Origin of the sequence: Alkalibacterium sp. AK22 (genome assembly GCF_000585255.1) — a bacterium.
In the GTDB taxonomy this organism is placed as follows: domain Bacteria; phylum Bacillota; class Bacilli; order Lactobacillales; family Carnobacteriaceae_A; genus Alkalibacterium.
The window spans coordinates 1-57,671 of sequence record NZ_JANL01000029.1 but is presented as its reverse complement, the minus strand read 5'-3'; the positions used below and the strand labels follow the sequence as shown (position 1 = coordinate 57,671).

Sequence of the window (57,671 nt, the reverse complement as noted above, 5' to 3'; positions counted from 1 at the left end):
CACCATGACTGGAAAGTTAAAGTTCTCAATATCTTGCTTGGCCTGTTCAAAAGATGTATAACTTTGAGCTTTGGGGCAATTAAAATGGTTCTCTTTTAAAAATGTCCTAAACTTATCTTTAAAAGTTAATATTTCAACAGACGAAAAGGGATTAGTTGGCAAGCCTAATTGCTCTGCCACATAAGCAGCTGTTGGTGCAGCCGGGTCAGATGCATAGGCTACGATGCCGTCTACTTTTTCTTTTTTTGCAACCTTTAAGATTGCTTCTTTATCTGTCGTACTCACACAGTAAAATACTTTAGCAACGTGTTGACCTGGATTATCAGGTAAATAATCACATAGCACCGTATAGTATCCTTTTTTATTGGCATATTCAATTGCGGGGATCTGTTGAGTTGAACCGCCTAGTAAAAGTATTTTTTTCACGCTGATGCCCCCTTTCTAGATTTTATTAGCTCTCTCATAGTAGCAACTAAATAAGTTAAACTTTCTACTTTAAATACCTTTGCTAGTAAAACATATATAATTCCGCCAGAAATTATTTGTAAGCCTAGTATTTGCCATGCTAGCATATTTAAATAATTTATTGAATAAACGATAACTCCCATGATGAGTGAAATCAATAATGATGGCATAATATCTAGCCACTGCTCTTTATAGCTATAGTTTAATAACTTTTTATTTGGATAAGCATTTATAAAACTTCCTATCAAACCACTAAAAATGCCACCCAGGGCTATAGCATAAACACCAAAAGGCAAACTCACTCCTAAAACAATCAATCCCATTATTTTTTTGATTATCTCAAGCTTTAGGAAAATATCACTTCTACCCATTGCGTTAATTGCCTGTAAATTCGCTGTATGGATCGGCCATAATGCAAAAGTAACACATGCTATCTGTAAAAAAGGAACGGCTGGTAGCCATTTTTCAGTCAATATAATTAGAACTAGCGGCTCAGCTATAACAGCCATACCTGCCATCATAGGAAAAACCAAAAACGAGCTTGATACAATTGCACGTCTCACCATTTCCTTTACTCTTATTCTATTATCTTGATGGGCAGATAAAGATGGCAACATTACTGACTGTATAGAACCATTTATATTAGATACAATAAGTTGCGGAAATTGTCTTCCCCTATTAAAAAAACCCAACATCGCAGGTGTATACATCATACCTATCACAAGCGTCCGTAAATCTTGATATAGCGTGTCAATCAATGCTGACGCGAGCAACTTAGAACCATATGAAAAAAGAACTTTTACTCTATTGAATGAAAAAAGTAAATGTGGTCTCCATTTTACGGTAAACCAGAGAACGATAGCTATCATGAGTTGGTTACACAGTTGTTGTATTACAAGTGCCCATACTCCCAAGCCACTGTATGCCGCAGTTATACCAATAATTCCAGATACTATAGCCGCTATCAAACTACTCAAAAATAACTTTTTGAACATCATATTCTTTGCAACAAAAGCATTTTGAATAGAATTAAACGCTCCTATAAACAACGTAATTGACAACACTCTTAAAACTGGAATTAGTAAAGGTTGTGTGTAAAAACTTGCTATAAAAGGAGCTGTAACAAAAATGATTCCATAAAGAACTACTGCAATGACTAAACTTAAATACATAACAGATGAAAAATCAACTTCATCAGCATCTTTCTTTTGAATTAATGCCGTACTAAAACCACTTTGGACAAATACATTGGCTAAAAGTATAAAGACCATTACGATTGCTATGATTCCGTATTCTTCTGGGGATAGTAGTCTTGCTAAAATTATTTGCACAATAAATTGTATACCTTGAGTTCCACTACGCTCTAAGAGTTTCCACAATAAAGAAGTTAAAACTCTAGACTTATTTACTTCAGTGCCCATGATTTATACTTCCCTCTTATTGATTTTAAGAAGTTGTTTGCACTTGGCAAATATTGTTTGATAAATATTTTTGCTTTACCTTTAAAATTCAGAGAATTATAAATAATGCTACATTCTCCTTCTTTAATTTCTCTATAATTGCCTTTTAGCTGAAGTATTAGGTATCTGTTATAAAGTTTAGTATTTTCAATAACTGCCAAATATTCACCTTCAGTATAAATATTTATCTCATCAAGCATTCCAATCCTCTTATAAATATAACTAATTGTTTTATTTATGTCTGACAAAGTTCTATTTGTCCAAGACCCTTCCACATTGGTCCGATACGCAGACATAAACTCATCCATATAGTGCACTTTGCCTATAAGTGATAAAAAAATGGTAAGTGGATAATCACCTACAGGTGCATTATTATAAAAATCTGGTGTAACAAGACTTTCTTTTCTCCTATAAACCATGGAATTTGTAGGAAATAGTCCCCCTCCACGACTAATTACCTCCTCCGTAGAAAATTCTTTATTTCTAATGACTGGTCTAATTTCAGAAAATTCTTTTTTTGTTTTCGCATCAACTCTTTTTGCAGCGTGTACACATAAACTATATTCTGGATTTTCTTCCAAAAAGTCTACCTGCTTTTGAAGCTTATATGGATCCGTCCAATAGTCATCTCCTTCACAAATGGCCATATATTTTCCATTAGCTCTACTATTATTAATAGTACCAACTTTGACACCTTTTGAATATTGATTCTCGTTCTGAAATATAGTATTAATGATACCAGGATATTTATTTTCATATTTCTTAATTATTTCTGCTGTTTTATCTGTAGAAGCATCGTCATGTATCAAAATCTCAAATTTAAAGTTTGTTTTTTGCATTAAGAAACTATCTATCGCATCAGCTATATACGGTTCATGATTATATGCAATACATGAAATGCTTACTAGTATTTCATTTTTCATTATTTCACCTCGATATTTAAACTGTTATCATGTCTTTCGTTTATAATATAGTATATTTATTGTATCTAGAAGGAAATTATTTGACTACTTTAAAAGCAAACAATTTATTATATAAAATACTTAAGAGCACATCTAAGAATTTTTAACTCTACAACTTTCTACCTGAGCAATTTATACTCTTGATTAAAACCGTCTGAAACTGTCTAAGGGCAGTCTAACAATCTAATCTTAGCGCATTGACGTAGCTTTCATATGGTATTTTGTAATCCAATATTTATCTAGGATAATCATTCCATTGTTGTATACGCAAGAATTGTACTTCTAAGACTCGACCAATCGGTTTCCCGTTGCAAATGAAACGACGAATGAATTTATACTCGTGCTCACTTTCTAACCGTTTAAACTAATAGGGGTGACTAAAATAGATATTTGAAGTATCCTTTAAGGCCTCAAAAAATCCTACAAAATCAGAACCATTATCACAAGTTATCGTTTTGAATAGTTCAGGTAATGTATGACCTGATTGTTTTTGAAGGTCACGGATCGCCTGATTAACCGATTCCTAATCTTTCCCATTCACTTTCAAGATGATTCAAATCGGGGCTTTCATTCAGCCAAAGTGAGTATTACAGTAACGGTCTTTTCTTTATTACCGACTACTGTATTAATATACCAGTGACCAAATGATTCAAAGTTATCAATTTCTTTTCATCGACTATCAATCAATGGGCCGATGACACGTTTATATTGTCTTTGGTTCAAAGAAGAAACCCTTGATTTCCGAGATAACTTTCCAGAGAATCAATGTTTTGCGTTCTCATAATCCCTCAATCTATCCAACCATAAAGCGTGATTGTAGAAGGGATCATTGAAGAATCGAACAACCCAAGTCTTTTAAAAAAATCGGCCACTATATCAGGGGAACATTTATCATCCAGCATTTTCTCATCTGCCCATTCGATGAAAGTATCTGTATAGGCCAATTTTAACCCCCCGGCCACATTTCGATCGCTGTTTATCATAGTCAGCTTGGTCAGTGTTGACATCACAGATTTCGTTGTAGTAATCATAAATCTTACTATTTTGTTTTTAATGTTTGAGCTGGTTGATTCCCCCACGATGGATCTCATTATTAAAAGTCTGAGGAACTCGCCCGATGACGTCAGCAATGCGCCTGTTGGAATAGTCTTCCTTTTCAAAACAGCAATTTGAACCCTCACTGCACGTAATAATTATTTTCTATTACGTGCTAATTTGGTATCGTTAGAGTGCGTCATGTGAATTTACACTGCTCATTGAAAGTTAGTGCTAACTTCATCAAAAAAACCAGCTAAACAAAATACTTTAAAAAACATTAGGAGGTAAAACATCAGTTAAATATTTTGAAACATATATCAAATTTTGAATTGTAAGCTTAATTTGTCAAACTAAAAATCAAAAAAGTCGCTTGTTAGTGCAATAAATTATTTTTCTGTAGCTGAATTTTTTTATGAGTTTTGTAAAACATGCCACATACTACTCCATAAAATAACCAAGAAATGTCATCTCGTAAATAGGTACTGCTAAACATTAGTAGCGTAAAATGAGTAATTGTGATATACAAGATAAGCAAATAATTTTTATTCAGCTTAATTAATTTTAAAAAATAAATTATCATAAAAGCAAATAATAATAACAAAACAATTAAGAGAATAATTCCGCCTTCAAATAATACTTGCAAAAATAAATTGTGGGGAAAGGTACCCATAATATTGTAATAAGTTCCTAAACCGTTACCAAAAATTGGAGATTCGAATATATAACTAATTGACCTTGAAAAAATAGTCCTATTAGCAGCCTCTATATCAATAAAACTATCTTGGCCTATAAAAGAAAATGCTCTATTAAATCTATCATAAAATTGTGGGTCATATAATAATGATACAGTAATCGTATAAAGTAAGCCTATTATGAAGACTATAAATAGTTTATTGAATAAATTTTTATTTCTTAATATATATATTAATATAATGAGTGTATAGATTATACTTGCCACCACTCCACCTCTGCCACCGGTAAGAAAAATGTTTAATAAGACTAAAATAGAAAGAACAATATGAACCCCTTGCATTAAGTTGGTTCTTAAGTATCGATATAATTGTTGTTTATCAATCACAAATGCATAGTAATAATTTAAACCTATCATCATTGCTGAAACATAAGAATTCAATTGATAATTCGCTCCAGCAAACGCTGTAGTATTCCCTGTAATGAAAAATTCATCTGCAAAAAAACTTAGTACTAATGCGAAAGATACGTATAAAGTTATAACTTGTGTATGTTTATTTATAATGTCAATTTTATCTTTTTTTACTACCAATAAACCTACAATAAACACAGGAATTGATCTAGACCCAAAAATTAAAATATCTTGTATCAACAGAGGATGAATACTACTGTAAATAAGCACAACATTCGCAACAATTAATATAATTAATAATAGCATTGAATATAGGACTATTATTATTTTTTTGGGTATTGTTTTTGTATTTAATATTTCTTTTATGAATAATACTATTACTGCCAAAAACAAAATGAACTTAATAATTGTCCAGTGGTTACTTTGTGTAAACACATTATAATTTCCACCTGTAAAGGTAAGAGTAGATAGTAACAACGAATTAGCAAATATTGTCATCACCAATATTATATTTTCTGCTTTTTTCACTTTTTTATACCTCATCCTCTATTTAACTGAAGATTTTAAAAATTCATACCATGTATTATTAATTTTTTCCTCATTTAGGGTATCCAATATCTTCCTTGCATTATTTCCTATATGTTGAGCAAAATCAGGATTATCTGCAATTTTCAACATAGCATTACATACCTCAATATGATTACCTCTGTCCACAAGCAAACCATTTAAATTATTATTTATAAGATATCTGGATCCCCCAGGGCTGCAGTCAGTAGAAACAACCGGCAACCCAACTGCCATCGCTTCAATTAATGCATTTGGCATACCTTCGAAATCAGAAGTTAATACAAATATTTCAGCAATTTTTATTTCTTCGATTAAATTATCAGAAACACCAGCTAATATAACATGATTCTCAAGACCGAGCTCAATAATTATTTTTTTTATTTTATTTTCATCGGGACCGTCGCCAAATAAAACTAATTTATAGCTGGGATACTTTTTATTGAACTCCTTAAATGCTTTTAATAGAATATCTTGCCTTTTCTGGTATAACCAAAATCTCGCAACGTTTACTATAATTTTCTTTGTTTGAACGTCATATCTATTAAATTGGTTTTTACTAGAAATTGGATTAGGAATTATTGTACTATTTTTCTTAACTTTACTATCAAAAAAGTCTCTTGCACCTTCAGTCTGAAAAACTACACCGTTGGCTTTTTTAAATAGAATCTTTTTTAAAAATTTAAGGTACCAGTTATTGTAGTATGGATCGCTTCTTTCAGATATAATTATATTAAATTTTTTAACATACTTGAGTAATAGAACATCGATGTTGGTCATATCATTAAAAGAAATTACAATATCATAATCACTTATATTTAATTCATTTCGAATTATTTTTATTTTTTTTAATCTTTGGAATACATTTCTTTTAAACCAGTTTGAAGTAGTTATGCTACTTGATTTTTCAATAATTTCAATGTCCTTGTCTATAACATTTTTCAATCTGTTATATCCGCTTAATAATAATATTGAAACCTGAGCGCCTCTATTTGACATTTCATTAGCTAGTTCAACAAAACGTCTAGGTGCACCGCCGTAAGTAAGATTTTCTGCGACAAACAAAATTTTCAAATCTCCGTCCTCCTTGAATCAAATGTGATATTTAATCAAATAATAACAAGTATGCTTTTTTTATTTCTTCTTGATTAGCACTTTTCTTAGCATAATTAAATGCATTTTCAGAAAATTTTGCATACTCATCAGAATTCATGTCGAGAATATATTGCAATTTTTGAATAAACTTTTTATTATTCTCTAAATTAATATCCCATCCAACTTTCATTTTTTCCAATTTTATCCAAGGTGTACGATCACTAATTATTACAGGACACCCTGCAATTAAAGATTCCGAGATTACATGTCCAAAATTTTCTCCAAGAGTTGGAAATAGAAAAGTGTGATGACTTTTAAATATATTTATAATTTCTTTATGTTCAACATATCCTTGGTAACTAACTTTAACATTATTTGGCAACGAGTAAATTTTATTGTTACATTTTTGCCAATAGTCATTATTTTCAATAGGACCGTATATATTAAAGGTTACATCACCCTTTAAATATTGCAAAAATTCTATTGCTTGTTCTAAATTCTTCTTTGGATGAATCCGTGATATAAAAACTACATCCATTTTCCCTTTTTCTTTTTTTACTTTTTTTTCATATATTAAATTCGAGTAGTTTGCTGTTAAATTTCTTGCAATACTTATATTACAGTCTTCACCAAATATTTGCTGGATATCATTTTTCTCTGAAACAGCAGTAGCATGCCATTGAACTTTAGAATACAAACTCAATATTCTTGAGATATGAATGTGCACTTTCTTTTTAAGGGGCTTTAATTGTAGTGCACCTTTTGAAAAATTACCTCTAGGAGCTATAATTATTTTTTCAAAACTAAATAATCTGATTTTCGCCAAAACAATAGGTAATATACTTAAATTAAAAGAAAAGAAACTATTAAGATATAAAATATCAAAATCCATAGACTTTATAACTTTAAGTAATTTAATTGGTGTCATTTTTCTTGAGTCAATATAATATACCTTTCCGGCTTCTGTAGAAGTCCATTTCCCATATTTAATATCGTCAAATGGTTTTAAATCTCCAAGATCTCTGTCATTAGCAACAATATAAAAATCGTATCTGTCTTTAAGGCTCTCTACCATATTCTTAATAGATTGTACAGGTCCGCCAGCTTTAACGCTAGGGGTGTAATATCCAGCTAAAATTAATATTTTTTTTTTCAACTTTCCACCAACTTCTTTTGAACTTCATAAATTTTGGCATCAACCAAAAATCTATACCAAAAGGCTTGTAAAAATGCAAAAATTAACCCTTCTTTACCATCCAAAAAACCTAACTCAAATACATATCTATACATAAAATATAAAAACGATCTTATAATCATTGGCAATTTGTAATATATATTATATTTTACAAATCTTTTAAACTTAGCACTTTTATTTAATTTTTTGGCATTATTCTCATCTTTAGATTTACTTAGAAAGTCAGCTACTTCCTTTGAAGAATATTTATTATGCTTATCTATCCATACACTTAAATTCTTATAATCATGGTGTATAGAATCGTTTATTAATTCCACTGACTTTCCATCGGTTAAGTAGATGTGCTCATCCATATTTCTATCTTCAATATCTGCATATCCATTTTTAAAAATTAGTAACTTTTTAAACGGGTATATGCCACCATATTTAAGCTGCCTTCCTAGAAAATTAACTTCAAACCTCACTACTATGCCATTTACATTTGTCTCTTCATTTTCATTACATATACTTTCTATTTCATTTGCTGATTTAAAAGTTAATCTCTCATCAGCATCTATTCTAAATACCCAACGCGTATTTATATTTGAAATACTCAAAGCGTATTTGAATTGCTTAGCATGATTTATAAATTTATGTTGATAAACTTCAGCTCCCATACTTTTAGCTATTTCAATAGTTTTATCTGAACTAAAACTATCAATAATAATAATTCTTTTGGATATCTTTTCAACTGATTTAATACAGTCTTTAATATTTAATTCTTCGTTATATGTCAAAATTATTGTGGTTAAATCAGCCAATTTAAACCTCCATATTTTAAAATTTAATAAGCTTTAATTTTAAGTTAATTATTCCAAACGACTCTATTCACATAGTCTGTATACGATAAAATAATTCTTAAAACCTTATCCGACACATTAGGCATACTGTAGTCAGCTACTATTCTTAGTGTATCTTGTTCTTGAGTTTCCAAGACATTAAGTCCCTGAAGAATTCTTTCCTTCTTTAGCCCAACCATCATAACAGAAGCTTCTTCCATCGCTTCTGGTCTTTCATGGGCTTGTCTAATATTTACAGCTTTGAAGCCTAAAATGGATGATTCCTCGCTGATTGTTCCGCTATCACTTAGTACCGCTTTGGCATATTTTTGAAGTTTAACGTAGTCATTGAATCCAAGTGGCTTCATGGTCTTTACTAGCGGATTAAACTCTATCCCTTTGGCTTCAATCATCTTTCTTGTTCTTGGATGCGTACTTATAATGATTGGCATACGATATTTTTCAGCCATTGTATTTAAGGTGTCGACTAAATCCATAAAGTTTTTTTCTGAATTAATGTTTTCTTCTCTGTGAGCTGACACGACAAAGTACTGTTCTTCTTCTAGGTTTAATCGTTTAAGCACATCTGACTTTTCAATGTCATCTTTTCTTGAATGGAGCACTTCATACATAGGGCTTCCTGTTTTTATCACTCTATCTGCTGGCAAGCCTTCTCGGAGTAAATATTCTCTAGCAATATCACTATACGTTAAGTTAATGTCTGCTGTGTGATCAACAATTTTTCTATTTGTTTCTTCTGGTACTCTTTGATCAAAGCATCGGTTTCCTGCTTCCATATGGAAGATGGGGATGTGCTTTCTTTTGGCCGCTATCGCACACAAGCAGCTATTGGTATCACCTAAAACTAAAAAGGCATCAGGTTTGACTTCGTCAAGAACTGGATCTATTTTCACTAAAATATTGCCAATGGTTTCAACTGCTGTCCCATTAGCCGCATTTAAAAAATAGTCTGGTTTTTTTAAATTAAAGTCATTGAAAAACACTTCATTTAGCTCATAATCATAGTTTTGACCGGTATGCACCAGAATATGATCAACGGCTGTTGACTCTTCCAGTTTATTAATAACAGCTGACAGTCTAATAATTTCCGGCCTGGTTCCCACAACTGTCATGACTTTTAATTTTTTCATTTTACACCTCCACAAAGTACGTATCTGGCTTTTCAGGATCAAAGGCTTCATTGGCCCACATAACGGTAACCATGTCTGAATCCCCTAGGTTTTCAATGTTATGTGTATACCCTGTCGGTATATCAACCACTTCTAGCTTATCTCCACTAACAAAATACTCTAAAACGTCTGTTTCATCTACTTTTCTAAAGCGAATGACGCCTTGTCCACTAACTACTAAGAATTTTTCATTTTTCGTGTGGTGCCAATGATTGCCTTTTGTAATACCCGGCTTGGATATATTCACAGACACTTGTCCTCGATCAGGTGTTTTTAAAAATTCTGTAAACGAACCTCTTTCATCAATGTTCATTTTCAAGTCATAGCTAAACTGGTCTTCAGGTAAATAGCTAAGGTACGTGCTATACAGATTTTTAGAAAAAACATTAGCCATGTCAGGAACAGTTCTATCTTCTCTGCTTTTTTTAAAAGAATAAATCAAGTCTACTATTTCACCTAAAGTAATGGTGTGCACCATAGGTACTTCACAAAAATGGTCTGTCATATTTTCTTTACCTTCTAAAGCATTAATTAGCTCTTCCAATACATCATCAATATACACAAGATTCATTAAAACGCTTGAGTCATTGACTTGAATGGGTAACTCATGGGCTACATTGTGACAAAAGGTCGCAACAGCACTGTTGTAGTTAGGTTTACACCACTTACCAAATACATTAGGAAAGCGATAAACTAATACTTCAGCACCTGTTTCTTTGCCGTAATGAAAAAGCAGGTCTTCTCCCGCTTTTTTGCTTTCACCATACGGATTAGATTGCTCAGCTTGAATAGATGAAGACAGCATAATCGGACAGATATTGTTATGCTTTTTTAGGCTCTTTAATAAATCTGACGTAAAGCCAAAATTGCCTTTCATAAACTCGTCTTGTTCTTTTGGACGATTAACTCCTGCAAGGTGAAAAACAAAATCAGCTTTTTGACAATAGTCATCTAGTAATTCAAGATCTGATTCACGGTCAAATTCAAGAATATTGGTGTACTGTCTATTTTTGAGTTCCGCAATCAAGTTTTTACCGATAAAGCCATTTGAACCGGTGACTAAGATATTCATTGCGCTTTCCAACTCTCTAGTTGCGCTTTAACGTAGTCTAGTTCCAAGAGTCGTTTTTTAATTTGCTCAATATTAAGTCGTTCTGTGTTATGAGAGTTGTACTCTTCTTCAGTTGAAAGCTGTTCGTCTCCTTCATTGAAGTACTTTTCATAGTTCAAATCTCTTGTATCTGCAGGGACTTGATAAAAGCCGCCCATATCTCTTGCAACGACATGTTCTTCTCGAGTAAGTAATGTCTCATACAACTTTTCTCCGTGGCGGGTGCCAATCACTTTAATTTCATTGTCTACATTAAATAACTCTTTTATAGCCTGAGCTAAGTCCCCAATAGTTGAAGCAGGTGACTTTTGAACCATAATATCGCCTGCTTGAGCATTTTGAAAGGCGAATACAACGAGCTCTACTGCCTCTTCTAAACTCATTAAAAAGCGAGTCATCGTTGGATCAGTAACGGTCAAAGGCTGACCATTTTTAATTTGGTCAATAAACAAAGGAATAACAGACCCTCTGGATGCCATAACGTTCCCATAGCGTGTGCCACAAATGAGAGTACTATCAGGATTTACTGTTTTTGCTTTTGCCACAAAAACCTTTTCCATCATCGCTTTAGAAATCCCCATCGCATTAATCGGATAAGCTGCTTTATCAGTCGACAAGCAAATCACTTTTTTTACGCCCATCTCAACCGCACCCGTTACGACATTATCTGTGCCTAGTACATTGGTTTTTACTGCTTCAAGTGGAAAAAACTCGCACGAAGGAACTTGTTTTAAAGCTGCGGCATGAAAGATATAATCGACACCAAACATAGCATTTTTCACACTTGCCAAGTCTCTTACATCACCTATGTAAAATTTTAATTTATCACTTTTATATAACTTTCTCATATCGTCTTGTTTTTTCTCATCACGAGAAAAAATGCGTATTTCTTTTATATCTGTATCTAAAAACCTTTTCATTACAGCATTTCCAAAAGATCCTGTTCCACCTGTGATTAAGAGTGTTTTGCCTTTGAACATTTAAGTTCCTCCTATATTTAGCTGATATTAAAATTCAGTTCCATCTGATTTAATAATTTTTTCTTATCAAAATTTTCATTATAGTAATTACGAGCATTCACTCTCATTGATTCTAATTCTAGTTCATCACTATTGATTAGTTTTGAGATATTAGAAGCTAAGATATTGGCATCTCCGGGTGCACCACATAACCCACTTTTTGATTCTTCTATTATCTTTGCTGTCTCTCCCGCAGCAGAAGCTACCGTTGGTATACCACAAGCCATATATGATTGGAGTTTGGCAGGAATCGTCATTTTAAATAGTGGGCTATCTGATAGACCTAGGAAAGCTGCATCACTAGCTGCTAGAAAATGTGGAATTTTTGATGCCGGCTGTCTAGGTATAAAATTGAAATAATTACTAACGCCTGAAGCCGCTACAAGTCTGATTAGTTCTTCTTTATATCTTCCATCACCAATAATATTAAATCTTACCTTACAAGATTGATCTTTTAATAATTCCGCTGTTTTAGGTAAAATATTTAAACCTTGGGCTTCTCCTATATTGCCAGCAAAAACGATATTAAAGTATTCGTCACTCGGAATTTCAGGTGTGTTGATTGTGTCCAACGGTTGATAAAAATCCTCTGCATATTGTGGCCAGTATTCTACTTTATCATCTGCGACACCTCTACTGCGAATAGCATTCACAAAACTTTCAGACGTGGCAAAAATTTTACTGCAATTCTTGTAAATGTAGTCTACCATTTTGCCAATCGTATTAATAATATGTTTATTTTTTACTCCTGTAATTATCTCTACATTTTCCGGCCAAAGATCTTGGACATATAAGTAACATGGTAATTTTCTTCTTTTTGCATACCATACTCCAGGTAAAGCCTGAGTCATAGGCGAAACTTCAAAAATAAACACATAATCCGCTTTAATCTTAGTAAAAAGTTCCCAGAAAAATCCTGAAATTACAAAAGATAAATAATTTAGTGCTAGCATCAGTTTAGAATTTCCTCTAGGGACTAATGGTATTCTGACAATATTTACACCGTTATACGTTTCTTTTCTTTTTTTAAATAAACTATAGCCAGGATAGTATTTTCCCTGAGGGTAATTAGGTATACCAGTAATTACTGTTACCTCGTATCCTTTTTTAACCCATTCTACACAGATATCATTAATTCGAAACTGCTCCGGATAAAAATACTGCGCAATGACTAAGATATGTTTACTCATAAAACCAGCAGCCCTTCTAGTATCAACGTTCAGTTAATTTAATTGTTTCTTCGAAGTCTCTTATCTGATAGTCAGCTTTGTCGTATTTACTTAAAGACTTTTCATACACCAGATTTCCGAAAACTTTATTCATGAGTTTTATTTTTAGTAGTGGACGTATTAGTACATTTATGCTTCCAGTAATCCAAATGTGCTTACCATGAACTTTGCTAATTGTTTTAACTAACTGACTCGTGCTAACAAAATGTTCGTTCTGAGGAAAAAATATTCCAGAGTCCTCATGTTCAATGACTATTTTAATAAATTCTGATAAATTATCGATATGCAGCATGCTTCTCGCGTTATCAATATCTGGAAAAATAGGCGTTATTTGAGCTAGCTTGGATAATTTAGGGTAATTTCCTTTAGATTGCTTGCCGTAAATCATAGGTGGTCTAACAATAGCCACTCTAAATTCTTTGGAATCTAAACATTTTATTCCCTCTTCTGCCTGTAGTTTACTATCCCCATAAAAATTACTAGGATCGGGAACGGTATGCTCGTCAATCACTCTTTTATTGCTGCTGCTATCGCCATAGACAATAATACTACTCATAAAGATAAACTGCTTAACGCCTTCAGCTTTAGCTTTTTGTGCTGTTTCGATAGTCAAGTCTCTATTTACTTTATAGTATAAATCTTCCATTTTCGGATCAGATGACACGTGTGCGATTCCTGCAACATGAAACACGACATCATATATTGAAAAGTCTTTTTTTCTCCAAGCTTCATCCTTCATATCAATTTTGTCAATGTCGTAGTTCTCGGGCTCCTTCATCAACCAGTTCTCAACTGAAGTCCCTATATAACTATTCATCCCAGTAATCAGTATCTTCTTCATAATTTGAGCTCCTTGCATAGTGAGGTATTTTTAAGAATTTATAGAGTCTACGTTACTGTTTTGTCGTTTGCCCTCGACTACTCCTTCACTTCTAAGTACGCTAAAGATTGTCGCGAGGAAACATTTTATGTCCATAAGGAGCCCGATTTTTTTTGCATACTCACCGTCCAACTTAGCCTTGAAATCTATCTCAAGTTCATCTCTACCGCTGATTTGTGCTAATCCAGTCAAGCCAACGGGCACATCATTAGCACCGTATTTATCTCGTTCTTCTATTAGGTCATACTGATTCCAAAGGGCAGGTCTTGGACCAACTATGCTCATGTCCCCTTTAAAAATGTTTATGATTTGAGGTAGCTCATCCAGGCTTGTTTTTCTTAAAAACTTACCTGTGCGGGTTATCCACTGTTCGGGATTTTCAAGTAAGTGAGTCGGCGTATCATTGGGTGTATCGATCCGCATCGTACGGAACTTGAGTATGTAAAAATGTTTCTTATTTTTCCCTACTCTTTTTTGCTTAAAGAGTACCGGACCTTTTGAGTCCAGTTTAATTGCAATAATTAAAATTAGAAAAACAGGTGATAAGACTATCAGGCCGCTTAATGAAAGGACGATACCTAAGAATCTTTTTAGATGCAGATACTTCATAATTTCCCCTCCTCTTGTAAATACTCTAGCCCTATTGCCAGGGCTAGAGTATTGTTTTCATGCATAAGCTAGCTTACTTTTTTCTTCTTTTATACCTGTCTCGATTTTCACTTCTTTTGACTTTATTGACGGATTAGCAAAATCAATGATACGTTCTTTCATTTGTGAATCACCTAATTTTTCAACCGATTGAACGAATTTTAGTACATCCTCTATGGATTCATTAGTCACTTTGCCAACAAATATCTTCTCGTATACTTTTTCCTGAGCAGACTCTTCATCTGTCAACAATTCTTCGTACAGTTTTTCACCGGGTCTAATCCCCGCTTCTATAATCTTGACTTCTTCTTTGTTGGCCCCACTCAGCTTAATCATTTTCTTGGCTAAGTCAACAATTTTAACAGGTTCACCCATATCTAAAACAAAAATTTCTCCACCCTTAGCAAGTGATCCTGCCTGCAGAACCAATCGGCTGGCTTCAGGAATCGTCATAAAGTAGCGGGTCATTCTAAAATCGGTAACCGTAATGGGTCCACCTTTTTTGATTTGTTCTTTAAAAACAGGAATGACACTGCCTCGGCTGCCCAGTACATTACCAAACCGTACTGCTACAAAGTTCGTCTTCCCTTTTTCATTAAGACCTGTCACGATCATTTCAGCAATACGTTTGGTCGCCCCCATGACATTGGGCGGATTCACAGCTTTATCGGTAGAAATCATGACAAAGCTATTAACACCCGCAGCCTTGGCTCCCTCAGCCATATTCTTAGTCCCATATATATTGTTCTTGACTGCTTCAGTCGGGTTATATTCCATAAGAGGTACATGTTTATGGGCAGCCGCATGATACACGCGGTCTGGCCTGTACTGCTTCATGACACTAAAGATACGGTCACGGTCTTGAATATCCGCAATAACTGGGGTAAGCTCAATGCCACTCTTGTCTGCAATAGGTTTAAGCTCTTTATGTACCAGGTAAATCGAATTCTCTCCATGACCTAAAAGCAGGATACACTTCGGAGAAAAACGCATGACCTGACGGCAGATTTCTGATCCAATTGAACCCCCTGCTCCAGATACCAATACCGTCTGGCCGGACACTTGCTTGGCAATCTTGTCCATATCCAGTTTGACTTCTTCACGGCCTAATAGATCGGTCACATCAATTTCTTTAAACTCATTTATCTTGTATGTCCCTTTAACAATATCTTCCACAGAAGGCATCTGGTTCACTTTGACGCTACATTCTGAACACGATTCTACGATACGGTTCAGGTCTTTCGCCGAAAGTGAAGGAATCGCGATAGTGATTTGATCAATTTCATACTGACGGACCAGCTTTTTAATGTTTTTAGTTGTCCCAATAACCGGTACACCAAATATCGTTGTTTTTTGCTTATTTAAGTCGTCGTCCGCTATACCGATGAAGTTAATCTCGGGATTGTTCTTAAGGTTTTTAATAAACAGACTCCCGCCATGTCCTGCGCCAACAATCAATGTTTTAAGCGTCGGGTGGTCCTTTGCTTCATTCATTTTATCTTTCCGCTGCATATGCTCGGTATAGATACGCCAGGCAATCCGGCTGCCAGGGATGATCACCACAGTAAACAAAAACCACAGGAACAGGAACCGATGACTTAGAGGTGTGAACATCAGATTAAAGAAATCTGTAACTAAGAACGCAAAGGATATACTTAAGCTATGAATCATAGATTCTTTAATACTCGTAAACCGGTTGATTTTGTCAAATAGTCTGAAGTAAACCGCACACGCTCCATATATCAATATAATTAACACAAAAGACAGACGAATAGACAGTGCCGGTAATTCCACGTATGGATTTAAGAATATGTAACTGAATAGTCCTGCTAAATAGATGACACCTAAGTCAAAGGATGCCAGTATGACTCGCTTGGCTTTGCGGTTCATCTTATTCACTCCTCTTATTTATTTTTTAGAACCATTTTGAGTAAAATGGCTGTTTTATGCGGTGTGTTTCCGGGGCTACTACAACTTCTCCATTAAGCAGATCTCTCGTGGTCTGATGAAATTCACTGCGCTTACTTCGGCCGAACTCTTTCGCTAGCTTGTCATAGGCGTCACGCATATGAAAAGCCCGGTTAGTCGTGTTATGTGCATCTGAGGCAATAATATGTACCAGGTTAGCCTCGATCAGCTGGCGGCTTACTTTTTCAATCTTTTTACCGAAGCCACCTGTATAGCTAGCGGCAGTTAATTGGGCAAGGGCCCCTTTATCGATAAAGGATTTTAATTTGTTCGGGTCTTCCAGTATCTGGTGGTTTCTTTCCGGATGAACGATGACAGGTATTTTTCCGTGGGACTGCAAATCATAAAAAAGACGGGAAGCATAGGTTGGAATCGTACTCGTCGGGAACTCTATTAGAAGATAATTGTGACTTTCATCCGTGAAGAGAATGTCACCTTTTTCAATATCTTGAAGCAGCTCCCCGTATAGTCTGATTTCCTGACCAGGAAAAATGGTCAAATCAATGCCTAAGCCGTCTAATTCTTCCTGCAGACTTCTTACTGACTGGATAACTTTTTTCTTATCGTTCATCCAGTCTCTATTTTTGTGATGAGGAGTAGCCAGGATGTGAGTAATTCCTTCTGATACGGCCAGCTGGGCCATCTCAATTGAATCATCCAGTGTGGTAGCGCCGTCGTCTAATCCTGGTAAAATATGACAATGTAAATCCAGCATTTTGTTTACTCCTCACTTTTATTTATTCTCCATAATAGTAATAGTAACTGTCGTCTGACTTGTCGACTCTGTTTAGAACTGCACCTAAAACGTTAGCCTGTACTTTTTCCAAAAGATCCTTGGCTTTCATCACTTCATCTTTATTGGCCGATCCCTGTGGGATAACAAAAAGGACACCGTCCGCTTTTGTGGCCATCACCTGGGCATCGGTAACCGCTAAAACCGGGGGCATATCAAAAATAATCAAGTCAAATAAAGCCAGCATTTCCTGTTTGATTTCTTCCATACGCTTGGACGCTAGCAGTTCAGCTGGGTTGGGTGGAATGGCCCCACTTGTTAAGGTGTAAAGCCCTTCTGTATGCGTGCGGTAAATCATTTCATCTAAGTGTGCGTTGCGGTCGGTCAATAGTGTTGTGAGACCATCTGTGTTTCTTACCTTAAATGTTTTGTGTACAGTAGGCTTTCTTAAGTCTGCATCGACAAGCAAGACTTTCTTTTCTTTTGAGGCAAAAGTGGCAGCCAAGTTTGCAGCAATCGTGGATTTGCCTGACGCTGGGCCCGCTGATGTGACAACGACAGTCTTTAAATCTTCATCAACCATCGAGAACTGGATATTAGTACGAATGGTTCTGAACTGTTCCGATACTACGGAAGACGGCTTATTTACAACTACTAGACCTGGGCGTTCGCCCGTATCTGCTTTTTTCTTTTTGCTAAAAATCATGTCTCTTCCTCCTAGACTCTCGATCTGACATGGCTTGGGCTTTGAGCACGCTGAGGCAGTGCCTGGCGTCCGTCAGCTTTTAGTTCTTCAGCTGACATCTCAGCAATACGTCCCAGACTTGTCCAGCCCATCTCTTCCACAATAAATTTTTCGTCTTTAACTGTATTGTCCAAAAATTCTAGCAAGAAGGCCATACCGACTCCAATCATTGCTCCAAGTACAATGCCGATAGCCAAGTTCAATGAATGATTCGGTGAAATCGGATTGATATTAGGTTCTGCCTGAGAAATAACGGTGACGTTGTCCACGTTCATGATGTCATCCAGATTTTCTCTGAACACCGAAGCCGTCGTATTGGCAATCAAAGCTGCGTTATACGGGTTAATATCTGTAACACGAATCGAGAAGACTTGAGAGTTGGCTTCATTTGAAATACTAATCTGATTAGATAAGCCTGAATGAGAACTGTCCAGATTCAGATCCTCTCTTACTTCATCCAAAATGACGGGACCTTTGATAATATCTTTATATGTATTGATCAGTTGAACATTTGTATCAATATCTGAACGCTGAATGGCATCGGTCTGCTGCGTCCGGTTAACTAATAGTTGAGTGGTGGAGCTGTATTCTGGTGTAGCGACGAAAAAGGTATAGAATGCGACGACCAGTAAGCCAATCAGTGTTAGGTTAATGATCATTCCTACCCGTTTTTTAATGATGTCGAAAAGTTCGACTAAGCTGATTTCTTCTTCCATCTTATCCTCCTGAATTATGAGCGATTATAATATAACACGCTAAATTAAATTATTAACAGTCTTCAGACTATCACAATTAGAAATCTCTTTGAACATTTTTCACACCTTGTCCATAAATAACTGCTGTTTCTTATTCACATTTTAGACACTTTTCAATCGTAACCGCTTTCTTCTATTGTATAGGATTAACCCTATAAAAATAGATGCGCTAGCAGTTCCTGCAGCCCATCTATTTTTACTCGGAATGATTATCGTTTACTTGTAATACTCTTTGTACCAGCTGGCAAACTTAGCTAGTCCATCTTCAATACTTGTGGACGGCTTGAAGGAAATATCCTTTTCCAAATCAGACACGTCGGCATAGGTGCGGACTACATCTCCTGGCTGCATCGGATGATACTCTTTATTGGCTTCTTTCCCCACAGCTTTTTCCAGTGCCTCAATAAAGTGCATCAAGGTAACCGGAGCATTGTTCCCGATATTATAGACTTTGTAAGGAGCAAAGCTTTCACTGTTGTCGTCTTTGCTCTCGTCCCAATCAGGATTAGCCTGCGGGGCTTTTTTGACCAGTCTTTCAATTCCTTCAACAATGTCATCGATATAGGTAAAGTCTCTTTCCATCTTACCGTGATTAAAGACTTTAATCGTCTCATCCGCCAGAATCGCTTTTGTAAAGGAGAAATACGCCATATCCGGCCGACCGTAAGGTCCATATACAGTGAAGAATCTCAGCCCCGTTGTCGGTATGCCATAAAGATGACTGTACGTGTGGGCCATCAGCTCATTGGATTTCTTTGTTGCTGCATACAGAGAAACTGGATGGTCAACATTGTGGTCTGTTGAGAAAGGCGCGACCTTATTCCCGCCATAGACTGAACTGGATGAGGCGTACATCAAGTGCTCAACAGGGTAGTGTCGGCACGCTTCCAGTATATTCATAAAGCCAATCAAATTACTGTCAACATAGGCATACGGGTTCTCAATGGAATAGCGTACTCCGGCCTGAGCAGCCAGATGGATGACATGTGACGGGCGTTCGTACTCAAACAGCTGGTCTACTGCTGACTTGTCTTTCAAGTCGATTTTATAGAAACTGAATCCTTTTCTTTCCTTCAGGATATCCAGACGGTCTGTTTTAAGTTTCGGGTCATAGTAATCATTCAGATTGTCCAGACCGACGACATCCAGCCCTTTATCCAACAACTGATTACTTAGGTGAAAGCCGACAAAGCCGGCAGCGCCTGTGATTAGTACCTTCATCTACTCACTCTTTCGTTTATTATTTTTTGATGTCTCATCATATAAACAAGGTCTTCAAGTCATTAACTTGAAGACCCTCTTGTGTTAGTTTAGTTATCGTTATACAAATCTCTTGTATAGACTTTATGCTTCACATCTTCGATGTCTTCAGTTATTCGGTTAGCTACAATGACGTCGACTTCTGATTTAAACGATTCCAGATCATTGTTCACTTTGGATCTGAAAAACGTTTCTTCTTCCAGAACGGGCTCATATACCACGACTTCAATCCCTTTAGCCTTGATGCGCTTCATGATTCCTTGAATCGCACTTTGTCTGAAGTTATCTGATCCAGACTTCATCACTAAGCGGTAAATCCCCACTTTCTTCGGATTCTTAGCAATCACTTGATCGGAAACAAAGTCTTTACGCGTGCGGTTAGCTTCTACAATTGCCGCAATCAAGTTGTTTGGTACTTGATCATAGTTTGCCAGCAGCTGTTTGGTATCTTTTGGCAGGCAGTAGCCCCCGTAACCAAACGACGGGTTGTTATAGTGGTCGCCGATACGCGGATCGAGTGAAACGCCGTCAATAATAGACTTCGAATCCAAATTATGCACTTCAGCATAGGTATCCAGTTCATTAAAGTAAGCGACACGTAAAGCCAGATACGTATTGGCAAAGAGTTTAACTGCTTCTGCTTCAGTAGACTTCATCAACAGGACATCCACGTCTTCTTTGATGGCTCCTTCTACTAAAAGGTCCGCAAATGTCTGCGCACGCTCAGATACTTCACCTAAGATAATTCGGCTTGGATAAAGGTTATCATAGAGCGCATTGCCTTCTCTCAAAAATTCTGGTGAGAAGATAATGTTGTCTGTTTTGTATTTATTTCTTAATTCCAGTGTATAGCCAACAGGAATCGTTGATTTGATAATCATGGTTGCATTAGGTGCGTATTTCAGTACGTCTTCGATGACTGCTTCAACCAGTGAGGTATCAAAATAGTTGGTTTTGTCATCATAATTGGTTGGGGCAGCAATCACAACATATTCTGGGTGATGGCTGTAGGCTTCTTCAGGTGATGAGGTAGCCTCCAAATTTAGCTCTTTAGTCGCTAAGTACTCGGAAATTTCCTTGTCCACGATCGGCGACTGCTTGTCGTTAATCATGTCTACTTTTTCCTGAATCACTTCCAGTGCTTTAACCGTATGGTTCTGTGCTAAAAGGATGGCGTTGGATAAGCCCACATAGCCCATTCCTACAACAGTAATATTCATTTACATCGTCCTTTCGATTTATGTACCTGCGTTCTATAACATAATAACCTGTTGTGCCGAATATCACAACAGGTTATGGTTATTGTCACACTACTTTAATTGAGTTCCAGTTGGGTTTTCAATTCTGTCGTGACCCGGTTCAGTTCTTCTTGTGGAATTTGCTCGTAGTAAATATTATTTATAAACATGCTTGAACCTCTCAGCTGCATCTGTTCCACATTATTAGCCGAACTTCTGTAGTTATTCAGCATATCGACCATATCATCAAAGCTCATATTGGTCCGCATGCTTTCACTCATCGAAGCCAGAATTGAACGGTAGTTGCTGACAGAGTTTAAAGAAGCAATGCTTTGCATGGTCCCTTCAATAACCTGTCGTTGTCTGTGCTGGCGCCCATAGTCCCCTTCAGGGTCGTTTTTACGCATTCTTGAGTAACTTAAAGCTTTGGTTCCGTCCATTTGCGTAGGTTGGCCTTCTACAAAACTATAATTCCCTTGAGTAAAGGTCAAAGGAGGGGTAATGGTAATGCCGCCTACGGCATCAATAATCTGAACCATACTGGCCATGTTGACAGATACATAGTAGTCAACCGGAACATCCAACAGATTCTGGACACTGTTGACTGTCATGCTCGTTCCCCCAAAAGCATAGGCATGGTTGATTTTATCATTCGTCCCACGTCCTACAATCTCTGTATAGGTATCTCTGGGGATACTTAAAATGGTTGACGTCTCGGTGTTTGGATTGACCGTCATCAGCATCAGCGTATCGCTGCGGCCGACCATACTGTCATCACTATCCGTATCTACACCCATGATGAGAACCGAAAAGGGTGTTTCTCCCGCATCGACATCAACTGGATTTTCTGTCCGACTCGTGTGTGCTTCTTGCTCAACAGGTTCGTACATATCATCTGTTGTTGCACGCAAATCTCTGTATGCTTGCCAGACGAATACGCCCACAACCAGCATCATTACGTTCAACAGAAGAAAGGCAATACCGAACACAATCCGTCCTGTAGATTTTTTCTTTTTGGGGCGGCGTTTAGTCATTCGTGTTTCCTTGCTCATTGGTGACCACTCTTTCATTCATATTTGTTTGTCCGACATAGTATACCAGTAAAATAAGTAGATAATAGACTATGCTTTTGACTATTTAGTGTTATTTTTGTATAAAGAATTATTTAATCCATAAACTAATCAGATGACAACTTCCTCGCGTATATCATACTAGCTGTTATTCGGTGGAAATACTTTCCGATATACTTATAGTCTCTAAAAAACAGACTCTGTTCCCTCAATCTCTAATACTCAGTCAAACACTAAATTGGCAAGTCTATAAGCGAACCCAAGTAAATATCTTCTTCGATACTGTTAAACGGGGCAAAGCCGGATGCTGAATAAAAAGTTTTCTCTCCAAAATAGACTTTATTATTGACTTCATAAAGATCGATTCGGACATGGTAGTTGTCTGCAGATAATTGTTCTGCGATACTTTTCATCTCATCAAAGAATTGCGGTTTGGGTATCGTCGGTCCATGATTTTCGTGTGGTCGACCAATAGTGGTTTTTTTCCAGTCCATATCATAAAAATCAATGGATTTTTCGTCCCCATGTCTACCCATATGCACTTGAACCAGTTTGGGCTCACCATTAAAACACATAAATTTGTAGTCTGTAATATCGTCTTCAAGATACTCTTCGACAATGATTCGAGGCTTGATGTGCTTGTATGGGTAAGCTCTGCCAAACCAGTACCAGTTTCTTTTCATCCACCACTTAAGCTGTCTTTCAGCGTCCTCTATATTTAAATCCGCCTTGTTGCTGCATATGATATTGCTCCCAGAACCATGTGTCGCTTTCATAACAAACTTATCCGGCAACTCAGACCAGTTGATTTCTTCTATGGTGTCATATAAGGCAATCATTGGAACAAGGTAGTCCTCAGATAGTTCATCTGCAATCAGTTTTCTGACTTCATACTTGTCTACTTGGTGGATATACGCTTCTTTTCTGTCATGTATTTTTAGCCATTGCAATTTCTCATTATAAGTGACTGGCTGCTTTAAATTCAGCTTGTAGCCAAGTTTTGCCCAAAAATAAGCTTTTAAATAGGCTTTGTCTGACAATGTGTTCAATAATCCTGTTTTTGATAATACAATCACCAGTTTCCTGAATGATTTCTTGATTACTGACTGATTACTGACCATTCTATCTTCTCCTCATGTACCTCTAGTTGCATAAATACTGTTGCAGTGAGCGCTTATAGTTTATTCGCGTCACGGTTTAATATCTTTTCCAGAATCATTTTATTATTTAATGCTTTGGCTTTCATTTCTTCTCGTTTGATCTGGTATTTACCCTTATTGCCGTTCAAAACATCTGTACTGATCTGGTTTAGAAGGCTTAATGTCAATCCTTTATTTACTTCACTTATCGGTGTGCACAGCTCTTCTAATCCAATCTGTTTGTAAAAGCGTTTTGTTTTTGAATGATAAGGAATACTGATGGGCACATTCCCCATGGCATAATTGACAATCCCAATGTGCAGCTTATTGGTGATAACCGTGTCTAGCTCAGCAAGTAGAGCTGTCGTTTCCCAGATAGTCTGGTGTTTAAAGAGCACATGATTTTGCTTTAGTCTGCCTGCAATAAAGTCAACTGCTTCTCTTTGAACCTGATTGTCGTTGTCTATAATCAACACCGGCGTTAAGTGCTCATTTTGGTTGAAAAACTGAATGGTTTCATCAATAACCATTTGAACATTAGCCCCGTGCTCAGACGAATGACGGTCAGCACCAATATGTATGCCGATTTTCAGGCCATCAAAATTTAGATATTCATTCTGCACCTGATCTTTAACCTGTTTGGGGATACTTTCTTTCGTCAAACTCAGCGCTACGTCTGCTGTTTCGTAAATTGGTTTATTTTTATCCACTAGCTGTGCGATGTAGTCTTTGGATTCCTGGTCCCTGACAGCTATAATTTCTGCATTTTTTGCAATATACTTGAGTGCTGCTTTGCCATAAAATGCAGACACGGGCCCTACGCCTGTTCCAATGATAGAATAGGGAACCTTGTGTTTTTTGGCAAGCATAGCTGGTTTAAGGTGATTTTTTAAAAAGTTAAGTGACCATTTGTATATATCTGCTGGTGGCTCACCTAAGAAGCCCCCGGCACCATATATCAAATAATCAGATTGAATAATACTGTCTTTACCTGTCACTTGATTTGATTGCAACGTGCTACGGTAGATATCTGTTGCGAAAGGTAGAGACACGTCTTTTCCGGTTAGTTCCTTGATCCATTCGGCTTCAATATTTAATATCAATACATCTCCGTAGTTGTTAGGGTAATATGCCCCGTGTAAGCTGACAAAATGCATCCTATTCCTCCGTGTTCTCATATTCATGTATACTCTGATACAACGTGTAGTACGCCTTGCTGACTTTATCTAAAGAAAACAGCTGCACTGTTCGCTCTCTAGCATGCGTGCCCATCGTTTTTCTGAGTTCTTCATTTCCGGCTAATTTTTCAATAACTCGGGTGATAGCTGACGGTGAACTGGTTGGAACGATATACCCATTCTGCTCTGGAGCAACAATATCTCTAGAGCCGCCGATGTCTGTAGCAATAAGAGGCAGCCCTGCTGCTCCTGCTTCGAGCAACACATTGGGCAGGCCCTCAGAGTAGGACGGCAGGATAAATAAGTCTGCCGCACGCATGTAATCCTCTACATTGGACACCTTTCCTCTATAGTCAATAACACACTGACTCTTGCTTTCATTGAGGGTTTCAGTACGTTTTTCGAAGTCAATGTCCTGTAAAACGGGGCCACACATAATTACTCTCAGTTTTTCTTTTGCCTCATAGTGGTCCAGTGCATCCAGTAAATCATGGATCCCTTTTCTTTTATTTATCGCTCCTGTATAAAGCAAAACAATATCATCCGAAGAAATGTTCAATGCCGCTCTTGCATGAGCCTTTGTTTCAGCTGAAGCAGGTACAAATTTTGAGGTTGTATCTACTCCATTAGGAATTCTGATAATTTTGGTGTGCGTTCCCACTCTTTTTTTGAGATTAGCTTCGATCTCATCACTGATAGCTATATAGTAATTTATATTTTTGAGCAATCGCTGCCTGACCTTACGTGTTTGCCTGTTAAAGCCCCGCACTGTACTGATTTCCTGATCACTCATCTCATCTTGAGCAACTTTTGCTATGACCGGCTTGTTTAACAGTTTTCCTGCCAAATGACAGACTATCGCCTCAGGTCCAGCTTTTACACAGTGTATAAGGTCGTAGCTGTTTTTATTTTTGACTAACCATCTAAGTACACTCAAACTGAATTTAAATACACTTTTACTGTTATTATCATAGTCTTTACCAAGTAATGAATGAACAGTCATCCTGTCCTGGCTAGACAGTTTTGATTCGTTATAAGCAGTCAATACATCAAATTGAATATCGTCATAATGTGTTAAGATATTTTCTGATACTGACTTCAACTGCTGGCCATACCCAGAATAAACTGGTGGGTATTTAAAACTTACAAGAACAATATTTTTCATGCTTTTTAGTCACTCTCTCACTGTTTAGTCTCTTGGAGGCTCACTCTTATTCAGTTATGTGTTTATTGATAAAACCAAATCCGACCTCAGAAAAAAAGCGGCTGTTCTGCTCGCTGATTTCAGCATATTGATGTATTTCCTGGCATTTAATCAGCATAACCATACTGATAAACACCATGTATGAACTGGACAAATCAAACGAAATATTCCAGGTCAGGAAAAAATACATCGACAAATTCAGCCAGACCATATTAATATTTTTAGACTTGACTACATCCACTGCTGACGCATAGACGCTCGTTAATATGCCCATAAAAGGGACTAGTGCAACAATGCCGCCGGACATGGCAATCTCCAAAAATATATTGTGCGGATAGCCCGTGTTGAAGGCTCGGTATCCTCTTAGACCAATCCCAAACGGGTTCTCTCTTACAACAATAAAGGCCTGCTCATACACTTGATACCTTGGTTCAGATTGAATATCAACAAATACTCTCATCATTCGGTTAATTGTATTGGCAGGAAGAATCTGATATAAACTCACTCCAATAGCAATGATCCCAATAGTAAGCACAATAAAGGCACTCACTTTTTTGCCGACACTCTTTTCGAAAAAGATACTGAACAGATAGACAGTCACTGGCACTATCAAAGACAGCAGGATAGGGGCTCTACCGCTTAAACTCGTTATTCCAAGCAGTAAAATAACCATCACGGGGATTAGCAGCACTTTCATGTACACTTTGACCGCTTTAGATAAAATCAGTCCCATGACAACCACTATAGTAGCCGCAATCACGACTCCAGCAGTTAAATACGTTTGTCCTAGTTCTCGACTTCTAGGTACACCCATTGTCCATTCCAAAAAGGCAAAACCAGTCCCCCAGGTTACTTGAAAAAAAACAATGTAGGGCACATCTTTTAGTTTAAGGAAGAGCAGTACGCTTATTGAGAATAGTATGACCGAAATGTACTGAAGCGCATGGGTAAAAGTGAAATAAGTCGGGTTTTGGATCCAAGTTATAGTGAAAATGAGATGCCACAAAATCATAAAATACAAAAGAAAACGAAATTGACGCCTGGTTAAATTAATAAGCGATTCACTGTTATACATCCATCTGAACATGCCTACTCCGATAATTCCAGCTAAAGCTAGAATGTTCATGAGCTCAGACGAATAAATAAACTTTATTGTCGGAAGGTTGAGTGACATAAAGACAAAAAATGAAAAGAGTATACTTAACCCTGTTTTTTTCTCTATTTTCAAACCCTGGTCTCCCTTCCTTTGATTTTTGTTTCATTATATATATGTCTGTCAGCTATCTTTATATTTTTATTACTTTAATTTCACTCTTGAACAATTTGCTGTTCGTTTTCTGTTTTCTGTACCATTTCTTGTCTGTTTCATTATCTTCAATGATAATAATGACCTCATCAATGTCACTCGCTGGTTTCGCTGCATAGACATTTTCTTGAATTTCAATACTTGCAGGCTGGGTCTTTGAAAACACGTCCTTCAGTGACTGGATGACCTCTTGATTTTGTGCTACGACAAGTTTTTCTTTGCCTTCAGGATACGCAATGACTTGTTTGAGTTCTGAATAATCAACTTCTTCACTGACTCTACCGTCTGTCAAGTTGATGTACATATCCTTACTTAGAAGGTTTAAATTAAACAGTGGATGGACTTTAGACTGATAGACACCTTGCAGGTAAGCAACTATCATGCCGAAACCGAAGCCAATGAATAGGCCTGCTATTCCATTGATCAGGACATCTACCCATGCTATATCATTTGTTTCTTCAGGATCTGACAGTTCCTCCATAGCCTCTTCTGACTGCACAGATAATGGCTGGTTCTCAAATAAAAAGACCAACTTATCGTCTAAGACGGGAAGCGTGCCGTCACTTAGGGCATCAAAGTAAATTTGGCTGATGGCTGCACTCAATTCAGCATCTCCCGTTCCTATAGTTAAGGTAAACACTACATTTGTGGAATTATAATCCAAATCCAAGAAATAATCTTCAATTATTGTTAAATCTGTTTGCGTTTCTTCTTCAATCATGGACAGTACATCTTCAGATAAAAAGACTTGTTCCAGCAAATTGGTTCTTGCGAAGACACTTCCGTCTACATTTTCGACGTAAAAACGAAAAGCATAAGCTTCTTCAAATAAGTAGTCATCAATCACTGCTAACTCACTTGCAGATAACTCTTCAGGGTCTCTTTCCAATAAGTCTCTAACAGATTGATCTCCCCTGTCTGACTCTTCTTCAGATACTTCAGTATCGTCTCCTGAAGTATTGACCTCTCTAAAACTTTGATAGAGTGTCACGCCAGCAAAGACAATAGACACAATAAGCATTATAGTTACAACCGTACCTTTTTTCTGCTTAAAAAACTGCTTAAAATCAATCACCGATAATCCGTTTTCCATTTTTATTTACTCCGTCCCTAAACATAGTAGCACCCTATCCAATAGATAAGATTTATTTTCACAAACTAGAACCATCATACCATAGAAATATGTCCATAAGAATATGAATATTCGACAAAATGATTAAATTTAAAAAGAGGAAGACGTATGCACACGCCTTCCTCTTTTTGAGCTTACTGGTATTTCGGTATGTCAAAATTCAAAATAAGGTTATCCATCAATGAATAGCCGATGATACTTCTCAGCATGCTTGTTTGCTTAGATGCCCAGCCAACATCTGTCGCATATTGATGAACCCCCGGCATAGCAGGATTCCATCGCATTTTGTACAATGTGTTCTGTCTATAGGTTGAGTGGTTTACGTATGATCTGGAAATCCACTTAGCGCCTTCAATAATTGAAATTTCCGGTGTGAACCAGCCTTCTATATATGCGCGCTCAGCACCCAGCCTTACAGGGGCATGGTCCACTGCTCCAATACCAAACATATTGTAGACGACTCTTGGTGTCACAGGCTGGCCATTGACTTCATCGACCAATACACCTGTTGCCAGTCTAGACGATCCCCGTCCTGTTTCCAGGATAGCATGAGAAATCAGGTAAATCTCATTGACGTCTGCCTCTATACTGGCTTGTCTAAAAGCAGCGCCCTGGCCTTCGAGTATTCCCGCGTTGCGAAGCTCTCTGTTCAGATTCTCAACGGAAACCCCCACCGATCCTTGCAAGTTCAAAAACTGTAGCATCTCCCTGTTAGCAGATACATGATTGGCACTGCCAGATATCCAGGCTTCAGAGCCATTAAAGCCTATCTTGTACCAGCCGCTTTGCTCATCTATGATGGTGAATTCCTGTCCTCTGGAAACGGACCCCACAACCGAATGGCTTGTCCCTGGTCCACTACGGACATTTAAAACGTCTACGATGATTCGAGCAGTAGTAAACATGTTAGTTAAATCACTCATATCACTAGGCAAGATGTTATTGGGATCCATGTAGCGTATAACTTCTTCCCTGGAAGCATTTCGCCATCCTCCGTTATGAGAGGCCTGAGGTTTTGCTCTAAGGGCCATTTGTCTATCCACTGCTGCTTCAAAAGAAGTGGAGTACGGAGACTCTCTGATTATCATATTCGTCAAGTACAAATGGTTTGTTGCCAGGTATCTGTATGATTCCACTCTAGTTCGCATCGCATGAGTGATATTGTCGTTATTCAAAAGTCTGTTGTAATAAATGAGAGCAGTTGAGAAGTTTCCCTGCTTGTGACTATTTTCGCCTAGAGATAGTACTCTATCCGCTGCAGAACGAAGGGCTTCAACTAATGACGACTGACCTGGATAGTACGTGAGTCCTTCGTTTGCTATATCCCATGCTTGAGAAGCACTTCCTGCATTCATAGACTGAGTATAAAACTGACTAGCTGTCGTCAGCTCTCTTCTATTTTCAGCTTGCTTTATCAATACTTGTGCTTCTGTTTTAATATTTGGAAGCACATGATTGTGAGAAACCAATTGGTTGTAATACATCAATGCAGCATTAAAATTCCCTCTTCGGTGATTACTCTGCCCTAGTGCGTATATTCGGTCTGCTGCAGCGTTTAAACTTGCTTGAACATCTGAATGAGCAGGAAATACTCTCATTCCTTCAGTTGCGACTGCCCAGGCCTCAGATGCTATGGGAGCAGAGATTGTATCTCTCAAGTAGTCTTCTGGCGTTCTAAACTCCCACCCATTATTCACTTGCTCAAGATGAGCAGCCGTTAGCGTGCGCATTTCCTCATTGACTCTGCTTTCCGCTAAAAGCCAGGAATAATACAACTGTGCAGTTGCTTGTCTTCCCGAGCGGTGATTGCTTCTTCCCATTGCGTAAATTCTAGCCGAAGCATGATCTACTGCTTCTGTCATGCGACTATGATTGGGGAAGCGCGCAATAAGTCTTCCTAAGTTATTCCACGCCTCAGTGGCTGAAGAAGCGTTGATCGTGTCGTAAAATAGATCTGTTTCAGAAGTGTTTATTTCCTTGCTTACTTCCGCATATCTGACTAATGCTTCATCAAGCAGATTCTGATCAAGAAGTTCTTCCTCTAAAAGCAGAGCGTAATATTGCAAGGCCAGTTCGAATCTATTAGAACGCTGACTACTTCGTCCCATGGCAAAAATACGTTGTCCAGCAGCATTTACTGCTTCACTTAAACGACCATCTGTTGGGTACAGATTCTTATATTCCATTGCGGCATTCCAGGCACTTGTTGCGGTATTTGCATCTATAGTGTTGGTATAGTATGTACTTGCAAATCCTAACCGTACTTCACTGTTTGCCATAGTGATCAAGGTATTTAGGGACGCTTTTATATTACTTGGAACATGCGGCTGATTCAGCAGCTGATTGTAGTACATCGTAGCTGTTCGGTAATTTCTATTTCGGTGATTACTTTGTGCAAGTGAAAAGATTCTATGGCTCGCTGCCTCAAATGCTTCTGTGATTCGATAATCATTTGGGTAATGCTTATTGAGTTCATTTGCATAGTGCCAGGCTCCACTTGCAGTATCAGCGTTTATAGAGTTAGTATACAGTGTATGCGCTGTTGGTCTGGAGCTGCTGCTTTGAACAGAAAACCTTGCAAAAAGCTGTTCTTTCTCTTCTTTTAACTCTTTATCTCTGTCGTCATCTTTTTCCTGCTCTTCTGTAGCGTCACTTTCTTCTAGCTCCAGCTCTTTGTCTGTTGACTCTTTTTCAGACTCTACTATTGATTCAGAAGGTTCGTCATCATTCAGCTGGTCTTCTGTTTCCGCCATGCCCTTTTCCTCTTCTGCGAGTTCGTCATCACTCTCAAGGCTTGTTTCCTCTGTGTCTTCTGTGTCTTCTTTGCCTTCAATCGTTTCAATCAACACTTCGGATTCATCTTCTCCTGACTCATCCACAGTCGCTTTTAATAGCTGCAGCAGATTTTCAGCAAACGCTGTATCCACGTGTTCATATTCATTTATCGACTCTTCGTCTAAATCCACTTGTTCAATCGACAAACTTTGCAATGTTTCTATCAATCCACGCAGCTGATCATTCAACGAATGGTTGTCCAGAAGATCCGAATACGTTGTTTCTGCATCCTCATACTGCTGCTTTAAATGATAACTGATTCCTTTATGTAACTGACTTAATCCTGTCTCTGAAAGCTCGCTGTCCATAGATGTTACGATTAGCTCGTTGAAGTTCTCCAGGCTGCTGTCTGGTCCTTCGCTTTGAACAGCCGGTTCACTCTCTTGTGCTAAAGCTTGCTCTGCACCCAGAATGGTTGAGGCGAACATAGAAGCGACTATTATTTTCTTTATGTTTGCTTTTCGTTGGGACGAATAGTACATGTTGACACTCCTTTATAATTATACACATTTATTTTTATTACCATTATCATCTTAGATGAACACATATAAATATGCAACATAATAAATAGTACAAAAAGGTGAACAATTTGGCTATACAATTAATTATTGTATACATATTTTGGATAGGTTAAGACTATTTAGAATAAATAAAAAGTGGCCCATCGAGAGCTGTTCTCTCAATGAACCACTTTGTTTAGCATTCAGCTTTGAAACAAAGGACTCTTTCTCTTGTCCTTGCATGTGAAGCCGGCAGCTGAGATCATGTCTGACCTTGTGCTGACTTTACATACCCGTGCATGCACGCGAGAATCCCTCTTTTAGTTGATTTCTTTTCATCCTCAATTAACGTCTATTCTTTAATTTTAGTAAAAATTTAAACGGAATGGGTACCGATAAAATATAGATCACGTTTTTTATGCTTTTCTTCTGACTGAACGCTTTAAAGGCGTATGTCCACGCTAATCGTTTATTATTGTTTCTTAACGCTATATTCGCTATGCTGATGAAATAATTTGACCGTTGCCGCCTGCTTTCTTCTTGAGTGAGTGACTGAAACAGCGATGTATACTTACTGTCTATGATCTGGATAGCTCTTTCATGCTTTTTTGTACTTAAAGAAATTTGCTGCTCTCCCGAGTAATTATAGTAGTTGACCATAGGCTGATCTACGAACCCTACTTTAGTTACTTGACACACTCTTATCCACAAATCGTAATCTTGTTTAGCTGGCATAGCGCTGTCAAAGTAGCCCGACTGGTCAAGAACGTCTTTTTTTATCATTACACTAGGTGTAGCCCCGATAACATTTTTCATCAAAATGTCTTTTGACAGGTCCCCTTTTTTACCCGACAAAGAATAATAGGTCACATTCTCCTTCACATATATAACGTTAATTCCTGTATATACCATACCTATAGAGCTATCGGAGTTGAAAACGTCCATCTGAGCTTCCAGTTTAGACGGCAGCCATTCATCATCGTCGTCTAAAAAGGCAATATACTTTCCATTAGAAGCCTTTATCCCTTCGTTCCGCGCATTATTGGCCCCTTTGCCAGGAAAGATTGAAAGAAATTGAATATTTGAATATTTTTCCTGATAGGACTGAACGACTTCTTCGGTATTATCCGTCGATCCGTCAGATACGACGACTATTTCAACATCTTTATACGTCTGGTTTAAGACACTTTCAATTGCTCTTTGTATCAAATCGCTTCTATTGTGCGTAGGTATGACTACACTGATCATTTATTTCTCTCCTTTTAGAGTATAGCGGTGATAATTACTTTGTTCGATTGAAAAGATTAAAAGAATTAAAACTAGAATAGAAAATATAGGAGACAAATATCCTCCCTTTTGGAAATTAAGTAAAACAAAAGTCAGACCCAATCCCCTATTGAGCTTGAACAGGTAAGCAGTGAAGATTAGAATAACACCAAATGGAATAATACCCATATCAGACAAGAAATAGGCATAGACATTTTGCAGAGGTGGCGTGTGTCCAAGCCCTCTTCCCATGAGTAGCGTATCTCTTGAGACATAGAGCCAGCTGTTGATCAACCGGACAAATGCAGAGTTATCTCCACCACTTATAATATCGCTTGTTCTCACAATCACTGTCTGATATAAGTTATCTCTAAACATATATATGACTGCCGCTAAAATAATTAACGAGAGAAGAAAGAAGACTTTCGATTCTTTTATTCGCTGATATTTGTTATCGAGTGTGATCAACTTGAAAAGAAGGATAATGCTCAGCACAAAGATAGAAGCATAGGACAAGGTCAAAATTGTTCCAATGATTAACACAATGTTTACCCACACAGGAACTTTTTCTCTTAAGTTACTAAATACATTCACTCCGATAACCATGTTTAAAAAATAACCCATATGTGCCGGCTCTGAAAAAATACTGCGTGTGCGAACAATAAAACCTGGCCCTCTGAAGCGGTAACTATGCAAATCACTACGCGTAAATGACCACAAGAATTCGTACGGAAGATGATCGAAGTACAGTATCGCTAATGTGATATAAATCCCAATAAGTATAGTTATGAGAGCCGCTATATTTAGCATAACTAAAAACTGCTTTTCTAGTTTATTTACTCGTATATAGTTATATGTGATATTGATGAAAAAGAGATAAGCAAACACTTTAACCACATTAAACAACGCCCGGTTAAAAATAAAGGTCATGTCTACTGACAAATTATAACTAAACTGGAGAACGAAAAACAGAAGGGTGCCTATAAAGAATCTATAATTTATTGACTTGACACAGCTCAGGTCAGTTAAACCTATAAGTAGGACCAGTAGGCCAATCAGTATTTCACTGACTGCAACCAATCCAAACATCCAGTCTGACATCAGAATGGATAAGGCTATCAGGGACAGTATCGAATATTGAATGCCTTTTTCTCTAGTGGCATGACTTTCACCTAATGTCTTCAACGCATAGCCTCCTCCTTTCAATCGCAAAGACTACAGTCTTCTTTTCAGTGCATTCAAAGTATAGCTCGTAAAATAGTACAGTGCTTTGTGCAGTGGAAGCTTTTCTAAATGACGATACGTGTTCCAGGTTCTTTTTAGAGCTTCCACTTTATTGCTCGATATGGACCCTTTGACAATTCTGTAAGATCCGAGCACGTCATCCACTAAGTGAGCGGTTGCCCCTTCTCTTAACAGCATAAGCCAAGTAGCCGTATCCTGTCCTTTTCTCACTTCAGGCATCCTGAAGTCCCCGTGTACAAACCGGTCAATTACGACTGTTGAACAAGCAATGGCTGTGTTCTTAAGCAAAGCATGATAGCTTAATTTCTGAGGTAAGGGCACGCTATCTTTCATTACTTCATTCGCTTCTGATATCATTTCAAAGTTTGTATACGTGAAACTGTAGCGATTGTTTTTCATACTGGTAATCTGTTTTTCCAGTTTAATGTCTTTCCATTTATCATCACTGTCAAGAAAGGCGACATACTGCCCTTTTGCATGTTCAAGACCCATGTTTCTGGCGACAGCTGCACCACTATTTTTGGGAGTCTGGAGAACTTTTATGCGTTCGTCTCTCTTCGCGTATTCACTGATCATAGTCAGACTATTGTCCGTTGAATGGTCATCAACCAGCAGCAACTCGAATAAAGTGTACTTTTGTCCTAAAACTGAATCGATGGTTTCTTTTAAAAAGCGTTCTGCATTATAGACGGGGGTAATGATTGATACTACATTTTTTTCCATTGTTTTCTCCTAGCACACATCATCTGATTTGGGTTAGCGGGCTACTTCAACACCACTATTTCTTCTGGCAATTTCATTTCTGTCACATTTTCTTCGTCTGTCAAGCCCTCTGATGACACTTTGTCAAACAGTATTTTGATGGTTTGAAGCATGATTTTGACATCAAGTACAAACGAATACTTTTTGATGTAAACCAGATCAAAGTTCAGTTTACTGTTAAAGTCTGTGGCATACTTTCCATACACCTGAGCATAGCCGGTAATCCCTGCTCGTACATTGTGCCTCAAATAATAGTAATTATTCTGCTCTTTAAATTGTTCTACAAAGAAAGGACGTTCCGGTCTAGGACCGACTAAGGACATCTCTCCTTTAAGCACATTGAACAGCTGAGGTAATTCATCGATCCGAAGTGAGCGAAGGTACTTCCCTACTTTAGTGACTCGCGAATCATTGGCGGAAGCTAAAACAGGTCCTGAACGTGCTTCTGCTGTTGCACTCATTGTACGAAATTTCAAAATACCAAACTCTTTTTGGTCTTTTGTGATGCGGATTTGCTTGTAAAAAACAGGCCCTTTGGACGTCGCTTTGACCAACACTGCCGTAATAACTATTATGGGTGATGTGACGATTAGCATGGCCAAAGAAGCTGCGATATCCACTAGACGTTTAATCATGTCGTCTTCAGGAGAAATACTGAAACTTGACGCTTCAATGATACTTTCATCTTCAATACTCATAATATTTGGGTTTACGAGGACTAAGTTTTCAAAACTCGTATTTAAGAACAATTTTTTATTCTGTCCGATAAGCAAATCATAAATGGCAATTTTTTCAGACTCAACCAGCTTGTCTGCCAAGTATACGATATCCACAGAGTTCATATGCTTCTTGATATTCTCATAAAAATTATCAATGACAATGGCTTTGACCGCATGCCGGTTGTTTTTTGAGCTGTCAAAGTTTCTGACCGCAGCCATGCATGCTTCTTCAGATCCAACAACCATGACCTTTTTAGTGCCGTCTATTTTGACATAAAGTTTAAACACAATTGATCGCCATATGATAAGAATAAAGCTACTTACGAAAAAGCTTATGAATATGACCGAACGCGGAAAGGCAAACCATCGTCCGTAAAAAGTCATAACCATAATGACTAGTCCCATTGAAAGCTGGGTTATTATTGTTAAAAAGATAAAATCCATTATTCTCTTGTTATAGAGTATATATATCCCGAAAAGTATATTTAAGATAATAAATCCTATTAATATATATATTCTTGCTCTTTCATAGGCCAAGAAATTTCTTCTCGGTATGTCCATGTTATACCGTATCATAAATGATAAGACAATGGAGAAGTGATACAGCAGGACATCAATAAGTCCTATCGTTAATTTTTTTGTCTGCGACATTATTTATTTCCTCCGCTATTAATTAAAGTATTGCTTGATTTGGTTGATTATCCTTTTACTTGCTTGCCCATCACCATATGGATTAATGGCTGTGGCCATATTAAAGTATGCTTCTTCGTTTTCCAGTAATTCTTTTAAACTAGTTACTACATCATGTTTATCTGTTCCTACGACTTTTAAGGTCCCGGCTTTTACTCCTTCAGGACGCTCCGTTTTTTCTCTCAAAACTAGTACGGGTACGTCAAGTGCCGGCGCTTCTTCCTGTAACCCACCTGAATCGGTTAATACTATGAAGGACTGTGCCATGACTCTGTGGAAAATATCGACTTCTAGCGGTTCAACCAAGTGCACTCGTTCATGATGACCTAAAATATCATTGGCCAGTGACTGCACAGTCGGACTCAAATGTACAGGCATAATCACCTCAACATCACTGTACCCATCCATCAGTTCAATAACGGCCTCGAAAACATTTTTCATTGGAAGACCGTAGCTTTCCCTTCGATGCATAGTAAGCAACAGCCATCTCTGATCCGGGCCTGACTCCATCAAACTTAGCACTTCATGTCTACGCTGCGTGTTCTTCGTATAGTGAACAGCATCAATCACGGTGTTCCCCGTCACACTGATATGTGCTTCTGTTTTATGCTCGGACAATAGATTCTGTTTTGTTTCGTCAGTTGGCACAAAAAATAAATCAGTTACATTATCAATGAGCTGACGGTTAACTTCTTCAGGAAAGGGAGAATACTTATCATACGTTCTCAGTCCCGCTTCCACATGTCCAATCGGTATCTGCTGATAAAAAGCGGCTAAAGCAGCCGCAAAACTGGTCGTGGTATCTCCATGAACGAGAACCATATTCGGTTTTTCCCTTTCAAATATTGCTTCAATGCCCTTTAGTACCTCAGCAGTAACGTCAGATAAGGACTGATTTCTTTTCATTATATTCATATCATAATCTGGTACAAGATCGAATACATCAAGTACTTGATCAAGCATTTCTCTATGCTGGGCAGTCACTACAACGAGCGGCTCGAAAAAGTGGCTGTGTTTTTTTAGTTCATGAATAACAGGGGCCATTTTAATTGCTTCCGGTCGCGTACCGAAGACAACAGCTATTTTTTTCTTTTCCATTACTATGTCGACTCCATCCTGACCAGTATTTTTCAGACAATCAGGCATCATTTTACCATAAAACCTTAGTCTACAATATGCCGAAATTCCATTTGTCACAAACTGGTAAAAGTGTCTGATTTATTTATTAGTTCATCTGTCCTTTGTTGAGCTTCTGCTTCAGTCGGGCAAGAGTCAGATACAGCTTGTCTTTTGAGCTGACACTTTTCAAATCCCTCAACTGCTTTTTTAAAATCGGCTCAACCGGGCTGGTCTGCAGGCCGTTATAAATGGACAGCAGCTGCCGTTTGATAAAGGCCTTCTGCTCTGCTGTATAGGTCTCTTTCTCGTATTGGTCTTCCAGAGCTTGAAATACTTTGATGTAGGATTCAAAAGAGCGCAGCTTGTGCATCTTGGACTGTTCGGTCATCGTCGAAGCCAGCCGGTAACGTCTGTGGTAAAAGTGTTCGTTTAAATAAGTGAAACGGCTGACTGAGGCAAAGAGTCGGGTGGTGTAGTACTCGTCTTCGTGGAGCACCCCTTCAATGAACTTTAGCTCTAATTTATCGATACATTCCTTCGTTGCTATATACAAGCAGGGTGACGCACTGTAACTTTTTCTGTTTTTGTCCAGGGCTTCAGGCCCTTCATAGACCGCTTTGTCTTTTAGGACAGCTGAAAAGTCATAGGGGTTCTGTTCCTGCTGGCTTGCTTCATGGCCGTCATGGAAAGCTCTGGCATTGAAGCGGACCAGGTCCGCTCCTGTTTTTTCCAGCTGGCTGACGGCTGCTTCAACTGTTTGTTTCTCGATCCAGTCGTCGGAGTCCACAAAGTAGACGTACTTGCCTGAAGCCTTTTTAAGGCCTTCATTGCGGCGGGCCCCTTGGCCTTTATTAACCGTATGGCTGATCAGCTGGATCTGGTCCTGATACTGCTTAAGCAAATAAAGCGTCGCATCTTTTGACCCGTCATCAATCACAATAATCTCAATCGGCTGATAGGTCTGATTCAAAAGCGAATCGATGCATTCTTCAATGTAGCGTTCAACGTTATAAGTCGGGACAATAATGGAAACAAGCGGTTTGGACATAAGACAAACTCCTTTCATGAATCATCTGTTAGTGTATGTTCAGTAGGTTGCATTTAGGCCTTGAGGTGCTCCCTGGATGCTGGTTGGTTGAGTCCGTGCGTTTATGTCAGCTGCGTGAACGGCTGACTTCTCTCAGCAGACGCTTGAATTCCCCAGTCAAGAATAAGCCGGCAAGCCAAGTCACCGCAAACAGGGCACTATTTGCGACTAGGCGGGCAAACAGATTTAGTGGCAGGTCCGGCAGAAGCAGGAAAACCACCAGCTGCATCCCGGCCATAATCAATGGCTTGACCAGGACTTTGAAGAAGGTAATGATGTTGTCGTTAAACATGCGGTGCATCAAGAGATAGTTGGCCTGAACCAGGTTCAGCGTGAAGCTGATCACTAAAAACAGGGCCACATATTCGATTTCACCAAGCAAAACACCGATAATGATCCCGGTGACATTGAAAACTGTGGACAACACACCGGACAAAAGCAGCAAGTCCGTGCGGTTGCCCGACTGGAAGATCCCGCCGGTACTGGACAAAATCATCTGGACCCAGATGGACAATGCCAGTAGCTGAAAGGCCCGGATACTGCCGTCCCACTGGAGGCCCCATAGATTTAAAATAATTTCTTCGGCCGAAAAATACAGAAAGACCGACAGCGGCAGACCCAGCGTGGCCAGGAGGTTTGAGATCCGCAGGTAGACTTGCTTGATCCGCTCTTTTTCATCCGCATAGTCAGACAAAATCGGATGAATCACAGAGGTGACTACACTGGTCAGAATCTGGTTCGGATACAAGGAAACGGTATAGGCCCGATCATAATAGGCCAAAGCGGTGGACGAGAAATACCGGCCAATCAGCAAGTTGTCCAAATTTCTAGAAAAGTAGTTGATAAAGTTAAAGAGAAACTGGTTTCTGGAAAAAAGGTAGATCTTCTTGAGCGGCGCCCATTTGAAGCGCATGCTGATTTTCGTGTCGGTTTTCAAGTAAAAGACTAGAAACAGGGTCATCGCCTTGGTTGTGTTCCCGATAATCATCGAGTAGTAGCTGAAACCAAGAAAAGCCAGCGTGATCGAAACCACACCGGACACTAACGCCCCGCTGACGGTTGCCACATTCACCAGCTTAAAGTTCTGCTCTTTTAAAAGCAGCGACTGTGGGACCACGAGGATACCGTAAAAGAACACGGCAACAGCCAGGATCCGGCTGATCTGAATAAAGACCTCATTGCCGTAAAACACACTCATCGGATAGCCCAAGAAAACGAATAGAATGCCCAGGGCAATCGCTATGTAAATGCTAAAGTTGAAGATCGCATCCACTTCTTTTGGGTTCAGGTCTTTGTTTTGGATAATGGCCGGGCCCAGTCCAAAGTCTGCCAGCAGCTGAAAGAACACTAAAAAGATATTGACCGCTGATACAATGCCGAACTCGGCTGGGGTCAATATCCTGGACAGGGCCGCCTGGACAAGCAGCTGCACAATCATGACCGAATACTTGCCCATAGCTGTATAAAGGATGCCTCTTTTAAATTGATCGAACATAATAGGTAGAACTCCTGTCTTGCTTGCTAGTTTTTAAAAAATGTCTTGACCGCCTGAAAAGGTCTGGTATAGTGCCTGGCTGCCTGGTTTCTTGTTTTCATCAGAAACAGGGCATTTTTAGGGTGGTGATTTTTCAATTCGTACAAGAGTGCGTAGCGGAAAGGATTCTTTTCTTCTTTTTTATACGGTCTGATTTTATTCTCACCGATTGCTTGCCAGACTTCACCGGTCCATTTGACTTTATGCGCAGTCTTATGTGGACAGTCAGGGTGCACGAGATTGGCCATCTCCAGGTAGATGACATTAAAGTACTCTTCTGCAATCAAGTCAGAAAAGGCCTCTGCCCTTCCCCAGCCAATAAGCAGTTTCTCAAAGGCCTGCGCAATATTCAGCTCCAGCCGGAAGCGTTCTTCCCGGTAGCGGTTGACGGCAGAGCCTGCATGGGTCACGTAGTGGTAGTAGGCTTTGCGGTTGACCCCCAGTGTGGACAGGTTTTTGTAGACCTCGATATTAAAAAGCGCATCCTGCCCCTGCTTCTGCCGGCCAAAACGGATCTGATGCCGGTCTAAAAAGTCTTTAAGGTATAGCTTGTTCCACAGGGCGTAAGGCGAAAAGTAGTAGACATTTCTGAAGTGATCCCTGAAGCTTTCCTGACTGTCTAGCTGTGGCAGATTGGGTAGCTTATCTTCTCGGGTTTCAGGCTTGCCGGCTTTTTCCTGCGTATAGCCGAAGACCATCACTTCTGCCTGGCGCTGTTTCGCTATAGCCAGGTTGTCTGCCAGCAGCTGGTCGTCAAAGTAGTCATCGGGATCAGCAAAGTAAATGTAATCTCCCTTGGCTTCTTTCAGGCCGCGGTTGCGGGCCGGCCCTGAGCCTTTGTTGTCCTGATGAATCACACGGACTAAAAGGGGTTCTTGCTGGGCGTAAGCGTCACATATCTCTTTTGAGCCGTCGGTTGAGCCGTCATTGACCAGAATGATTTCACACAAAACGTGTTTTTGAGCCAGTGCAGACTCGACAGCTCTAGCCAGGTGGTCTGCTACATTATAGACCGGCATGATAATGGAAACATCAAACATACTAAGCGCCCTTTCGACTTTACGTTTTTTGAATAACAGATAATTTTATCACGGTAGAATCTTGCAATATTATAACACAGAGGATAAGCTTTCACACTGGTTTCATCATTTATTAATAAAGAAGACCTCAGGTTTACACTGATCTGTCAAGGGACTGTAACACCTTGTCCGTTTTCTGTGTACTTCAAAACAGCAACTAGGGGGTCAGCGCTCACATCCTAAACAGCTTTGGCTCTGGGAATATCTAGTGCCAGCCGCTGCAGTTTTGTGATACAATAGGCTCAGTTTAAGAGGTCCATGCATTTATACATACATCTTAAAGGAGCGAGACAAATGGCTATTTTAGTAACAGGCGGTGCCGGCTATATCGGCAGTCACACTGCAATCGAATTGATTCAGGCAGGTTATGAGGTTGTGATTGTGGATGATTATTCCAATTCCAAACCGGCGGTGATTGACCGAATCGAGGAACTGTCCGGCAAGCGTCCGGCTTTTCATGAAGTAAATATTTGCGACAAAGACAAACTGCGCGAGGTGTTTGAGGCTCATGAGCTGGAAGCCGTGATCCACTTTGCCGGCTTCAAAGCGGTCGGGGAATCGGTGTTAGAGCCTTTGAAGTACTATAACAACAACCTGAACGGCACGATTGTTTTGATGGAACTGATGAATGCCTTTGACGTCAAGAACATCGTCTTCAGTTCAAGCGCGACAGTTTATGGGATGAATAATACAGCACCGTTCACGGAAGATATGCCTTTGTCGACAACCAATCCCTACGGCACGACCAAGCTCTTTATCGAGCAGTTTATCAAGGACCAGGCGGCGGCGGACAAGGACTGGAGCGCTGCTTTGCTGCGCTACTTTAATCCAATCGGAGCGCACCAATCCGGCCGCATCGGTGAAGACCCGAATGACATTCCAAACAATCTGATGCCTTATATCACCCAAGTTGCTGTCGGCAAGCGTGAACAGCTGTCCGTCTTTGGTTCAGACTATGATACGCCGGACGGAACAGGTGTCCGTGACTATATCCACGTCGTGGACCTGGCCAAGGGGCACCTGTTGGCACTTGAAAACGTCCTGAAGACGACCGGTGTCGAGCCCTACAATTTAGGCACTGGTGTCGGCTACTCGGTGTTGGATGTGGTTAAGGCTTTTGAAAAAGCAAATGATGTGGCCATCCCCTACCAGCTGGTCGAGCGTCGTCCAGGTGATATCGGGACCAGCTATGCGGATGCCACTAAAGCCAAGGCTGAGCTCGGCTGGGAAACCGAGTTCAGCCTGGAAGACATGTGCCGCGACTCGTGGAATTGGCAGAAATCCAATCCAAACGGCTATGCCTAAAAAGAAGTAAACCAATCAGCCTCATAATAGAAAAGGCCATCCGCTGTGTTTAGCGGATGGCCTTTTTGGGTTTGGAAGGGGTGCGGTCTGGCCCGGTCAGACCATTTCTTCTTGAGAAGCGCGGTCGTTTGCGTTTACCCGTGCCGTTCACTGCCTCATCCTTGCACTAAACTCGACAGGTCACCTGTTCAGTAAAGTTCGCTGTGCATGCAAGTTGCTGAACTACACGGGTTCTTAGACTTGTGGAGTTTGGACACTATGTGCAGAGCTGAACTCGACACTTTCTGCAAATTCCGACACTTGTCCATCAACTAATAAGCTGAACTTGACTGTTCGCCCCCCCTTCCGACAGACTGTATCCGCTCAAGACTAATGCTTCTTGTGCACACAAAAACCCGACCGGCTGCGCTTTATCCGAAGATAAGCGAGGAGTTAACCGGTCGGGCCTTTTATTTAATTATTCACAGAGTCTAAGAAGACGCTGATGATTATTTCTTGCGTTTAAAGAACTTAACTCCCAGTCCTGAGATGACACCTGTCAGACCCAGTGCGCCGACAGTCCAGATGGCTGTCGCTGTTTCAGGCAGTCTTTGCCCTGCAGTGGATTCTGATCTTGCCGGTGTGCTTGCAGTCTGGTCACCTGCCGAATCACTTGAGCTGTCACTTTGGTCTGAGCCGCTCTGGCCCGGGGTTCTATCTTGACCTGGGGCTCCGTCCTGACCTGGGACTCCATCTTGACCGGGTGCTCCGTCTTGTCCAGGCGCTCCGTCTTGACCGGGTGCTCCGTCTTGTCCAGGCGCTCCGTCTTGACCGGGTGCTCCATCTTGACCAGGCGCTCCGTCTTGACCAGGGGCTCCGTCTTGACCGGGCGCTCCATCTTGACCAGGCGCTCCATCTTGACCAGGCGCTCCATCTTGACCAGGGGCTCCGTCTGCTGGGCTTTCTTCGTCAGCTGGGTCTTCTTCGATTGCTTCTGCTGCATTCAGTTCAATGTTGTCCAGCGTCATCAAATAAGGGACATCCGGTGTTGGCTCATTGTTTTCACGGCCAAAACCGAAGAGCAGTCTCTCCGCACCGCTGGCATGGAAGATGAACTCGTAACGCTCTTCTTCTCCATCAACCGGAAAAACTTTAATGTCTTCGCCGGAACCGACCAGTTCGACACGCATATCTCTGGCTTCTTCTGACGACATATCAAAGGCCAGCTTGTAGGTCCCTTCTTCAAGTGTCAGATCCTGGAAGAACTGAATCTGCCACCAGTTCCAGCCCACTTGAGTGACTTCTACATTCAATGTTTCGTCCTCTACTGAAAAGACTCCCCGGCCGGCATTGGGATCAAAATCAGCCAGATTAAAGATATTCCATGTAGACAAGTCATCTGGATTTCCAAATTCAGTGGTCGACTCAAATGAGCCGTCCTCTACTAGGTTGTCTCCGACCGCTTGCCAGTTGGCCGGGTTACGATCCAGTCCATCATCCTCATCTGGCTCGGGTTCTGCATCTGGATCGATAGGGGTAGCAATGGCTTCGTGATTGGCATTAACATCTTCATAGACACGGACATATTCCACCTCGACCTGAGCCGGAAATTCTGTCGTCTCGTCTGGATCACCACCGAACCAGCCGCCCACAGCTAGGTTCAAAATCAGGAAGAAGTCCTGGTTGAACGGGGCTGGATAATGACCATTTTCACTGAACCAGTCGCTTGTTCTATAAAAGAGCTCGTCATTGACATACCATCTGATTTCTTCCGGCTCCCATTCGACCGCGTAGTTGTTGAACTCTGTTGTCCGGCCGTCCTGGAAACGGTAAGATCCTTCACTAAAGGTATTGTTTGGCCAGATTCCACCGTAGTGGATGGCCCCGCTGACCTTGTCTGTTTCAGATCCACGGTTTTCCATGATATCGATCTCACCGGAAGCTGCCCAGCCGCCGTATACATCGTCTTGAGGCATCATCCAAAAGGCCGGCCAGAATCCTTGCCCTTCAGGCAGTTTCATGCGCGCTTCAAAGCGGCCGTATGCCTGGCTGAACAAGCCATCAGAAGTGATCTTGCCGGACGTAAAGTCATAATCTCCGTGTTCATCTGAGCGTTCTTCTTCACGGGCTTGTAGGATCAAACGGCCGTCTTCCACTCTGACATTGTCTTCGTCATAGTACTGCAGCTCATTATTTCCCCATCCGGAAATCCATTCTCCATCATTGAAGAAGCCGTTGCCGATATCAATATTCCATTTGGTTAAATCAAGCGCATCTCCTTCAAACTCGTCATACCAGGTCAGTTCCCACTCTCTTTCTGCAGCGTCTTCCTCTACACCCCCCAGAGAACGGACAGCAATATTGTCGAAAGTGACCGTGTGCTCTGCATCCGGTGTTTCGACACCGTCATGCTGGACATTTCCCAAAAGGAAGTTCAGCTTCATCGTACCGGCCTGTAGGGTGCTGAATTCAACTTCAAAGGTCTGCATTTCTTCAGTAAGGATGTGGTTAGACTGCGGATTACCTGAAAGGTTTGTCCGCTCCAGAGTGACCGGACGCTCGATGGACGACTTGGCATCAAACGAGATGACATAGCGCTGGTTCGCTTCGAGTTCAACGCCGTCTTGTTGGAGCTGGGTGGACCAGCTGATGGGGATATTCCATTCAGGGTGGATCCCCGCAATCGAATGAATAGTCATGATGCCCTGGTTATTTTCAACAGAAAAAGTAGAGTCTCCCCCTTCCCCGTTCCACGTCTCCCAGTGGTCAGTTCCAGAACTGAAATCTCCGTTTTGGACCAGATTTAGCTGAGTCTGCTCTTCTCCCTCGACGGCCTGGACTGGTTCAGTGTTTTGAATCTCATTCAAAACGGCTGGACCCATCAGCAATACACTACATAGGACGGCGACTCTTTTCTTGTTTTTCATCTATTTCCTCCATCTTTTCATTTTTAATTTTTTACTAACAACATAGGTGAGGCATGGCGAAGCGGTTAAATGCCCGTCTGCTTGTATGACACTGCCCCATCAGACGCAGGCCTGTTCTTTATTTACTGGCCATCAAGAAGGCGCCTTCATTTAAGCGTTTGCATAAAAGCGCGGCCTGAAGGATGTATAAATAATAGCGCGGGACTGCTTAAGTGTTTGGGTTCAGGCTTTTTTGCTTTCTCCATGTCAATCAGCCGAAAAGCCCTGCCTGCACCTTCAGTGGTGCAGGCGGCTTTCAGCACTGTCCTGAAAAAGCGCGTGCTCTTTTTCAGGCAGAATCTAAACGGTTCCGTGTTCTTGCTTTTTTATCCCAGTTCGACATCAATCGAAGCGACCTGCTTGCTGCGGACAGCTTCTGCCCATTTGCCGGTCACGCCTGCTGCGTCGAAGCTTTCTGTCTCGCCGGATTTCAGTGTCACGGTGTAGCCTACAGGTGAGACGCTGTTTTCGCCGAAGGTGGCGCGTGACGTCTCATTAGTGTAGGTGACTTTGATATCAGAGAACAGGGTGAAGCTGACTTTTTTGTTGTCGAAGAAGTCTGCCGGCAGGACTGGGTTCAAGCTGAAGGTCAGTTCCTTTTCCTGCTTGAATGGCGTCTTACCGATAAAGAGCTCAACCCACATGTTCAAAAATTCAACGGTCGATCCGCTTAGTCGGGCCACGAAGCCTTTACCGTGGAGGCTTTCATCCGGGTTCGCACTGCTAGCGATAAAGGATGAGTTTTCCAGGATGCTGCGTCCATAAACTTTCGGATCTGTAAAGACGACCAGGCCGGTCTTGATTTCTTCAAAGAATTCGTCGTACAGGCCGACTTTGACCAGTTCCAGCAGATACTTGTAGGCCATGTGCAGGAAGACGGATTCGTTTTCCAGCCAGCCGGGCGTAAAGAATTTCGCACGTCCGAGTTCGATTGGCTCATCCTTGATGCTGGCTGACGTCTTGTACATGCCCAGTTTCTGGTCGTACAAGTCAGAAGCCTTGACTTGCTGGTACAGTCTACGGGCATCCGTGACGTCTCCACTCAGCTTCATCTTCTTGACGACGCCTTCTAAAAATGGCGTGACTGGATGAGGCTTCATCGCGGTGATTTCTTCGCCGTCTAGTTCCACTTCAAAGTAGAAGTAAGTCGGAACCAGCTCGGTTTCCACCTGCTCAAGGGAAGCGATGGCTTTGGTCATGATAGCGTCAAAAGCGGCCGTGATTTGGGCTGCGGCTTCCTTGTCCAACTTGAGTAGGTCAAAGCCTTCCACACCTTTGATTTTCTGGCGGTAAGCTTCACGGGTTTCGGTGATGGCTTTCCAAGCGTTTAAGTCAAGCGCGTCGATACCATTCAGGGTCTCTTTTAGATTCGTGACAAATGCAATGGCTTCAGCTGGAAGGGTCACACTGTCCTTGACTTCAACGGCTTTCAAGATATTAACTAGGCGGCGGGTTTCATACAGCTCGGATGTCCCGGAGCCGAACATGCCCGGCAGGCCGTTCATGGCATCGTTCCAGCCTGGCTTGCCACCTTCCATCTCGATACCGAGTCCGTAAGGTGCCAGTGTGGAAATCTTGTTGGCTGCTAACAGCAGCAGTTTAGAGAACAGGTTCGTTTCGATAATCTGCCCGTCTTTGGCAGTGATCCACAAATCTTCGCCCTGCTTCTGTCTGTGCAGTTTGTCTTCATTTTCATCGACCGCATCATACTGGCGGATGCCGGCTTTGGCATGGGTCAGCTTGTCTTTCAGCGGGTTGACGCTGGCTGGACTGTTGAAGAAGCAGTAGGAATCATTGAAGAAGGCGTCATCGGCCTTGTCCGGATACACAGCCAGGTAGCTGTCAATCAGATCCAGGTTGTAGGTCCAGTGATCGCTCCAGAAGCCTTCGCCGTGCTCGGCCTCCAAGGCTTCCTTGCTTAAGCTCAGTACATCCGTCAGGAAGGACTCGAAGGACACGGACAGGTCAATGTCTTCTTCCATGACGAATTTCTTCAAACTGCCAGGCGTAAAGCCTTCTGTAGCGCCCTTGACCCACGTGTCTTGCTGATCTTTTGAAAAACCGTACGCTGTCAGGTCGATGGACGAATCCTGCAAGGTGTACTTTACGGTCTTGATTGCTAGCGGGTTGTAGCCGTCCAGCTGGATTAGGCTCATGAACTGGCGGATAGTGCGGTCTTCCAGACGCGGTTCAAAGAAGATATCCAGTCGTCTGTTCTGGTTCATGTCACGGTAGTTTCCATTTCCCTGTGAGAAGTACTCCGGAGAGATGGAGAAGAAGTTGTAGTCTCTTTCCAGATCGCCGTGTTTACGGGAATAGAGGTAAAATACCTGCTTGGCGTTTTCGTTTTCGAAGACGATTGGGAAGCCGCCGCGGATGCCGTTATCCAGATAGTTCTGCTTGATGTAGCCATCAAAAAGTTTGTTGGCTGTTTGGGTTTCGATGCGGCTGGTCATGTCCTTGGCCAGTGTGAGTGCAGACGCCTTGTACGCCTGGAGGCTCTCAGCTGACAGCTTGCTGTCGATAAAGGCCTGGGCGTCTTCACGCTTGTCGACCTGACCGAATACGGACGTCAGGGTGATGGTTTCCTTGGGTCCAACAGTCACGTCAAAAGGTGTGAAGGCACAGGATACTTTGTTAGTGCCAATCTGTCCAGACTCGTCTAGCTGGTCCTTGCCGAAGAAGTTTTTCGGCTGCGCCAGTGTCAGGTCATTGCCGAACACAACATCGCGGTCAAAGATTGGCTTGACGAAGGAGGCACCGGCTTCAGACTGAAGCAGAGTCACATAGAAATTCCCTTGGTCAGACTGATCCACTTTGGCATCATCAGCCGTGCTTCCGCGCAGGAAGTAGTAAGCAAAGGTCTCATCGACCAGATGCGCGTCAAACCAGCTCTTGAAGGTGTTGGAAATGGACTTGAAGCCCGCATCGTCCACATTCGCTGGGAACATGCTGGCCAAACCGTCCAGGCCGTTCAGTTCCAGTTTGTCATTCCCATCGTTGGTGAAGGTTACTTCACGGACCAACCCCGGAATAGCCTGGTGTGGCAGCGTGTAGTAGGTGACGGTCATGGTCAGGCCGTTAGCTTTGTGGCTGTGTGTCAGCTCCAGGCTATTGTCGTCGATACGCAGGCTGTCTTCAATGTCGTCCCCCTCAGCTGCAAAAGGCTCGTAGGCAAAAACCGACTCGCCCCGCTTCCCTTTCAGGAAAGTACGAAATCCTTGAGTCGGGACCAGCTGGTAGGCCCGGTTAGCCGGAAGAAATTCCAGCATGGCGTTGTCTTTATTGTCGACTCCAAAACTTGCCATCGCTTGGCCTCTGTTTACGTAAAAAGCCCATAGCGGGATACCGTCTGTACCGGAAATTCCTGGAAGGAAACTGGCGAACGGGCTTGAATTCTGGAAATCAGTGATTTGAAACTTGCCGTCTTCTAATAGTTTATACACTCTCTTGTCAACCTTTCTACTTGTGATGCCTATGTTCTATTTTATTTGTTTACAGTGGTGATGCTGTGGGCCGGCAAGTCTACTTGAACTTGCGTCCCGTCCATGTTTAGAGTCAGTGCTTTTGCTTCTTCGGTTTCGTTAAGCAGTACAACTGCTGTGGACTGGTCTGTATTGATGAACGCTACGGCAGACAAATCGTCTGCTTTCTTATCGAGATGCACACGCTTGGCACCTGGTCGGATAAACTTGCTCAGGTGGCCGAGGAAGTAGAAGGAGCTGTTGTAGTGAATCTCCTTGGTCTGTGTATCCACGATTATTGGTGCGTCACACAAGTTGCCGACATGGTTGGGTCCGCCGGTCTCGTCCAGGACAATGTTCCAGTCCAGGAAGCCTTCCAGCCAGTTGTTCATGTCGCCGATGATGTTGCGGGCATAACGCTCGCCGGTATGCCAGGCCCCCAGCTGTACGCCGCCTTCGATGCAGCCTTCAGTGAAGATCAGGTGCTTGTCTGGATACTTGTCGTGAACCTGGGACAGCTGGCTGAAGTCTTCAGACATATACCAGTGGTTTCCCACTCCCCAGACAAGCGGGTTGGCCTCTTCGTCTTTCAAGACCGTGTCGGCCCGTTCAAAGAGAATGTCCCGGTTGTGGTCCCAGATAATGATGTTAATATTCAGATTTTCTTTTTTGAAGACGTCAGACAGGGCAAGAACCATGTCCTTTTCTTCTTCCGCTGTGAATTCGCATGAATCCCAGGTCTGTGTGGCAGCCGGTTCATTTTGAACGGTGATGGCTTCGATGTCGAATCCTTTAGCTTTCATTTCCTTTAAGTACCGGGCAATAAATTCAGCGTACAGGCCGTAGTATTCTTTCTTTAGCTTACCGCCGTTATTGCGTTCGCCGTTGGTTTTCATCCACTGCGGCGGGCTCCACGGGGAAGCCACCAGGGTCAGAGGCTGACCGGCGATTTCCTGTGCTCGTCTGAGAGTCGGCAGGACCCACTTCTCTTCGCGCTCCAGGGTGAAGCTGTTTAGACTTTCGTCGTTTTCTTCTATATAGTCATAGTTTTCCAGAGAAAAGTCACAGCTGGCAATATGCAGACGTCCCAGTGTGTAGCCAAGGCCGTCTGTCTGATCAAAGTAGGCTTTCAGAATTTCTTCCTTCTTGTCTTCGGGCAGCTTGTCCATGGTATAAGTAGCTGCTTCCGTCAAAGCTCCACCGAAGCCCATCCAGGTTTGGTAGGTCTTTTCTGTGTCGACGGTGATGTGTGCTGATCCTTCTGCTGCTGTCAGGTTCACGTCCTGCAGAAACTGCTTGCCGGCCTTTGTAGACTGAACGGCTGTTACGTGCGTTGTCATGTGAATTTTCATCCTCATTTCCTTCAGTATGCTTTTTAAGTGATATTTATTGATAAATGCAAAAGTTAACCGCTTAACTTTTTAAACTGGACGATTATGCAGAAAAATAAAAACAGGGGCATACCTGCTTTTTTTAGCTGTATACCTACCGTGCTCACGGGTGTTTGACGCCTTATAAAAAGAGCACTATCCTCTATATAACGTGCATAGATTATAGTGCTCAGATTATTGCGTCAGATTGTTATCCTTTAACCGCACCTGCAGTGATACTTGAGATGATGTATTTGGATAAGAATATGAAGGCTATCATAATTGGGACAACAGAAATGGCGACGCCGAGATAGATGGCTCCCAGGTTCTGCGCCACAGGTGATCCCTGAAGCTGTCTGATCATGATCGGTAGTGTATACAGACGGGGCGAACGAATGATAACCAGCGGGAACAGGAAGTTGTTCCAAGATCCGATGAAGGTGAAGATTCCCATCGTTGCGATCGCAGGCATCAGGATTGGCAAGACCAAACGGTGGAACATGTAGGTCTCACCGGCTCCGTCAATGCGGCCGGATTCCAGAATGGACATCGGCATCGTGGTCACCAGGAACTGTCTGAAGAAGAACACGGTGAACGGCGCCGCAATCGCTGGAATAATCAGCGGCCAGTAAGTATCCAGCATGCCCAGTGTGCTTGACAGGTCATACAGACCAATCAGACCCAGCTGGCCTGGCACCATCATCATGACAATGAAGACGATAAAGATTGCGTTTTTACCTTTGAACTGATAAACCACCAGGGCAAAAGCTGTCAAGGCCGAGAAGTATGAGTTCAGAACGGTTACCGCAACTGCGATGACCAGACTGTTTCTGAACCCGATCCAGATATTGATGTAGCTGTCTAGAACAAAGTAGTTGTCGATAAGATTCGTGCTTGGCATCAAAGAGAAGCCACGCAAAATTTCTGAGTTTGAACGGGTTGCATTAATGATCATCATGTAAAAAGGTACAAAACAGATGATAACCAGCAGGCCCAGGAAGAAATAAATAATGCCTCGTGCTGCTTTCAGTTTATCCATTATTTAGTTCCCCCTTTTTTCACTTTCACCTGTCCACGGTACATGGATTTGAACGTGATGGCTGAGAAGACAACCGTGATCAAAAATAGTCCGTAGGCAATGGCTGCCGAATAGCCGAAGTTGGCAAAGCTGAAGCCCTGGTTATACAGATACAGCACCATCGTGTTCAGTGCCCCTCGAGGAGCTCCTCGACCATCCGTTAAGAGCATCGGCAAGTCAAAGATCTGCAGTCCACCGATAATGGATGTAATAAAAACATAAAGCAGGATCGGTTTCAGCTGTGGGATCGTAATCTTAGTAAATGAGTCCCACCAGTTAGCGCCGTCAATAAACGCGGCTTCATAGAAGTCAGTCGGAATACCGGAGATACCGGCCATCAGGATGATGAAGGTATTCCCAAACCACATCCAAGCACCGATCAGAGCGACCCATGACTGGGCATAGGTTGGGTTGTTCAGCCAGTTGATTGGTCTGGAAATGACTCCAAGACTCAGAAGCATCTGGTTCAATGATCCGAAGTTCCAGTCCAGCAGGATGCTGAACAGCAGGGCGACGGATGCAATCGTAATGATATTCGGTAGGAAGAACAGGGCTCTGAAGGTATTAACGCCTTTTAGTTTCAGACGGATATCTGTAAAGAGCAGCGCCAGAAGCATCGCTATGCCTAACTGCAAGGCAAAGTTCATTCCCCAAATTCTGATGGTATTAAAGAAAGCTGTAAAGAAAAAGTCATCTTGTATCAGACGTCGGTAGTTGTCTAGTCCGATAAAGTCAGCATTCTCGATTCCGCCCATTCCTGTATAGTTGGTAACGGAGTAGTAAAATGTAAGTAGTATAGGATAAATATTAAACGTCAAGAAGACGATGACGAACGGAGCAATAAAGAGATATGCTCTATTATCATTTTTCTGCATAATCAATCGGTCCCTTTCTATGAGCCATGCTTTAAAGATAAAAAGGGTGCCAGAGAATCGACACCCCATCTAACTGTGTTTATTAGTCTTGAGGAACGTTAATTTGTGGGAAGGCGTTCTGTACTTCTGCGTAGAATTCTTGAAGCGCTTCTTCCTCTGTCAAGTCCCCTTCAACGTATGCTCCGACAGCTGATCCGAACATCTGGTCCAGACGCTGGTCGTAACGTGTGATGTGACTTGGGTCGATGTTTTCAGCTTCAGCCAGGAAGAATTCATAGTGGTTTTGTCCACCCAGGAACTCATCTTCGTATCCTTCAGATACTTCTTCCATAACGCCGGTGTGGCTCAGTACATCTCCTGTTTCCTGTACCCATTCAGTCAGGAATTCTTCGTCGTTAACAAGCATTTGAATGAATTCGAAGGCCAGGTCTGCATTTTCAGACCCTTCGTAAATACCGATCCATGTTCCGCCACCGAAGTAAGATGATGGACCATTTGTTACAGCCCAGTCGCCTGCTGTTTCTGTTGCGTCTGTTTTAAGCACGTGCGGCAGTCCCCATGATGGTAGAGAAACACCAAATACTTCAGTTGTGCCGTCTGAATCGTCTGCGTCGTCCAGATCATCCCAGCCCGCGTTGTAAGTGATTGGCTCATTGAATGAGGCGAACCATGAAGGTGACCATGCTGGGGCCAGTGCTGTAAAGCGGTTGTCTCTCAGCTCACGCGCAAAGTCAAAGTAAGACAAACGTTCTTCAGTCATGTTCAGGTTGTCGTCTTCGTCTACCCATGGAGCTGGGTTGTTACCCATTGTGAATGGTGAGATAGATCCTTCATCCGGGAACAGACGGTAGCCTGCGTCAGACAGCATTTGTCCAGCTTCCATTAGACCTTCCATTGTCGAGAACTGTTCTCCCATTTCGTCTGGATCGTCAGTACCGAAGACTTCTTCAGCAATGCTTCTGCGGTAGAAGATTCCACCCGGTGTCGTCTGCCATGACAGGGCCTTCATGTTTCCGTCCTGTGCACGTCCCAGTTCCCATACATACTCAACATACTCGTCAGACCATTCTTCAACGCCAAATTCATCCAGGTCCATCCAGTAATCCTGTTCAATCCAGTCCAACAGGTAGACAATTTCAGCTGTGAAAATGTCTGGCGCTCCGCTTCCTGACTCAAGAGCCGGACGTAGCGTGTCTACATAGTTTTCAGTCGGAATGATTTGAAGGTCGATATTTACGCCGTGTCTTTCTTCAAAGACTTCGATTGGATACTGAAGTTCATCCGTGAACGAGTTGATGACCAAATCGACTCCGCCGCTTCCGCCGTTAGAGCTTCCGCTGTCGCCTCCGCCTTCACCAGCTGTATCTCCGTTGCCGTTTCCACATGCTGCCAGTAGTACTGCTCCACATAATAGGCTTGCTAGTTTCCATGAATTCTTCATTTTTTTCCTCCCAGAAAATGTTTTTTAACTTGGCTTAAGCGCTTAAGGTTGTAGTCAAATAAAAAGAGGTTATCGCCTTAACCGCTTAACTTTTACTTAAATAAAAAATATTGCTTATTTATTGCTTATCCATAATATACCTGTTCTTGTTACCGATTACAATACCCTTTTCAAAGAATTTCACCTACTTTTTGTCATTTTTGTGACGCACCTGTCACGATTAAGCGCTTAAATATTACAGAAAGGGCGCCGTTACTCAATTTATGCGCTTAACGGACTGTCGTTTCACCAGTGTAACCGGCACCATTTTTCTAATATCTTTACCTGACTCTTCTGTATGGCTAATTTTATCCAGCAGCATGATTGCTGCTTGCCGCCCGATCATTTCCTTGTCCTGACGAATAGTTGTCAGAGGCGGATCGATATGCTGGGCGAGCTTAATGTCATCAAAGCCGATAACTGAAATGTCCTCGGGAACTTTCAGACCCGATTCTTTGATCACACGGATGGCCGCAATAGCCATTTCATCTCCTGCCGCATACACAGCTGTCGGCTTGTCTTCCAGTGACAGCAGTCGGATCATGGCTTCTCTTCCACCCGCCTGTGAGTAATAGCCTCCGTCGACCAGATATTCCGGCCGAACTTCTAATCCATTGGCTGCCATGGCTTCTTTGAAACCTTCCGCCCGCTGGATTCCTGCGTATGTCGTCTGATCTCCCATGATATGGGCGATCTTCTTATGTCCGCAGTCTGCCAGATGATTCACTGCCAGTCGGCTTCCCGACCGGTTGTCGCTGTAGACAGATCCCGGTTCGCTTGTCGGCCGGTCGATATATACCGCCGGTATGGTCATGTTGATGTCCCGCAGCTCGTCTTCTCCAAAAGACTGAATAACGGCAATCCCGTCCACTCCTCTGTGAAGCAAGTGCTTGTAGGTCTCTTCCTGTAGTCCCATATGTCTGGACACAAAGAGCAAGTCATAGTTGTACAGTTCAACATGCTTTTTGAACCCTTCAATGACCTGACTGAAAAAAGGATGAGCCAAGCCGAAGCCCAGATTTTCATCAAACACAATCCCAATAATCCAGGATTTGCTTGTTGCCAGTGTTCTAGCAGAAGAATTAGGGGTATAATGCAGTTCGTTCACTGCATCCATAATTTTAACTCTAGCCTTATCGCTTACATGCTTGTTGTTCAACGCCTTGGAAACCGTAGCGATAGAATAACCCGAATGCTTTGCGATATCATATATTGTCACCATACTGTCTTCTCCTATCGAAAGCGCTTTACATAATTAAATATAGCTTTGTTACATAAGAATGTCAACTGTTTTTTGCTAAATGGATTTGTTTCTGATTTTGATGCGATTAAAGGCTTTATTCATGATCCATTCGGTAACGAAAGCATATAAGGATACCAAGAAAAACAGCACCATCGCAGGGATATAGCTGAATATCAGAAACTGAATAAGAAACGTGTGCAAGATGATCAGAGCGGAGACTGGCGAAATCAGTGTTACCCAGAATCCCTGCTTGATTGCAGTCAGCATCGGCTCATTATTTTCCAGATAATAGCCGATTGAAAAAGTGGCCGTTACGATGACCAATGCACTCAAGGCTATTAATGCCGGCAAGACGACCATCTGAATGAACCCACTCGGTGGCAAGGCCTGAATAATTTGGATGTCGACATACAAAAAAGCGGCTACGGCAAGCAGGATAAAGAAGTAGATGTTGCCGGCTTTGAAGTGCTTTTTATACTCAGCTTTAAATTGACTGAATATATGCACCAAATCTCCCTGACGCAGTTTTTTTCTAACCAGCGAAAAGACACTGAGTGTTGCAGGGCCGATCCCGAAAAAAAACAGACCGAGCAAGGTGAAGCCAACCCAAAGCAGGTTCAAGTAAGCCAAAGTCATAATCCATTCCAGGGCTGTCATAAAGACATTCGTTGTATTGTTTGATGGGTTTTCCATAAGGCAGTCCTCTCTTTAAAAAATGGTTTATACTATAGTAGACATTCGTTCTCACGCTTTCACTTAACAGCTGATCAAGTGCTATTGCCTGATGATGTAAGCCTGCACAGTATCTGGGCTTTCGATTCAGAACACAAGGGAGTCTTTTAGTGGAAAACGAAAGCTTTTTGTGTAAGGTGTATGGCGCGTTTTAAGCTGTAGGCATGTGCCTAGTTCAGGCCAAGGTGTATGACTGACCATTAGCTCAAACGCTGCCTGCTGCTGTGAGATTACTTGCGCCTTTCAACCAAGCGGATCAGGCCGGTTTTTCTCAGGGCGCGTATAAATTTACTTTTTTCATTCTTGGCTGTTATGGCGCCTTCGGTCATTTTCATGACCGTAGCGTTGATTGACCCCCCTGCCAAAATAGCCAGAGACATTTTCTGAATCAGAGCCAGCAGGACCATGAAGCTTCCGGTTAACGTAAAGAACGTCGATTCATCCGGAATCTGGTAAATATACAGCCGGTAGCCAATGATACCAATGATCATCGCGCCTGTTGAAAAGAGCGCTCCAGGAATGACATTGTGGATTTTCTGAAAGACGTTGGGCACCAGATAGTAAAGCAGGCAGAAGGTTAAAAAGGCCAATGGGATAAAGGTCAGCCATCTGCCTGCTGTAGTGGCGGTGAAGGTCTGAATAAAAAAGACGATACCAGTGATCCAGACGGCAAAGATAAAGGTCAGCAGAAAAGCCAGTACCCTTAGAACGACGATATTCTTGCGGTTTTTCACACCGTAAGCCCGGTTAAGTCCCATGAGTGTACTGGCCATGGTCCAGCTTACTGTCCATACTGTGGATACTGTTGCAATCAGCAGGATGCCGACATTGGAGTTTTCATAAATGATTCCCATGTCATTAATGATTTGTTCAGCCAGTGGCTCTGGTGCGACCCGGTTGAAAAACCAGATCATGCCGCTTAAATTCTGCTCCAACTGCTGGAGCCAGTTAATGATTCCTACAATAAGTGGAAAAGCGGTCAGCAGAATGTAGTACGTCACAAAGGCAGAATGCTGCCAAATTTCTCCGTCTCTTACCCGATCGGAAAAGTCCTTGACCCAGTCTTTTTTGGGTATGTATTTTGCTATTAAATCCAATTTCATACTGCCGTTCCCTTCTCTAACGCTGCTGATCATCTCTTTGATCAGCCCATTCCTTAATTCTTTGACAAGCTTACCAGATTCTCTACTCTTTCGCTACATTTTCGTAAGAATCCAGCTGAGGCTAGTCAAACGGTTTAGCTAATGAAGACAGACGAAAAGGTGCAGTGACCAGACAGGCTCTCTTGCACCTGTCTCCTTCTGTCGCTGCACCTGTAAATCTCACTTCGCCGTCTGCTGCCGTAGCTGCCTATTCTGATATATCAGCACCCTACGGTTTTTATGATGGTCATCCTCGCCTGGTGCGAGGATGGTCTTTCTGAAAGAGCTTTGAGGAACACACTCGTCTCAGACGAGTGTGGTCTTATGGCGTTGCCGGGAAAACCTTTTTTGCAGCACAACTCGGGACTGTTACCTTCGGAGTTGCCGCACAAACGTGATTTGCGGCGCAGCTCGGGACTGCTTTCCTTTGGAGTTGCCGCACAAACGCTGTTTGCGGCGCAGCTCGGGACTGCTTCCTTTGGAGTTGACGCGCAAAGGTGATTTGCGACGCAGCTCGGGACTGCTTTCCTTTGGAGTTGTCGCGCAAACGTGATTTGCGGCGCAGCTCGAAACTGTTTCCTTTGGAGTTGCCGCGCAAAGGTGATTTGCGGCGCAGCTCGAAACTGTTTCCTTCGAGTTGACGCGCAAAGGTGATTTGCGGCGCAAGTCGGGACTACTTTCTTTCGAGTTGCCGCGC

General features: G+C 41.3%; 45 protein-coding genes and 1 pseudogene (1 of these 46 running past the window's edge). 1 reads left to right on the top strand and 45 read right to left on the bottom strand.

Going from position 1 to position 57,671, the window contains the following annotated elements:
• The 35 genes and pseudogenes from ADIAL_RS06025 to ADIAL_RS05855 form a co-directional block, all read right to left on the bottom strand.
• Window positions 1-426 carry the 5' portion of an ATP-grasp domain-containing protein gene (locus ADIAL_RS06025; protein WP_034301277.1) on the bottom strand. Its footprint begins 771 nt before the window's first position, so only the first 426 of its 1,197 coding nucleotides appear in the window; the start codon lies at window positions 424-426; its stop codon lies off the left edge, out of view.
• Window positions 423-1,886, bottom strand: a complete 1,464-nt coding sequence (locus ADIAL_RS06020; RefSeq protein WP_034301275.1) for a lipopolysaccharide biosynthesis protein — start codon at window positions 1,884-1,886, stop codon at window positions 423-425. The genes ADIAL_RS06025 and ADIAL_RS06020 overlap by 4 nt, the downstream gene beginning before the upstream one ends.
• Window positions 1,871-2,848, bottom strand: a complete 978-nt coding sequence (locus tag ADIAL_RS06015) for a glycosyltransferase family 2 protein (protein ID WP_034301272.1) — start codon at window positions 2,846-2,848, stop codon at window positions 1,871-1,873. Before ADIAL_RS06015 ends, ADIAL_RS06020 begins: the two co-directional genes overlap by 16 nt.
• 277 nt (window positions 2,849-3,125) lie before the next feature.
• Window positions 3,126-4,068 (bottom strand): annotated as a pseudogene (locus ADIAL_RS11685) (IS30 family transposase); the annotation flags it as partial.
• 230 nt (window positions 4,069-4,298) lie between these two features.
• Window positions 4,299-5,555, bottom strand: a complete 1,257-nt coding sequence (locus ADIAL_RS06005) for an O-antigen ligase family protein (protein ID WP_034301269.1) — start codon at window positions 5,553-5,555, stop codon at window positions 4,299-4,301.
• A gap of 18 nt (window positions 5,556-5,573) precedes the next feature.
• A complete protein-coding gene (locus ADIAL_RS06000) occupies window positions 5,574-6,665 on the bottom strand; it encodes a glycosyltransferase (protein WP_034301267.1) in 1,092 nt (363 codons plus the stop codon).
• A 31-nt stretch (window positions 6,666-6,696) separates the two neighbouring features.
• Window positions 6,697-7,842, bottom strand: a complete 1,146-nt coding sequence (locus ADIAL_RS05995) for a glycosyltransferase family 4 protein (protein WP_034301264.1) — start codon at window positions 7,840-7,842, stop codon at window positions 6,697-6,699.
• Window positions 7,839-8,681: a glycosyltransferase family 2 protein gene (locus ADIAL_RS05990; RefSeq protein ID WP_034301261.1), complete on the bottom strand. Its 843-nt coding sequence runs from the start codon at window positions 8,679-8,681 to the stop codon at window positions 7,839-7,841. Before ADIAL_RS05990 ends, ADIAL_RS05995 begins: the two co-directional genes overlap by 4 nt.
• Window positions 8,682-8,725: 44 nt before the next feature.
• Window positions 8,726-9,850 carry a non-hydrolyzing UDP-N-acetylglucosamine 2-epimerase gene (gene wecB / locus ADIAL_RS05985; RefSeq protein ID WP_034301259.1) on the bottom strand — a complete coding sequence of 375 codons (1,125 nt, stop codon included), beginning with the start codon at window positions 9,848-9,850 and terminating at the stop codon, window positions 8,726-8,728.
• A 1-nt stretch (window position 9,851) separates the two neighbouring features.
• Window positions 9,852-10,961 carry a capsular polysaccharide biosynthesis protein CapF gene (locus ADIAL_RS05980; protein WP_034301256.1) on the bottom strand — a complete coding sequence of 370 codons (1,110 nt, stop codon included), beginning with the start codon at window positions 10,959-10,961 and terminating at the stop codon, window positions 9,852-9,854.
• Window positions 10,958-11,980: a polysaccharide biosynthesis protein gene (locus tag ADIAL_RS05975; protein WP_034301254.1), complete on the bottom strand. Its 1,023-nt coding sequence runs from the start codon at window positions 11,978-11,980 to the stop codon at window positions 10,958-10,960. The genes ADIAL_RS05980 and ADIAL_RS05975 overlap by 4 nt, the downstream gene beginning before the upstream one ends.
• A gap of 17 nt (window positions 11,981-11,997) precedes the next feature.
• Window positions 11,998-13,209, bottom strand: a complete 1,212-nt coding sequence (locus ADIAL_RS05970) for a glycosyltransferase family 4 protein (protein ID WP_034301253.1) — start codon at window positions 13,207-13,209, stop codon at window positions 11,998-12,000.
• A 22-nt stretch (window positions 13,210-13,231) separates the two neighbouring features.
• A complete protein-coding gene (locus ADIAL_RS05965; RefSeq protein ID WP_034301252.1) occupies window positions 13,232-14,089 on the bottom strand; it encodes an NAD-dependent epimerase/dehydratase family protein in 858 nt (285 codons plus the stop codon).
• 30 nt (window positions 14,090-14,119) lie between these two features.
• Window positions 14,120-14,737 carry a sugar transferase gene (locus ADIAL_RS05960; RefSeq protein ID WP_034301249.1) on the bottom strand — a complete coding sequence of 206 codons (618 nt, stop codon included), beginning with the start codon at window positions 14,735-14,737 and terminating at the stop codon, window positions 14,120-14,122.
• Window positions 14,738-14,794: 57 nt separating this feature from the next.
• On the bottom strand, window positions 14,795-16,666 hold the full coding sequence (locus ADIAL_RS05955; protein WP_051503756.1) for a polysaccharide biosynthesis protein: 1,872 nt from the start codon (window positions 16,664-16,666) through the stop codon (window positions 14,795-14,797).
• A gap of 25 nt (window positions 16,667-16,691) precedes the next feature.
• Window positions 16,692-17,459, bottom strand: coding sequence for a tyrosine-protein phosphatase (locus ADIAL_RS05950; RefSeq protein ID WP_034301247.1), 768 nt, complete (start codon window positions 17,457-17,459; stop codon window positions 16,692-16,694).
• Window positions 17,460-17,481: 22 nt separating this feature from the next.
• Window positions 17,482-18,183: a CpsD/CapB family tyrosine-protein kinase gene (locus ADIAL_RS05945; protein WP_034301245.1), complete on the bottom strand. Its 702-nt coding sequence runs from the start codon at window positions 18,181-18,183 to the stop codon at window positions 17,482-17,484.
• A gap of 11 nt (window positions 18,184-18,194) precedes the next feature.
• Window positions 18,195-18,938: a YveK family protein gene (locus ADIAL_RS05940; RefSeq protein WP_034301243.1), complete on the bottom strand. Its 744-nt coding sequence runs from the start codon at window positions 18,936-18,938 to the stop codon at window positions 18,195-18,197.
• 255 nt (window positions 18,939-19,193) lie between these two features.
• Window positions 19,194-20,198, bottom strand: a complete 1,005-nt coding sequence (locus ADIAL_RS05935) for an NAD-dependent epimerase (protein ID WP_034301241.1) — start codon at window positions 20,196-20,198, stop codon at window positions 19,194-19,196.
• A gap of 89 nt (window positions 20,199-20,287) precedes the next feature.
• Window positions 20,288-21,457, bottom strand: coding sequence for a nucleotide sugar dehydrogenase (locus ADIAL_RS05930; RefSeq protein WP_034301237.1), 1,170 nt, complete (start codon window positions 21,455-21,457; stop codon window positions 20,288-20,290).
• 95 nt (window positions 21,458-21,552) lie between these two features.
• Window positions 21,553-22,527: an LCP family glycopolymer transferase gene (locus tag ADIAL_RS05925; protein ID WP_051503755.1), complete on the bottom strand. Its 975-nt coding sequence runs from the start codon at window positions 22,525-22,527 to the stop codon at window positions 21,553-21,555.
• Window positions 22,528-22,778: 251 nt separating this feature from the next.
• Entirely contained in the window at window positions 22,779-23,666 is an 888-nt protein-coding gene (locus tag ADIAL_RS05920; protein ID WP_051503754.1) for an ATP-grasp fold amidoligase family protein, read from the bottom strand.
• 53 nt (window positions 23,667-23,719) lie between these two features.
• Window positions 23,720-24,841, bottom strand: coding sequence for a polysaccharide pyruvyl transferase family protein (locus tag ADIAL_RS05915; RefSeq protein ID WP_034301235.1), 1,122 nt, complete (start codon window positions 24,839-24,841; stop codon window positions 23,720-23,722).
• Window position 24,842: 1 nt separating this feature from the next.
• Window positions 24,843-25,865: a glycosyltransferase family 4 protein gene (locus ADIAL_RS05910; RefSeq protein WP_231492102.1), complete on the bottom strand. Its 1,023-nt coding sequence runs from the start codon at window positions 25,863-25,865 to the stop codon at window positions 24,843-24,845.
• A gap of 208 nt (window positions 25,866-26,073) precedes the next feature.
• Window positions 26,074-27,294 (bottom strand): O-antigen ligase family protein, encoded by a 1,221-nt coding sequence (locus tag ADIAL_RS05905; RefSeq protein WP_034301231.1) that lies wholly within the window; start codon window positions 27,292-27,294, stop codon window positions 26,074-26,076.
• 58 nt (window positions 27,295-27,352) lie between these two features.
• The gene (locus ADIAL_RS05900; RefSeq protein WP_034301228.1) at window positions 27,353-28,465 is read right to left on the bottom strand and encodes a hypothetical protein; all 1,113 of its coding nucleotides are present in this window, start codon (window positions 28,463-28,465) and stop codon (window positions 27,353-27,355) included.
• A 173-nt stretch (window positions 28,466-28,638) separates the two neighbouring features.
• A complete protein-coding gene (locus ADIAL_RS05895; protein ID WP_034301226.1) occupies window positions 28,639-31,821 on the bottom strand; it encodes an N-acetylglucosaminidase in 3,183 nt (1,060 codons plus the stop codon).
• Between the two features lie 363 nt (window positions 31,822-32,184).
• Window positions 32,185-33,087, bottom strand: a complete 903-nt coding sequence (locus tag ADIAL_RS05890; protein ID WP_051503753.1) for a glycosyltransferase family 2 protein — start codon at window positions 33,085-33,087, stop codon at window positions 32,185-32,187.
• Window positions 33,088-34,290, bottom strand: coding sequence for a hypothetical protein (locus ADIAL_RS05885; protein ID WP_034301222.1), 1,203 nt, complete (start codon window positions 34,288-34,290; stop codon window positions 33,088-33,090).
• 30 nt (window positions 34,291-34,320) lie between these two features.
• Window positions 34,321-35,073, bottom strand: a complete 753-nt coding sequence (locus ADIAL_RS05880; protein WP_034301220.1) for a glycosyltransferase family 2 protein — start codon at window positions 35,071-35,073, stop codon at window positions 34,321-34,323.
• Window positions 35,074-35,114: 41 nt separating this feature from the next.
• Window positions 35,115-36,482: a sugar transferase gene (locus tag ADIAL_RS05875; RefSeq protein WP_034301217.1), complete on the bottom strand. Its 1,368-nt coding sequence runs from the start codon at window positions 36,480-36,482 to the stop codon at window positions 35,115-35,117.
• Between the two features lie 18 nt (window positions 36,483-36,500).
• The gene (gene wecB, locus ADIAL_RS05870) at window positions 36,501-37,619 is read right to left on the bottom strand and encodes a non-hydrolyzing UDP-N-acetylglucosamine 2-epimerase (protein ID WP_034301215.1); all 1,119 of its coding nucleotides are present in this window, start codon (window positions 37,617-37,619) and stop codon (window positions 36,501-36,503) included.
• A gap of 127 nt (window positions 37,620-37,746) precedes the next feature.
• Window positions 37,747-38,688, bottom strand: coding sequence for a glycosyltransferase family 2 protein (locus ADIAL_RS05865; RefSeq protein WP_051503752.1), 942 nt, complete (start codon window positions 38,686-38,688; stop codon window positions 37,747-37,749).
• 106 nt (window positions 38,689-38,794) lie between these two features.
• Window positions 38,795-40,222, bottom strand: coding sequence for a lipopolysaccharide biosynthesis protein (locus tag ADIAL_RS05860; protein ID WP_034301210.1), 1,428 nt, complete (start codon window positions 40,220-40,222; stop codon window positions 38,795-38,797).
• Between the two features lie 26 nt (window positions 40,223-40,248).
• On the bottom strand, window positions 40,249-41,301 hold the full coding sequence (locus ADIAL_RS05855; protein WP_034301209.1) for a glycosyltransferase family 2 protein: 1,053 nt from the start codon (window positions 41,299-41,301) through the stop codon (window positions 40,249-40,251).
• Window positions 41,302-41,634: 333 nt separating this feature from the next.
• Between ADIAL_RS05855 and galE the strand changes: the two genes are divergently transcribed.
• Window positions 41,635-42,645 carry a UDP-glucose 4-epimerase GalE gene (gene galE / locus ADIAL_RS05850; RefSeq protein ID WP_034301207.1) on the top strand — a complete coding sequence of 337 codons (1,011 nt, stop codon included), beginning with the start codon at window positions 41,635-41,637 and terminating at the stop codon, window positions 42,643-42,645.
• Between the two features lie 488 nt (window positions 42,646-43,133).
• Here galE and ADIAL_RS11045 read toward each other — a convergent pair whose 3' ends face one another.
• From ADIAL_RS11045 to ADIAL_RS11540, 10 genes are all read right to left on the bottom strand, one after another.
• A complete protein-coding gene (locus ADIAL_RS11045; protein WP_051503751.1) occupies window positions 43,134-45,551 on the bottom strand; it encodes a family 16 glycosylhydrolase in 2,418 nt (805 codons plus the stop codon).
• A gap of 365 nt (window positions 45,552-45,916) precedes the next feature.
• The gene (locus tag ADIAL_RS05840) at window positions 45,917-49,036 is read right to left on the bottom strand and encodes a hypothetical protein (RefSeq protein ID WP_034301206.1); all 3,120 of its coding nucleotides are present in this window, start codon (window positions 49,034-49,036) and stop codon (window positions 45,917-45,919) included.
• Window positions 49,037-49,077: 41 nt separating this feature from the next.
• On the bottom strand, window positions 49,078-50,394 hold the full coding sequence (locus ADIAL_RS05835; protein ID WP_034301353.1) for a glycoside hydrolase family 30 protein: 1,317 nt from the start codon (window positions 50,392-50,394) through the stop codon (window positions 49,078-49,080).
• Window positions 50,395-50,635: 241 nt separating this feature from the next.
• Complete coding sequence (locus ADIAL_RS05830; protein WP_034301204.1) at window positions 50,636-51,463, bottom strand: carbohydrate ABC transporter permease; 828 nt, start codon at window positions 51,461-51,463, stop codon at window positions 50,636-50,638.
• Window positions 51,463-52,377, bottom strand: coding sequence for a carbohydrate ABC transporter permease (locus tag ADIAL_RS05825; protein WP_034301203.1), 915 nt, complete (start codon window positions 52,375-52,377; stop codon window positions 51,463-51,465). The genes ADIAL_RS05830 and ADIAL_RS05825 overlap by 1 nt, the downstream gene beginning before the upstream one ends.
• Window positions 52,378-52,459: 82 nt before the next feature.
• Window positions 52,460-53,818: an ABC transporter substrate-binding protein gene (locus ADIAL_RS05820; protein WP_034301201.1), complete on the bottom strand. Its 1,359-nt coding sequence runs from the start codon at window positions 53,816-53,818 to the stop codon at window positions 52,460-52,462.
• 256 nt (window positions 53,819-54,074) lie between these two features.
• A complete protein-coding gene (locus ADIAL_RS05815) occupies window positions 54,075-55,079 on the bottom strand; it encodes a LacI family DNA-binding transcriptional regulator (RefSeq protein WP_034301198.1) in 1,005 nt (334 codons plus the stop codon).
• A gap of 75 nt (window positions 55,080-55,154) precedes the next feature.
• Window positions 55,155-55,793, bottom strand: a complete 639-nt coding sequence (locus tag ADIAL_RS11040; RefSeq protein WP_051503750.1) for a YesL family protein — start codon at window positions 55,791-55,793, stop codon at window positions 55,155-55,157.
• 269 nt (window positions 55,794-56,062) lie between these two features.
• A complete protein-coding gene (locus ADIAL_RS05805) occupies window positions 56,063-56,935 on the bottom strand; it encodes a YihY/virulence factor BrkB family protein (protein ID WP_034301195.1) in 873 nt (290 codons plus the stop codon).
• Between the two features lie 408 nt (window positions 56,936-57,343).
• Window positions 57,344-57,671, bottom strand: a 328-nt coding sequence (locus tag ADIAL_RS11540; protein WP_231492100.1) for a hypothetical protein, incomplete at its 5' end; no start/stop codon positions are given.

What these genes read in the sequence shown, in the direction of transcription:
- ADIAL_RS06020 (WP_034301275.1), bottom strand. Translation starts at nt 1,886, where the DNA reads ATGGGCACTGAAGTAAATAAGTCTAGAGTTTTAACTTCTTTATTGTGG.
- ADIAL_RS06015 (WP_034301272.1), bottom strand. Translation starts at nt 2,848, where the DNA reads ATGAAAAATGAAATACTAGTAAGCATTTCATGTATTGCATATAATCAT.
- wecB (WP_034301259.1), bottom strand. Translation starts at nt 9,850, where the DNA reads ATGAAAAAATTAAAAGTCATGACAGTTGTGGGAACCAGGCCGGAAATT.
- ADIAL_RS05980 (WP_034301256.1), bottom strand. Translation starts at nt 10,961, where the DNA reads ATGAATATCTTAGTCACCGGTTCAAATGGCTTTATCGGTAAAAACTTG.
- ADIAL_RS05975 (WP_034301254.1), bottom strand. Translation starts at nt 11,980, where the DNA reads ATGTTCAAAGGCAAAACACTCTTAATCACAGGTGGAACAGGATCTTTT.
- ADIAL_RS05970 (WP_034301253.1), bottom strand. Translation starts at nt 13,209, where the DNA reads ATGAGTAAACATATCTTAGTCATTGCGCAGTATTTTTATCCGGAGCAG.
- ADIAL_RS05965 (WP_034301252.1), bottom strand. Translation starts at nt 14,089, where the DNA reads ATGAAGAAGATACTGATTACTGGGATGAATAGTTATATAGGGACTTCA.
- ADIAL_RS05960 (WP_034301249.1), bottom strand. Translation starts at nt 14,737, where the DNA reads ATGAAGTATCTGCATCTAAAAAGATTCTTAGGTATCGTCCTTTCATTA.
- ADIAL_RS05955 (WP_051503756.1), bottom strand. Translation starts at nt 16,666, where the DNA reads ATGAACCGCAAAGCCAAGCGAGTCATACTGGCATCCTTTGACTTAGGT.
- ADIAL_RS05950 (WP_034301247.1), bottom strand. Translation starts at nt 17,459, where the DNA reads ATGCTGGATTTACATTGTCATATTTTACCAGGATTAGACGACGGCGCT.
- ADIAL_RS05945 (WP_034301245.1), bottom strand. Translation starts at nt 18,183, where the DNA reads ATGATTTTTAGCAAAAAGAAAAAAGCAGATACGGGCGAACGCCCAGGT.
- ADIAL_RS05940 (WP_034301243.1), bottom strand. Translation starts at nt 18,938, where the DNA reads ATGGAAGAAGAAATCAGCTTAGTCGAACTTTTCGACATCATTAAAAAA.
- ADIAL_RS05935 (WP_034301241.1), bottom strand. Translation starts at nt 20,198, where the DNA reads ATGAAGGTACTAATCACAGGCGCTGCCGGCTTTGTCGGCTTTCACCTA.
- ADIAL_RS05930 (WP_034301237.1), bottom strand. Translation starts at nt 21,457, where the DNA reads ATGAATATTACTGTTGTAGGAATGGGCTATGTGGGCTTATCCAACGCC.
- ADIAL_RS05925 (WP_051503755.1), bottom strand. Translation starts at nt 22,527, where the DNA reads ATGAGCAAGGAAACACGAATGACTAAACGCCGCCCCAAAAAGAAAAAA.
- ADIAL_RS05920 (WP_051503754.1), bottom strand. Translation starts at nt 23,666, where the DNA reads ATGGTCAGTAATCAGTCAGTAATCAAGAAATCATTCAGGAAACTGGTG.
- ADIAL_RS05915 (WP_034301235.1), bottom strand. Translation starts at nt 24,841, where the DNA reads ATGCATTTTGTCAGCTTACACGGGGCATATTACCCTAACAACTACGGA.
- ADIAL_RS05910 (WP_231492102.1), bottom strand. Translation starts at nt 25,865, where the DNA reads ATGACTGTTCATTCATTACTTGGTAAAGACTATGATAATAACAGTAAA.
- ADIAL_RS05900 (WP_034301228.1), bottom strand. Translation starts at nt 28,465, where the DNA reads ATGGAAAACGGATTATCGGTGATTGATTTTAAGCAGTTTTTTAAGCAG.
- ADIAL_RS05895 (WP_034301226.1), bottom strand. Translation starts at nt 31,821, where the DNA reads ATGTACTATTCGTCCCAACGAAAAGCAAACATAAAGAAAATAATAGTC.
- ADIAL_RS05890 (WP_051503753.1), bottom strand. Translation starts at nt 33,087, where the DNA reads ATGATCAGTGTAGTCATACCTACGCACAATAGAAGCGATTTGATACAA.
- ADIAL_RS05880 (WP_034301220.1), bottom strand. Translation starts at nt 35,073, where the DNA reads ATGGAAAAAAATGTAGTATCAATCATTACCCCCGTCTATAATGCAGAA.
- ADIAL_RS05875 (WP_034301217.1), bottom strand. Translation starts at nt 36,482, where the DNA reads ATGTCGCAGACAAAAAAATTAACGATAGGACTTATTGATGTCCTGCTG.
- wecB (WP_034301215.1), bottom strand. Translation starts at nt 37,619, where the DNA reads ATGGAAAAGAAAAAAATAGCTGTTGTCTTCGGTACGCGACCGGAAGCA.
- ADIAL_RS05865 (WP_051503752.1), bottom strand. Translation starts at nt 38,688, where the DNA reads ATGTCCAAACCGCTTGTTTCCATTATTGTCCCGACTTATAACGTTGAA.
- ADIAL_RS05860 (WP_034301210.1), bottom strand. Translation starts at nt 40,222, where the DNA reads ATGTTCGATCAATTTAAAAGAGGCATCCTTTATACAGCTATGGGCAAG.
- ADIAL_RS05855 (WP_034301209.1), bottom strand. Translation starts at nt 41,301, where the DNA reads ATGTTTGATGTTTCCATTATCATGCCGGTCTATAATGTAGCAGACCAC.
- galE (WP_034301207.1), top strand. Translation starts at nt 41,635, where the DNA reads ATGGCTATTTTAGTAACAGGCGGTGCCGGCTATATCGGCAGTCACACT.
- ADIAL_RS11045 (WP_051503751.1), bottom strand. Translation starts at nt 45,551, where the DNA reads ATGAAAAACAAGAAAAGAGTCGCCGTCCTATGTAGTGTATTGCTGATG.
- ADIAL_RS05835 (WP_034301353.1), bottom strand. Translation starts at nt 50,394, where the DNA reads ATGACAACGCACGTAACAGCCGTTCAGTCTACAAAGGCCGGCAAGCAG.
- ADIAL_RS05830 (WP_034301204.1), bottom strand. Translation starts at nt 51,463, where the DNA reads ATGGATAAACTGAAAGCAGCACGAGGCATTATTTATTTCTTCCTGGGC.
- ADIAL_RS05825 (WP_034301203.1), bottom strand. Translation starts at nt 52,377, where the DNA reads ATGCAGAAAAATGATAATAGAGCATATCTCTTTATTGCTCCGTTCGTC.
- ADIAL_RS05820 (WP_034301201.1), bottom strand. Translation starts at nt 53,818, where the DNA reads ATGAAGAATTCATGGAAACTAGCAAGCCTATTATGTGGAGCAGTACTA.
- ADIAL_RS05815 (WP_034301198.1), bottom strand. Translation starts at nt 55,079, where the DNA reads ATGGTGACAATATATGATATCGCAAAGCATTCGGGTTATTCTATCGCT.
- ADIAL_RS11040 (WP_051503750.1), bottom strand. Translation starts at nt 55,793, where the DNA reads ATGGAAAACCCATCAAACAATACAACGAATGTCTTTATGACAGCCCTG.
- ADIAL_RS05805 (WP_034301195.1), bottom strand. Translation starts at nt 56,935, where the DNA reads ATGAAATTGGATTTAATAGCAAAATACATACCCAAAAAAGACTGGGTC.